Below are 42,934 nucleotides of genomic sequence, written 5' to 3'. Positions count from 1 at the left end.
TATTCCTAAGAATCCGCAGTGTGATCTCCACTCTACAAAAACAAGCTCGCCCAATTTTCGACTCTCTTTTCCGTGCATTTCGGGGGCAATTTATTTTCAACTAACTGATACCTAAGTAGTTACAAAATCATTCGGAATACCATGATGATGAATACGATACATTCGTCTTACATCGGGCGAGTAAGCAGCTTTTATTCCACACTCGGTCTGCTGCTGCGCCTTTTGTTGTTATTTTCTTTTACAACTTTGGTTGATCGGAGCGGAACACTTCCGCTCATCGGATTTGTTGCTGTGCTCTCTTTGATTAGCTTAACAGCGCTAATTTGGATTCATCGCAGTTCACCCCTACAGGAGTTCTTGATCTCTGAACCTGCAGTTCCTAACGCTAAAATGTAGACAGGGGCATTAGTCGACTACATTGTGGAGGAAGCAGCGCGATCAACGAATCGAAAAGAATATCAAAAGGTATGTCGAATTATCACTCAACTGATCAAAGCAGGTGGGGGAGCTCAGGCAGAGAAGGTCATCCAGCAATTCCGCCTTGCTTATCCGAATAGATCTGCTTTCATGGATGAACTCCAAAAGATTAAGGTTTAATTGCATCACGCTAGTCATACAACCCAACAGCTATTAATAAAATATGGGGCTATTGGGGAGTATAACTAGCAAAAAGGAGTTGCGAACATGAATATACTGGAGGTACTTAATGATGCGATTAAGCCGTTTCTGGATGGCGAAAAGCCGCCTTTAAATGTCGGAGAGGTCATGAATCTTTGGTTTTACTTGACCGCAACGGAACAAACCATGCGCGGTGAACAGACATCATTTAATATTGCACTGGATCCTGAACTTAAGGAAAAACTGCAACAAGTTATCAACGATGTTCATCGCCCGATATTTGAGGAATTGATCGCGTTTTTAAATGCAGAGGGTGTCCCGTTCACCGAGCCATCGCGGGATAAACCGGTTGGGGATTTTCGAAGTATTCCAGAAGGCTCCCGGTTATCAGATGAGGAAATTGCCAGTCTGCTCAGCTTCAATCTTGTGCTAGGTATGAATTATGCTTGTCGGGGATTGACTGAGGCTGTACGACCGGATGTAGCTGCAATGTTTGCTAAGTTTCAGATGAAGAAGTTGACGTTCGCCATAACGTTTAAGGATCTATTGATAAGAAGAGGGTGGCTTAAAACGCCCCCATATTTTAAATCGGAAGCACCTGTTAGGTAGGGTTATTTCATGAACAAGTTTCACCGTATTTCTAGCCACTTCTTTTATTAAAAGGAGGTGGCTTTGTTTGCTTGCATAAAAACGAGAGGCAGTTGTTATTGAGGATTGGCGAGGATGGTCCCGTGCAACCATTCAAATTCATACTCAAATTGTGTGGTGGAGCTATAAAGTTCTGGTGAGTAAGGAGGCACGACATGGCTGTGATTCTCTGTTGCACCAACACCTAAAGCAGATAGGGATAATATACAAACAAATCCAACAAATATTTTTGCTGTCATAGTTCGATGCCTCCGTCACAACAAGATAGCTTCATTGTAAGGTGGATATGTAACTGGAGTATTATCTCTAAGTAAATAATATATTTACAAAGGAGAGGTGGGCTTTCCTTTGTGGAGAGCCCTGGCCACATCCGCCTTAAGACGGACTAGGGGTTCTTGCTCTGGTCTGATTGCATCTCAGCACAAATACGCTAAAATAAATTCAGGAGAAATTGAAGCGGGCTCTTTGGCTGCCATCTGAGAAATGAAAGGGAAGATCACATGAATGTTGAAACGTTGATTGGCTATGGGATTGGTGCTGTCATTATCATATTGGTTATCTGGCTTCGAACGCGCGGCAAAAGCCGGCCTATTCGCAACAAGGGGATTGGCATGCTGACCCCTGTCGTGCTCTTGCTGGTTGTATTTGGCTTCTCGATCAGTTCGTTAACGCATATACCAGATCATCCGTTTCATCTGCCGGCATTATGGGAAATATTGTGCGCAGGTGTTCTGGGAGTTGGATTAGGCAGTATCATGCTCTATCACACAGGGTACGAGAAGCGTGAGGATGGACTTGTGTATGCCAAGAAAAATAAGAACTTTAAATATGTGCTCATCGCGATTATCGTCCTTCGAGTCGCTTTATCCCAATATTTTAAAAGCCTGGACTATACAGAGTTCACTTTGCTTACGATGGTGATGGCCTACTTGTATATCTGTGTTTGGCGGATTGGAAGTTTCCTGAAATATCGCAGGGTCGCTAATTTTTAACGCAGGCACCATTTCGGTGCCTTTTTTTATCCGGCTAATTCATTTGCAATTGGATCGCCGCCAGCGTTTCACTGACCGTAGATTCCAGTTTAAAGATTTTTTGCTCCTCCTCAATGATTTGGCGCGATAGCGAGACCATGGAGGATAGAGAGTTCTGTACCCCAGTCGGGTCTGACTTCTTGGCTGCTTGTTTAAATGCGCTCCATGTGGAAGATAGACTGTTTTGCGTTGCTTTGATAGCCCCTTGCTTAGCTTTGATTTGAGCATTTATTGGATCGATATCATCCAGGCGCTCGCGGATTTTTTTGGCCGCTTGGGCAGCACTGTCTTTGGCGGTTTTGTGGATCTTCACTTTGGCGGCAATATCGGCACGCGCGAATCCGACGGGGATTTTGAGTGCGGTGGTTTGAATGCGGAGCAGCGCGTTTAAGCTTCTGCTTTTAAAAGAGCGGGCCGCTTCAATCTGTTTATTTAAAGCGGTATATCGGGATAATAAGGGCTTGTGCCGTTCTCTTGCTTGTAAGACATCAGCTTCCAAGCTAGCGATTTTAGCATCGTCGATCTCTTTGCTTTGCTTATTAACGGCTGCCGCGGTATCTTTATTTCGGCTGTGCAGCGAGTCGATCTTGCTCTCCCAGTTTTGATCTTGCTTTTGAAGGTTCAGGAATTCGGTGTGTAAAGATTGAATGGTTCGGGCTTGGATTTGCGAAGCACTCGCAATAGTTTTGTCCAGTGAGGTTTGAATCGTGGATGTGAATTCAATGGAGGCGGCGGCGACTTCTGTGGGGAGCGCTGAGGCGAGGGCAAGAGCGGTGAGCAGCACGATATAATTTTTCAATGAAATCCTCCTTCGAATGGGGAAATGGTGAGGAATACGACAAAAAAGCACCAGCAAGACAGGCAGTTGGCCTGATCCTACGGGTGCTTCCGACGTAAGTATTCGCTCAAAATAGATTAGTTGTACTATACCAAGACATCCAAAAAGTGTCAATACGAACGCCAAATTTGCTCCAAGTGAACCCGGTGCTTTACACTAGGTAAGACTGGTAAAATAACCATGACCAAAGGATGGAACAACTAATGATGAATCAACTTTCTATAAATGATTTGAAAACTTTCAAAAATGATATTACCCGTTTCATGATGACGTACAAATTCGCTCTGGATGCGATGGAGACACGGGTAGAAATTCTGGTGCAGGAATTCGAAATGCTGCATGAATATAATCCGATTGAGCATACGAAATCCAGGTTGAAATCGCCGGAAAGCATTTTTCATAAGCTGAGTCGCAAGGGCGGCGACTTTTCATTTTCTGGGATTAAAGACAGCATTAAAGATATTGCCGGTATGCGGATTACGTGCTCGTTCATCTCCGATATTTATGTGATTAGCAATATGCTCAAAAACCAAGGAGACCTAAAGGTACTAGGAGAAAAAGACTATATTAAACATCCGAAACCGAACGGCTATCAAAGTTTGCATTTGTTAATTGAAGTCCCCGTACATATGTCTGATCGGAAAGAAAATGTATGCATTGAGGTTCAAATTCGCACCATTGCGATGGATTTCTGGGCGAGTTTGGAACATAAAATTTACTACAAATTTAATCAAGGCAATCAAGCGGTGCCCGGCAGGCTATTGGATGAATTGAAGCAAGCAGCCGGGGCTGCGTATGCGCTGGATCTGCAAATGGAAAGACTGCATGCCGAAATCGAAGTGATCAAGGAAGAGATGACGTCAACAGCGGATGAAACCCTCAACCGGATCGTTATAAACAACCAGCAGTTTGCGCTGCCGCAGGCTTTGCTGGAACTTTTAAGCGATGGCGATTCCCAATAATTCCTCCGCCCGCAAAGAGTTGATTTTTGTGGTATAATACAAGGATCGGACTAGAAGGGTGTTGCGAGCACATGCAGGTATTTGAAGATTGGAATCAAAAAGTGAAGTCAACGTTCAACGCTACAAGCAATGAAGTTGTTTTAACGGTGATGGAAGCAGGGGAATATTTGGGTCTTACCAAAGATCAAATGAAACTCTACGTGGACAAAAATAAGTTGACCAAGGTGCCGATCATGAGAAGTGTGCACCGCTATCTGCTGCTCAAAAGCGAGATCGATGAAATCATCGGAAAATCATGAAAGTCGGTATGAAGTGAAGGACACCTCCTTGGGAGCGTGTCTTTTTTTATGTGATTTATTCGGCAAAGTAGTTATTTTATCCTAGGACTTCTGATACAATTTCAATTAGATGGAAGATGATCGTTGATTCTAAGATGAGGTGTAAAATGAACGGTGTATGGTCAGGGAAGTTCTACAAAACATTTTTGCATAAATTCACAGAGGATAAGGTGGAATACAGCAAGGTATTCCTGTTGTTTGCTTATTTATTTTGTGTCGTGTCGGCATCCACGATTGGCCGGACAGCGGCAGATACGCTCTTTTTAAGCCGATTTGATAATTCGTATCTATCTTTGATGTATTTGCCGCAAGCTCTTGTCATGATTACCGCAGGCATCCTGTTTCAGCGGTTCTCGCCTAAAGTGCGGCTTGAGAGCCTCATGAAGACCTTAATTCCGCTTATTTCGGCATTGGTATTAGTTTCGAGATTCGGTGTAGGGCTTGAGCTGCGCTGGGTATTTCCGGTCATCTATATCGGTTATGATGTGTTTAATTTCCTCATGATCGTATGTTTCTGGCAGTTCGCGACCTCTGTCATGGATCAAAGGAAAGCGAAGCAGATGATTGGGATTGTCGGAAGCGGGGGCATTACAGGCGGCATTCTCAGTGGTTTTGGACTAAAAGCGCTCGTCCCGCTCGTCGGCACGGCGAATCTGATTTATTTCTATGCAGGCTTGCAACTGCTTGGTTTGGCTGCGGTATATGTTATTTTACGAGTGGCCAAAGAGGCGGCAGAAAGCAAACCTGCGCAGCCGAAATCAACAGCAAAGCCGAAGCAGGTGGATCAGCAGAAAAAAGGCCTCTTCGCGAGCGTCCCGCATTTGAAATATGTCGCTATTTTGTCGGCGGCTCTGGTGGTCTCGCTTACGCTCATTGATTATCAATTCAAGGTCATCTTGCGAGGGACTTTGCAGAATGAAGCATTGGCTGGGTTTATGGGAAGTTTCTACGGGTTTTCGGGGTTGATCGCCTTAGGTGTTCAATTATTTATCTCCGGGCGAATTCTGACGCGATTCGGTGTGATGACGGCACTGCTTATTTTTCCAATTGCACTGCTGACCGGCAGTTTGGGCATTTTGATTGTGCCCGTGTTGGCTATGGCTGTTGTGGTAAAAGGCAGTGATAAGGTCATCGGCGACACGATATATTCCTCTGTCAGTCAATTGGTGATGTTCCCAGTTCCTCCGGAATGGCGCGGCAAAGCGAAAGGATTCCTGGACGGCATTGTGCGGAATGGCGCCAAAGGTCTTGCGGCGGTCTGCCTGCTTGTCGTTTCCCGCTTTCTAGCTCCCGAGCAGCTGAGTTATCTTGTTCTCGTGTTATTGGCGGTTGGGATTTTTGCCGGAGTGAAAGTGAAAAAAGCGTACTTAAGCACGCTGCTTTCCAACCTTAAGACGGGAGGCGACGATCTCCAAAAGGTCGAGCTCAACTTGATGGACCCTGCGAGTCGGCAAATTCTGATTGACGCGCTTTCTAGTATGGACAAGCAGCAGGCGCTGTATGCGTTTGGCCTTTTACGGGAGATGGACGCTTTGGATCTGACGCCTTATTTGGACGGGCTGCTGCGGCATCCGATTCCCGAACTCTGTCTGGAAGCCTTGACTTATATCGAGCAAAAGGTACCTGATGGCTTTGAAGCGGCTCTGCAATCTCTGACCGCGGATGCCAACACCCAGATTAAAGCGAAAGCTTTGCTAGCGCTGGCCGCTTATGCGAAAGAGGAGTATGTGGATGAGATTACAGCTCACCTGGATTCTCCGCTGGTTGATGTCCAAGCTGCCGCGATTGCCGGATTAGTGAAGTATTACAGCATTGAGGGGATGTTCCGGGCTGTTGGCAAGTTGAAAGAAATGATGGAGAGCGGGAAGGATGAGGAGCGCATCGCGATGGCTGCTTTGTTCGGCCAAATTCGGGTGAAAAACTTCTACAAGCCGCTTATTTCGCTGCTGCAGGACAGCAGTCCGCAAGTTCGTATAAGAGCACTGGAATCCGCGGCGATTCTGCACGTTCCTCCATTGCTGATATCGATTATTAGCTTGTTGAAAGACAGCCAAACCCGCCGTTACGCGATTAGCGCACTGGCGGCTTACGATGAGGAAGACGTCCTGCCTAAGCTGGCGCCCTATTTGGACCAGAAGGAAGTCGCTTTGTATCTACCGGCTGTATTCGAACGATTTGCTACGCAGTCGGCCTTTGATCAGCTATTCGCTTCCTATGAGTCGGCTGCTTATGAGATGCGTGACCGGATGCTCGAATCATTGCTTCGCATGCAGCGAAGAAGCTCTTATGTGGATCGCCAGAAAACCGAGGCTTATCTCTTGCAGGAGCTGCACGTATATGGACAATTTGCGGAACATGGTGCCTGCTTGGTTGGGGTGGAGGACTATGCGGACATCAAGGATATCATCAATGAAATTCGAGTTGCGATTAGTCGACGTATCTTTCAACTGCTATCTCTGATCTATGAAGAGCAGACGATGCAAGCTGTGTTCCTGGACTGGTCAGAAGGAGATACGAGGCAGCAGGCGAATGCGGAGGAAGTGATGGACCAGACGCTGCAAGGCAGTCTTCGTACGGAAATGGCGAAATTCATGTCTGGTTCTCGTAAAATAACGCGGAATGCCGCAGCCGATTCGCACCTTGAAGCGCATCTGAGCTGGTTATCCGCACAAGGAGACGACTGGCTCACCCAAACGATCCAGCATCATCGTTTGCGGAAGTTGGGAACTTCACATGATGAAGAACTGGCCGATCTGATGCTTAGGGTACAAATGCTCCGCCCTGTCTCCCTGTTTCAAGGAATGACAAGCAAGGACCTCTCCGAGATTGCTCAAAGGCTTCACCATATGCATGTGCAAAAGGGAACGATCATCATTCAGGAAGGCGATCCTGGGGATTCCTTAATGATTATGGGAAGCGGGCGTGCCAGCGTGTACCGGCAAGGGCAGCTGCTCGGCGAGTTGAAACGCGGAGATTGCTTCGGCGAGATGGCTATTCTGACACAAGGGCCGCGCACGGCGTCGATTAAAGCTGAGGAAGATGTTCACCTATGGAGGCTCGATTCTTCCGTTTTCTATGACATGATGTTCGATCAGACGAGCATTGCGGTTGAAATGATGAAGCTGCTTTCGCGGCGGCTGCGGTCTGAATTGGCGCGAGGCCAACAAGCGAATCCCCGTGAAATGGAGCTTCAGCCGGCCGAATCAGGGGCGGCCGTGGCCCTCGCTATGGCCCATAGGACCGATGAGTTGACCAAGGACGAAGTCCTGCTGCGGCGCATCCTGGTCCTGCAAAAGATTGATCTGTTCACGCATCTGGCACCCGATGATTTCCTGTGGCTTGCGCAGCGGGTTGATGAGGTTGCTTATGGACCCGGTGAAACGGTATGCCGAACGGGCGATTTCGGCGATACCATGTATGGCATCATTGAAGGGCGTATCCGGGTGCATAGTGGTAGTGAAGAGTACGCCGTTCTAGGGGAAGGGGACTTCTTCGGTGAGATGGCTATCATCGACAGCGGACCTCGTTCCGCCGATTGCACGGCAAAGGAAGGAGCCGTCCTGCTTGAGCTTCATCGCGACCAGGTCATGACCTTCTGTTTCCAGAATATCGATGTCCTGCGAAGCATGATGCGCGTTATCGCGGATCGACTGAGAGGCATGATTTAACATAAAGGGGCAGCCCACACGTAGATTTCTCTGCGTGTGGGCTGCCCCTTCATCTATAGCGCATAGACACTTCTAACAATAATCTCGGGCAGTTCATCTCGCTGTGCCTGATATTGTGCAGGTGTAATGCTGCCGCTGGATAGCCGTTCTTTCAACAGTTCGGTTAACTCAGCTAGTTGAAGTTCAATAACCTTCTGGACATCAACCTGATTGGCTGCGGCAATGTCAGCCAGCGACTGCCCGTTATATTGCGCCTTGTAGATATCGTCATCTGAGGATACTCCTAAGACTTGTAGCAGATCCTCTTTTATGGGCTTAGTATGTTGTTTGTTAGTTATCGGGTTTGCATAAGCCGAGTGCGTCCAAGTCGTTCCACCCATACTTAACGTGATGGCGACGGTGCTGGCCATAAGCATTTGTTTCGTGTTCATTGTATCCTCTTTTCTACTATTCAAACGATTCGTCATCCTCACATAGCGTATGCTTATCTATATTCAGACGGATGCGAAGTGGTATGGGGCTATATACCTTATTAACCAAGTTGGATGCTTTTGAATCAAAATAAGTACTGATCTGGTACGAAAGTCTACCGCGAACCCCTGCGAAGGTGGCAGATATAAATTACCCTAAAGGACGAAGTCACAAATCGGATGACGGGATACAATAGGTTTGTAAGCAAGCGCAACGCAAGAAACAAGGAGGCAGGGCAGCACGATGAATCGTTTGAAACGCAAAGTGATGATGGTTTCATTGAGCCTCTCGACATGTCTGGTCATTGGTACGGCTTACGCCTACTCAGATGTAAGTACGCCTTTACAGAATTGGTACAAAACGCGTTCCCAACAGGGAATGAGCGAGATTAACATCAAAGCCCAGCAAGAATTGACCGTAGCTGGACAATCCTTGAAAGCATCGGCGCAAGACAAGATCTCCAAGACCACTGCCAATCTGAATAAGATGGCGGATGACACGAGTCATCGAACAATCGATCACATTGAAGCGGTTAATCAAGCCTATGTGAGTCAAATCGAGAGATCAGCCAAGGAACTTGTTGAGACTAGAGCTGCAACCGATTTTGACAAGTACGTGAGTACTTCGAAAAGTAACCATGAGCGTGAAGTCGATCAGTTGGCTGCGGAAACGATTCTAGAGCTAACGTCGAAGCTGGGTAAGTAGTCAGTCATTGTGAGTTATGGGTTCACCTATCGTGAACGCAATTTAAAAATAAACCAACTATAAGGGAGATTGATGAATGATGAAAGCATTGAAAAGTAAATTGGCAATTGGTGTAATCGCAACAGGTTTAGTGGCAGGTATGGGAACAGCTTTCGCAGCAACAGACGCTGGTGGCCAACTTCAAAGCTGGTACAACACAGCAACATCGGCAACAAAAGCACTTGTAGCTGGGGACGTTGCAGGTTTCGTAGCTGCTAACAAAGATAAACTGGTCTCCGATTACAAAGCCATCAATAACGGAGCAGTCAACGATGTGAAAACAGCAGGAACAACAGAAACAGGCCGTGTACAAGGCTCCATCAATGGTCAAGTAACTGCTTACTCCACGGCAATTGACGCTAAGAACACAGCTATCAAAAACGGTATGGCAGGCGAGTACGACAATGTTGTAAGTGGCGCTAACTTCGTTAACAATGTAGCGGTTGAAATTGCTGGTAAAGTTGGCGAAGCCGACATCAAGCATGATGTGAATGCTCAAGGAGCTTCTTCCCTAAGCAGCTTGAACTCCGCTGTAGCTACAACGCAAAATCAAGCAGCTACTACTTTGACTGCCAAAATCGAAGCTACAAAAGCAGAATTGAACGCTTTGCTTGCTGCTGAAAGAACTGCGGCTTCCCAAGAAATCAAAGATAACATTGCAAAGAAAGTAGCTGACAAATTGGCTGAGCTTCAAACGCTTGCTGATGCTTTGGAAGCAGCTAACAAGAAAAGCATCTCCGAAAAAGGTGTTTCCCTTGAAACTACTGGCAAAGCAGCTCTTGAAAACATCGTTCTTGACGGATTCAAAAAATAATAAGTAAAATAGGCCCCGGAAACGGGGCCTCCATCTTACTTTATCACCTATAAAGAAAAGGAGGAATCACGATGATCACCAGAAATGAAAAGCAACGTAAGGTGAAATCCAAACGGATTGTCGCAGCTGGAATTGTTTCTTTAACGGTCATTCTTACGGCATCAGCCGGAGTTTCCTATGCGGATATTGATCTTGCCGGTACAATGGCTTCTTGGTTTAATAAGAAAACAGAGCAAGTCATTCAGAATTTAGACCAGTCCATGAAGTCTGAGACGGATGTGCAGAAGGAATTGTTGAAGAAAGAATTGCAGGTTCGACTCGAAGCATCTGCTAGAAATCTGGAGTCTTTCACAGAGGAGCAGAAGAAGATCCATGTTCAAGCGCTGGCGCAATATACACAAGCCTTGCTAGCTCAAACGAATGTTAGAACAGAGCAGGACCGTCAACAGATAACGGATAAGCTTCAATTGATTCTGGATAGCGCGAAGTCGGCTATGGATACATTAGCAGGCAGCTACGTGCCCCCGGCGCAAATATTCGCACCGAGTCCCCCTGTCATAGTTGCTCCGCCAGTGCCAATACCGACACCAAAACCACCCGCTGTTACGGATGACGTCTACGGGAATCAATTACCAACGCCAACTGTAGTGAATGTAACATATACACAACAATAAACGAATAATAGAAGCTGTAGAGGATGGGAATTGAATCATGACAGATGAGAGTTTGGGACTAAGGCAATCGGTTGTTAAGAAAAAAAGTGACTTCTGGGGCTGGGTAAAATTCATTTTGCTCTTAGCTTTAGCCTTTATATTGATTAATAACATGATTGGGCTTACGAGAGTTTCAGGTAACTCGATGTACCCCACCCTGCAGAATGGCAATATTCTATTTATGAACAAGCTTTCCTTGTTTTTCTCTACACCGAAGTATGGGGATGTCGTTGTTATTAAGGAAGAGCGCCTCGGCTTCAACATCATTAAGCGTGTGATTGCTGTGGAGGGGGATCGCGTACTCATCCGTGATGGTGTTATCTATGTGAACGAAACGCCGCTGCCTGAGCTATACACCGCAGGTAAATCCGAAGACATGGCCGTTCAGACGGTACCAAGCGGTCATCTGTTCGTTATAGGCGACAATCGGACGCTAGGTGAAAGCAAAGACAGCAGGGACCCCTCACTGGGCCCGGTTCATATCAAAGATGTTAAAGGCTACGCGGAGTTTTCCCTGCTTCCGATGCATCGCATCGCAGAGCCGCTTGACCTCTAACGAACAAAAGATCCAACGGGCTATCCCGACGGATCTTTCTTTGTAGGCAGACATCTTGTTTTATCGCTGCATTTCGAATTGCACAAGCCCCTTGGACAAGGCGTACAAAGCTGCTTGTGTGCGATCGGCTAGTTCTAATTTGGCTAAAACCTGGCTTACGTGCTTCTTGACTGTAAATTCGGTAATGAAGAGGGCGCTCGCGATTTCTTTGTTGGATCGCCCCTTGCCAAGTGACATCAGCACCTCAAGCTCTTTGGGAGTAAGTTCAGATAGATCTTGCTCTTTTTTAGCTTGCTTGTCGTCCATCATAGAACCCATCAAGACCGGATCATAGTATTTACGTCCGCGGGCAACGACTTCTACGGCATATAACAAATCTTCAGGAAATGCTTCTTTGAGGCAGATACCTTCAATCTGCATGGACTGAGCCAATTGGAGTTCACTGCGTGTGACCGACGAGGTTAAGATCATATATTTGCAAGTATGTCCCGCTCGGCGGGCTGCCTGGATGAAATCCAAGCCATTTTCATTCCCTAAGTTTAAATCGACAAGAACAAGGTCAGGTTGTGTACGCTCCATAAGTGCGAGAGCCTCCCTAGAATTGGTGGCTTCCCCCACAACATTCATCGATTGGCCAGATGAGACAATGGAGCAGATCCCTTTGCGAACAAGGGGATGGTCATCAAGGATAATCATATTAATCAAGCTGGTTCCCTCCAGAGCGATCTTATCTATGGTATACTGAAATAGTGCTAAATGCCTATTACTAAGTGCCTATTCGCTTCATTGAAATTCATTGTATAACAAAATAAGTCGAAAAACCATTAAGAATACATTAAGTTTAGGAGCAGTTGTGCATGTCCTTACAGAATAAAACAAGCTTATATTTATTTTTGGGCTGCAGATGGGTGCTGCTGCTCATTGGTCTATTGGTTTATACCAATTCCAGTGGAGTATCTCCCGGACTGTTGTTAGTAGCGGTGCTTTTCCAAACGATATACAGCTTGGTGCATCTGGATAAAATGCGAAGGAAATGGGCTTTCATCGCGGCCACAGCCGATATTCTTTTTGGTTTTGTGATTCTGTGGCTAACTGGCGGGCTGTCTAGTCCATTCTTGTTCTATAGTTTTACTAGTCTTGGGATGATCAAACGATTTGTGACGTGGAAGCAGTACTACACAATTTCACTTTGCTATGTACTCTTACTGCCCACTGTATTTGCGCTAATATTCTCCACTTCTATATATGATTATGTGATTGCGCATTTTGATTATGGTTTTGTTGTCTTTGCTTTCTATTGTGCAGTAGGTCTCGTGCACTATGCTCTGCAAAGTTTGCGCAAGCAGTATCGCAAGTTCGTCATGATTTATTCCACAGGTCGTGGAGGCCTGAAGCCTTTTCAACAAAGATCCGTACATCAAGTGGAAGAACTGCTTAAGAAGGTACTGGACGATCGTGAAGTCATTCTATGTATCGATCAAGCTGGTCCTTATAAAAAAATACAGAGCTGGAAGCATACCTATTTTACGAATTATATGAAACAAAATAAGCCGCCCAGCGAGAAAATGTATAGGAATCTGCCTTCCCCAACGGGTGAAGTTTTACCACTATATATACAAACGCTTGTGGACAGGGATAGTCATACCTATGGCTGGTTATTAGTCAGAGCGGGAAAAAACGAATTAACAATTCTGCATAAAATATATATGCAATTCATTCTTACGAAGCTGGAAGCCTTTCATTTCACGAACGAAGAATTGCAGGATGCCGAAGAAACAGCTGTAGCTATAGAGCGAAATACGATTGCTCAGAATATTCATGACGGTATCACACAGGAGTTATTCTTTATTTCAATTCAGCTATTCCAACTAAAGAATGTGCTTCCTTCCGACGCGCGTGAGGCTGTGCTTCCTTATGTGACGGAAATCGAGAAAAAAGTGAAAGAAAGTCATAGGGATATTCGCCAATTCATTACTGAGCTTAAGGATGAGAAGCGGAAGTTTAATCTCCATCATGCGATTGAGAAGCTGCTTTACCGTGTTACGGAACATACGGATGTGAAGCCGCAATTCGAGAATGTCGGATGGGTAGCGTACGAACAGCTTGATATCGAAGAAGCTATTTATCATCTGGTGGAAGAAGCGGCCAACAATGTGATTAAGCATGCGCAAGCCAAACACATTCACGTCAAAATTGAGGTTACAAGTGTGCAATGGACAATTACGGTGAAGGATGACGGTGTCGGCATGAACAAAACGGATGCTTACCAGGAGGGAAAATTCGGTTTGGGCGGCATGGAGAAGCGGATTAAAGCTTTGAATGGCACGATCTCTTTTCACTCTGAACAAGCTAGGGGAATGACCGTTACAGCGCACATTCCTCGTGAAAGGAGTATGGCCTATGTATAAGGTAGTGATTGCTGACGACCGCTCAATTGTACGAGAGGGGTTGCACATTTTGCTTCAAAGCTGTGGGGAATACGCCATAACGGGTGAGGCTACGAATGGCAAGGAAGCTATTGAGCAATCACTTGCTTTGGCGCCTGATCTTCTTTTGACCGATTTGAAAATGCCGGGGATATCGATTATTGATGGGGTCAAGACATTGAAGGATACCTATCCAGCTATGAAAATTATTATCTTAACCGCATTTGATGAAAGTGAAGATATTTATCGTGCAATTAAAGCCGGGGTTGATGGTTACTTGATGAAGGATACGAGCCCAGAAGTTATTTTATCTGTGATCGATGATGTCATGAAAGGGGCTTCTATTTTTCAACCGAAAGAGAACCGAGCAGACGATTCCGGTATAAGGAGGAGTATGTTATGAAAGTGTTGCAGCGCTTAGCAGGGCAGTCGGCAGATCAATTGATGATGGCGATGATAGGCGGTATGGCCCTGATTTGTGCACTGAGTGGTTTATTCTATTGGGCATTGATCGGGAACTCAGAATCCAAGCTATATATGATGACTTCCTTTACGGTTGCTTTATTCGCTTGGGGGATGTATGGAATTCAGAAGCGAATGCCCAAGGAGAGCCCTTATTCAAAGCTGATTGCGCCCTCCCTCATTTTTCTTGTCGTTGTCGTTACCACACTATATAATCCAATGGCGCTGCAGCAAATGTGGGTTGCGTTGATTTTCTTCCCGATCATGCTTAGTTTACTTGTAGATTTTCGCACCTATCTATATGGGATTGCGATATTCCTACTGTATTTCACTATCTTCCATATATTCGGTCCAACAACAGTGAACATTGAGGGGTTATCGCCGGTAATTGCGGCAACTACCAAAGCGGTTTATGCCCTTGGCGCGATGATTCTTGGCGGAATTATCAGTCTAACCTTTCAGCAGCATAAAAAGCGAGTTGAAGCCATTGCATTCGAGCAACAGAAGCAGCAGGTTATCAACATCCTGCAGTGTTTTATTCCGGTTGGAGAACGAAAGACCCAGACTTCGCGTAAAGAAATCGGAGATATGAGCGCTCTGCTGAAAGCGCTTGTGAAGGAATATGGCGGTCTTCGTGTTCAGGATTGGGAGATTGATTTGCTGGCTTTGCTGCATTTTGTAAGTAGAGTGAAGCTGCCTGATTATATGTTTGAGAAGGAAGGGAAGCTATCGGAGTTCGAGTTTGAGGTAGTTCAGGAGCACTGCTTTATGGCCAGGGAATTGTGCGAGGGCATACCTGACTTTCAAGAGGTGGAGAAGGCTTTCCTGTATCATCATGAAAAGGTTGACGGTACTGGTTATCCGTATCAGTTATCGGGGAATCAGATTCCTCTTCTTTCGCAAATGCTTGGTCTCGTTGAAGTTTTTCTGGCTTTAACAACACCGCGGTCATACCGAGAAGAGATGCCTCCGCGGGAAGCGTATGAGGAGATTCGAAAGCTTGTCGGCAAGTCTTTTCGCGGAGATATTGTAGACGCTTTCGGCAAAGTTATTGATTAAGCTGAAGTGTCTATTGTGGGGAAATGAGAAATATCCAGTATTACCCTGCGGTACTCACTCCTGCTCCTCACATAATCACCGTCTAAAATGTGGCATATTAGTAACAGCCTAGTCCGCTGTAACCAATCACAAAAGGCAAGGAGTGAGTCTGCAACCGTGAACTACATTCGTATCATGACCCTCGTGCTTGCGATGCTGTTAGGGCAAGCGACGTTGGTATCCGCCGACGGTTCCTACCATTTCGGCTTCAAGAAAAGCGCGAATGGACAGCGCCCATCGATTGACGAGGAAGGTTTCAAAGGTCTTTTGCAGCAGCATGCCGCTATCTTTACAGGCGATCTCACCGTCAAAGAATTGTACTTAACCTTCGATAACGGGTACGAGCAAGGGTATACAGGCAAGATTTTGGACGTTCTGAAGGAGAAGCAAGTACCGGCCATTTTCTTTGTGACGGGGCATTACATCAAGACGGAGCCCGAGCTGCTGAAGCGTATGGCGCAGGAAGGTCACTTGATTGGCAACCATTCCTGGAGTCATCCGGACATGAGCCAAATCTCCGCTGAGCGTATCCGCAAAGAGCTGGATCAAGTGAAGGAAGGCGTCGGCGCGATGACCGACCAGAAGGAAATGCGCTATCTGCGCACGCCGCGGGGGATCTTCAACGGCCGATCGTTAGCCGTCAGTCAGCAGCTTGGCTACACGAATGTGTTCTGGTCTGTGGCCTACCGCGACTGGGAGCCTAAGCAGCAGAAAGGCTGGCAGTACGCCTACAAGAACGTGATGGCTCAACTTCATCCGGGCGCCGTTATTCTCCTGCACTCGGTATCCAAAGATAATACCGAAGCACTCGCCAAAATCATTGACGATGCCAAGAGCCAAGGGTACGAGTTCAAGAGTCTCGACCAGATGAAGACACATACGCCATGAAAAAAGGAGGTCCCGCGCGCGAATGCGGGACCTCCTTTTCAGATTAAGTTAAGGGAATTGCCTATTTCTTAGTCAAATAATTCTCTACCGTCGATTTGCCTTTCTGCTCTTCCAGCCAACTCGAAGCCAGCGTAGACAATTTTTCATCGGTTAAGATCTGTTTGATCGATTCTTTTTTCTCCTCTAGCGTAGGTGTCGCAGCCATTTTATGATCGGTTACTTTAATAATGTCATATCCTGTGCTGGTCGGAATCGGGTCACTGGTAGCACCCACCTTCATAGCGAAGGCAGCCGTCTCGAACGCGGCATCTGCACTGCCCTTGGCGATATAACCAAGCTCGCCGGATTTGTCTTTGGTTGCGGTATCCAGCGATTTCTCCTTGGCTAAGGCAGCGAAGTCGCCTCCCGCTTTCAATGCCGCTACGAGGGCATCGGCCTCTTCCTTGGTTGCAACAGCAATATGGGAAACTTGTACCTGTTCAGGTGTTTTCAAAGATTCCAGATTCGCATCATAGTACTTTTTAATATCATCATCAGTAATTGTCACTTGAGGAGCTAATATTTTCTTGAGCAGGACCTGCGTTTTCATATTCTTTTTCAAATCGTCGAGGGTCATGCCGTAGGATGTAAGAGCTTGCTGGAACTCTGTGTCAGATCCATACGAGCTTTGGACTTTGGTTAGTTCGGCTTGAATATCAGCATCCGTTACCTGAATGCCGGATTTTTGGCTTTCCTGATTAATAAGCTCCTCTGTAATTAAAGTGTCCAATGTCTGGTTGCCGCCCGTAGCCAGCATCGCATCATAGAGCTGTGAGCTGCTTATGGTGACCCCGTTGACTTTGGCTACAGCCGTACCGGCGGCCATTGCCGTGGACCCCTCAACTTTCTTCAATGGAGGATAAATCAGGACATAAGCGATCATGCTGAGCAGCAGCAGGGTGCTTACCCATTTCCATGTGCCGTTCGTTTTTATATGAGTATTCATCTATACGTTGCTCCCTTCAATGCGGTTGTGTTCCTTGTACTCCTCTCATTATGCCTATGAAAACTGAAAGGGACTTGAGTGGTAGCTGAAAGCTTCATGAAAATGGAGGTGTAATCTGCCAACGGAAGATAAGAGAGGGTAAGACAAATTATTATATTGTACACAAATTAATTGTTGACAATATTAAAGAGAATTGTTATGATTCATCTATAAAGTTTGTTTCAAATTTAATTTATAACAACTAAAAATTACGCTAACAAGCGCAAATAGAAGAGCTTCAAAGGAGGAATTCCTATGCATCACAAAGCGATCATTATCGGAACTGGACCTGCGGGCTTAACCGCAGCAATCTACTTGGCAAGAGCCAATGTATCTCCCTTAGTTATTGAAGGCATTCAGCCAGGTGGACAACTTACGACAACAACCGAGGTAGACAATTTCCCAGGGTTCCCGGATGGCATTACAGGGCCGGAGCTGATGGACAATATGCGCAGACAAGCGCTGCGTTTTGGAGCAACGATTCAAGCGGGTCGGGTAACTGAAGTGGATACGACCAAACGTCCTTTCACATTATTTTTGGAAGACGGCAGTCAATTGACCGCAGATTCGCTGATCATCTCTACGGGTGCCTCGGCCAAGAAATTAGGCATTCCCGGCGAGTCCGAGAACATCGGGAAAGGCGTAAGCACGTGTGCGACCTGCGATGGATTCTTTTTCCGCAACAAGAAAATCATCGTCATTGGCGGTGGGGATACCGCGATGGAAGAAGCACAGTTCCTGACCAGATTCGCTACGGAGGTGCGCGTTGTCCATCGTCGCAACGATTTGAAAGCTTCGAAAATTATGCAGGACCACGCCCGCGGCAATCAAAAGGTGGCTTGGAGTCTCAACCGCACACCACTAGAAGTGGTGGCAGGGCCGATGGGAGTGAGCGGACTGAAAGTGCTCAACAACGAAACAGGCGAGGAAGAACTGCTGGAGGCAGACGGCATTTTCCTGGCGATTGGTCATACGCCGAACACAGCCTTCTTGGGTGGACAGCTGCCAACAGATGAGCTGGGTTATCTGCAAGTTATTCCTGGGACGGCGCAAACAGGAATACCAGGCATTTTCGCTTGCGGCGACGTACAGGATCGTATTTATCGTCAAGCGATTACTTCGGCAGGAAGCGGCTGTATGGCAGCGCTCGATGCAGAACGATTTATATCTGAGCAGCATGCGTAAGTAAATGATCCTACAGGAGGAATGAACCATGTCAGTTAACCACATTTCCGATGCAACTTTCCAAAGCGCCACAGAGTCAGGCACAGTACTCGTCGATTTCTGGGCCCCTTGGTGCGGTCCTTGTAAAATGATTGCTCCAATTCTAGATGAACTATCCGCCGAAGTGGGCGATGCCGCTCAAATTGTCAAAATCAATGTGGACGACAATCCGGAGTCCGCTGCCAAATATAACGTTATGAGCATCCCTACCTTGCTTGTTTTCAAAGATGGGCAAGTGGTTGACCAACTTGTTGGGCTGCAGTCCAAAGAGAAATTAAAAGCCGTTATTGCCAACGCATAAGCACATCAATCAAATTCAGGAGGTATACAACATGACACAAATTACTGAACGCACAGGAGTAGCAACCGTTGGAGGGAACCCGGTGACATTGTTGGGACCGGAAATTAAAATTGGCGATCAAGCGCCTGATTTTAAAGTGAACAAGGACCTGATGACCGAAGTCAGCTTAGCGGACTATGCGGGCAAAGTGAAGCTGATCTCTGTCGTTCCATCCGTGGACACAGGCACTTGCGACGCTCAGACGCGGCGGTTTAATGTAGAGGCTGACAAACTTGGGGATGACGTCGTTATTCTGACGATTTCCGTGGATCTGCCGTTTGCTCAAAGCCGTTTCTGCGGAGCAGCAGGCATCGATAAAGTCATTACTCTCTCGGACTACAAATACCGCAGCTTCGGCCAAGCGTATGGGGTATTGATTAAAGAAATCCAACTGGATCAACGCGCCATTTTCATCGTGGATGCGAACGATACCGTTCGTTATGTGGAATACTTGACGGAGATGAAAGAGCATCCGAATTATGATGCGGCTTTGAGCGCTTTGAAGGAACTAGTGTAAGCTTTGCGATGTTTGCTAGCTGAATTGAGCAGGATGAGAGTCTCTGAGAGCTTCTATATTACTTAACATAAAATGAGAATAAGGCTGTCTTCAAAGGTTAAAAAACCGATGGAGCAGCCTCTTTGCTTTGTTTGCGGAGGTGCAGCCGTTGCTTTGAAAAACAGCGCTAAAGTGGCGTATGAGGCTAGAGAGGGAGCGATAAGGATGAAAAACAACGTTACAGGTAGAGAAAGAACACCATGAACTGCATATCAGTCGAGTTAAGGATGAAAAACAGCGCTAAAGTGGCGTATGAGGCTAGAATGGGAGCGATAAGGATGAAAAACAGCGTTACAGGCAGAGAAAGAACACCATGAACAGCAAATCAGTCGAGTTAAGGATGAAAAACAGCGCTAAAGTGGCGTATGAGGCTAGAATGGGAGCGATAAGGATGAAAAACAGCGTTACAGGCAGAGAAAGAACACCATGAACAGCATATCAGTTGAGTTAAGGATGAAAAACAGCGCTAAAGTGGCGTATGAGGCTAGAATGGGAGCGATAAGGATGAAAAACAACGTTACAGGCAGAGAAAGAACACCATGAACAGCATATCAGCTGAGTTAAGGATGAAAAACAGCGTTAAAGTGGCGTATGAGGCTAGAGAGGGAGCGATAAGGTTGAAAAGCAACGTTACAGCTGTGCCTCAGGAAAAAGAGGAAGCTGTAACGCTGCAAAAACAGTCTTATCGGCAGAAGGGAGGGTGGCCTCACCATTCGCTATCTACTAACGAACTGTATTGTACTTATAGACGAGAAAAGGCCCAGTGGCCTTAAGGATAGTCCGTTTCCTATACGGGTATACCTGCCGATTGCTGCAACCTAGCGGCAATTTTCATGAAATCCTCCGGGAAGATTCCAGGGGCGAATTCCTCCGGTGTATCCGCGTATTCCGGGACAGGACCACCTTCGGGAATCCCTTCCTTCACAATCAATTCCCCGCCATCCTCGGGATGGACGCCCTTCCAGATCTGCTCCAAGTCCCTGTAGTCCTCATCGCTAAAGCGATACAGAACACGATGGACGCCTTTCTCCTCATACTTCCGCGTCTCGTTAAAAGCCTTATTATCCAGGCTTGGAATCGGAATCAGCTTCGTCACATCCGCGCCGGTGGCTACTTCAAGCGCCTTGGCGTAAGCAACGACATGCACGCCTCCGCGGACGAGGAGGTAGCCGATCATGGCCCGGGCCACGGGATGGCTGGTCATCTCGTAGACCCGCATCTTATGCGTGCGGGCCCCGCATTCGAGGAAGAAATTATGCAGCAAGTCCAGAATCAGGTTGCCGCTGTTGAAGACATTCTCGCCGGTCCAAGGCTTGCCCATCGAATCGAAAGGCAGGGCATTCTGACCGGCAACGATGAAATGCTGGGTGTTGCGCACATCCTTGGCCGCGCCCAGAGGCGTAGTGTCGGGAGCGCCAGGCTGCGTGGAACCAGCCAGGCAGAGATTAATCGCATGGGTGACTAACTCGACATGACCGAATTCTTCGGCCGTAATGCTTGAGACGAGATCGTAAAAGGGCTTTAGCTTTGTTTTGTTCTTGAAATTGAACGACTGGAACATGTAATTGTTCAACGTGGACATTTCACCGAATTTGCCGCCGAGCAGTTCTTGCACAGCCGCTGCGGCGTTCGGATCCGCCGTTGTCGGTTGCGGTAATTCAATAGCTAAACGATTGAAGCGTTTGATCATGTGTATCCCTCCAACTGGTCAGATAGAGGTAGTCTGTCCACGTTGGAGGCTGATCATGCAGCTGGGCCAGGCATGAGCTCCAGCTTAGCGTGAGCGCGCGAGTGAAACCGTCCGCTTGCCCTTCACCATGGCCGCGCCGCATAGCGGGCATGCCTTGGCCGTCAGCCGCGCTTCCTGCGGCGACGAGATCCGCGACCAGGCCTTGCAGCCGGCCTGGCTGCACAACCACGCCGCGACCTCCTCCGTCGCGGTCCCGGCCCCCGCGGCGGCGTCGAACCGCCGCGCGCCGCCTAGACCAGCCGCCGCAGGCTTGCGGCTGGTCACAACCCCTGCGTCCGCGCCAGGGAACGCGGACAGCAGGAAGCGGGAAGGCTCCGCCTTCTTCCCGCGATAATACGCCGGCGAGCTGATCAGCAGCTCAGCCTTGGCGCGCGTGACGGCGACATATGCCAGTCGCCGTTCTTCCTCGAGCGCGGCGGGACCCTTGTCGCGCCCCGCAACCCCAGCCATCTTGACGTCGTCAAGATGCCCAGCGTCCAGTGCCGAGCTATGCGGCATATTGCCTTCAATCGCGCAGAGCAAGTAAACGACGCCGAACTCGAGGCCCTTCGATTTATGAATCGTCATGAGCGAAATACGGTTCGCTGCTTGATCTTTTTTCAGTGCGCTCATTTCCGTGCGTTTTTCGGCCACTTCATGGATAAAATAAAGGAATTGTTCCACCGTATCGAACCGTTTGGCTGAGGACTCCAGCTCATCGAGTGTTTCCTTGAGCATTTCCCGGTGATGCGTCAGCTTGCTGCGCTTGTTCGTCTCCAGAAAAGTATCATAGAAATCCTTGCGGATCGCCTGCACGGCAGCCAGAGGCTTCATTTCAGCCAATGATTTAATAAGTTTGATGCGGCTTTTCAGCTTTTCCTTCTGGAATTCCTTGAGCTGCGGCAAGCCAAGCAGGTGGATGAGCGGCCATTTCTTGGGCTGAATGGCTTCCTGATCTTGAATAATCCGCATGCCTTGGTCGCGACCTATATATAATGAAGGTAGGACACCCTCTATCGCTTCGAAATTTCGGCGCTCATGCGCGATTCGAAGATGATCGATAATGGGCTTCACCATCCACTGATCATAGAAGGAGTCATTGCTGCCATAGTCGACAAAAGGCAAGTTATGCAAAATCAACTGCTCAATAATTGCCCGGCTGTTGTTCGCAGTTCGATAGAGAATGGCGAAATCTCCATAGGACTTGCCGCCCTCGGCGACCTTGATTCTAAGATCATTCACAAGCCAATCGGCCTCATCGTCGCTGCTGGAGGGCCTGACATAGAGCGGCTTCAAATCACTCTGTTTGGTGGCGAGGAGCGTCTTGGACTTCCGCTGGATATTGTGCCGGATAATCGCATTGCCTAAACCGACGATGCTGGATGTTGATCGGTAGTTAATATCCAACGTGACCATTTTGGCGGCAGGATACTTCTGATGGAATTGCAAAATAAATTCATTTCGCGCCCCGTTAAAGGAATAAATGGTTTGGTCATCGTCGCCGACAACCATGAGATTCTGGTGGTTTTGAGCAATCATTTGAATAATTTCATACTGAACGGTGTTGGTATCCTGGAATTCATCGACGCTGATATACGCGAACTTGCGCTCCAAGGAACGAAGAATATCGGCATTTTGCTTCAACAACTGGTAAGCCATCAGCAGAATATCGTCGAAGTCCATCTTGTGCTGTTCCATTTTCCACTGCTCATACTGCAGGAAGATTTTCTTCATTTCCTGATCTTCTTCCGTTTGTTCCGGGAGGTCGCTAACTTCGATTAGCTGCATTTTGTAAGAGGAGAGCAGGGCGATGAGGACCTCGGGTTGATACGTATCCTGCAGCCCCATGCTCAGCATGATGCGCTTAAAAACAATCTGTTGATAGCGGCCATCGCTCAAAATCTCCTGCTGGAACCCATTTATACGCAGCAAACGCAGGCAAAAGGCGTGAAAAGTCCGCACCTGCATCGCCTGCGTCATACTGCCGTCAAGGCCGGGGAGGGAGGTGAGGCGTTCGCGCATTTCTTCCGCAGCCTTTTTGGAAAAAGTAATCAGTAATAGATGGCTCGGATGCACGCGGTGGACACGCAGTAAGTAAGCTGCTCGGCAGACCAGAACGGTAGTTTTGCCTGAACCGGCCCCAGCTAAGGTGAGCAAAGGCCCCTTGTAATGGCGCACCGCCTGAACCTGCGCTTCATTTAATAGAATTTGACTGCGCTCCAAGTCGCGAAAAAAGAACGCATCCTGATCCTCATTGGACACGAAATCTGAGCTATTCGTTAATTGTGCCATTGAGGCATGAGGGATCGGCTGTTCAAGTGTAGGTTTCGAGCCTAAAGGAGTAGGGTATATAGAAAGAGAACTCATTATTATTCACCTGTTTTCTAGCATTTCTGAACTACCTATTCTATCACAATTCTTGCCCAAAGAAAGGACAACTAATCCTATGGTTGTATCTAATGTTAAATTGCTATGGGGTCAATTTCAAAAGCATGATGCGACAGGGCTTGCTGCGCAGTGCGCCTACTACTTTTTACTGTCACTGTTCCCCTTTCTTCTGTTTATTTTGAGTTTACTAGGGTATTTGCCCTTCTCATCGGATGATGTTGTACTGCTGATCAAAGAGTACATCCCCGGAGCAGTCTCCGGTTGGCTGGAAGAAACACTCAGCAACCTGCTGAATGTAAAAAGAGGCGGCACGCTTTCCTTTGGGTTAATTCTGGCCTTGGTGAGCGCCAGCGCTGCGATGAATTCCATCGTCATTGCCGTGAACAAAGCGTATGGGATGCCGGAGCGCAAAAGCTTCATCCACTCGCGATTTCTCGCTGTAATGCTGACATTAGGAATGCTTATCGTTATCGCTTCCGCGCTGCTGCTCAGCGTATTCGGGCACTGGATCGGGGATTGGATGGCGGCACATGTCCATATCGCAACAACGACGATTAATATCTGGAACAATTTTCGCTGGATTCTGAACTTTATCATTCTCTTTATTGTGTTCACAGGGATTTACTACATAGCTCCCAACACCTGTTTAACTTGTAAAAGTGTAATTCCCGGCGCGCTGTTCGCAGCCATTGGCTGGCAGGCGACCTCCTTGGGCTTCTCCTTTTATGTCAATAATTTCACTAATTATAGCGCGACCTACGGGAGTGTCGGAGGGATTATTGTGCTGATGACCTGGTTCTACATCTCGGCGCTGATCATTATTATTGGCGGAGAAATCAATGCGCTCAAGCATGTGAAAAAACAGAATAATCTACAAAGCCCCACGATTGATAAAAAGCATAGATAGCCCGACTGGATCCTGTGATCCTGACGTGCTGCCTATGCTTTTTTTTGCCTACCACGCCAGAATGCCGCCATCCAATCGCTTTACGCCGCGAATTTTACCAAGCTGCTCTGCTAGCCGAAATAGCGCATAATCCTTCATCTTCGCCTCTATCATAACGTCAACGCGTGTTAAGCCGGCCTCTTTGCAGGTTTTCAAAAAAGCGATTAGCTGATCCGGCTCGATGTAGTCTGCGTGGGAGCGAAACTCCTTCGTGTCCTTAGCGGCTTTGGGCGAGGATACGTGAATCTTCAGCGGGAGATCTCCCCATGTTTGGGCAATCTGCGGCAGCAGTTCCGCAGGCGAAGCTGTGGAGGGGTTGCACCAGTCATGGTGCAGGTCCAGCATGCAGGGGCGCTGAACTTTTTGACTGACTGCGAGCGTTTCTTCCAATGTATAGGTTTTGTCATCATTCTCAAAAGTAAGCCTGCGCATCACCTGCTCCGGCACCTCAAGGATCTTCGCGAATAGCCGCTGGGTAGCGGCTTCTTTATCACCATAAACTCCACCAACATGGATATTGATGATCGCTGAGGGATCCAGTCCCATTCCGTCCAGAATAGCCGCGTGATAGACCAGGTCTTGAATGGAGGCCTCAACGACAGTGTCACTCCCGTTCAGCAAGGTGTATTGATTGGGGTGCATGCTTAGGCGAATATCATGAGCTTTGGCGAAGTCTCCGAGCTGCTGCAGCTCTTTTTTGTATGCCGCGGCGACATCAATCTTCACATCGGGATGAGTGGCAAGGGGAATAAGCTGAGAGGACAGGCGAAATAAGTGAATGCCATGGGCCGCGTTGTAGTAGAGGATGCGCTGGGTGGCTGCGAGATTACTGCGGCCGATATCAATTGCGCGCTGGATAGCTTCCTCACGCGGCCGTTGAGAAAATAGCTTATATGTGAATGTCGAGCTGGGCGTGTTTTGATAGATCGCCATGGCAATGGAAACGAATCCGAGTCTGATAATCATGGATCAGTGAGCCTCCGTTAGTGGTCCTGTAGTCAGTATGAGTAGTTTGTCCCAAGTATTTCGTTATAATTTCATTGACATTGATTCTCATTTTCAATATATTTATGATAATGGGTATCAGTGTCTAAATTTACATAGAAACGGGTGAGTACTATTCATCGTTTAGTTGCAGATAGATTGAATATTTCTTATGGCGAGCATTTGATTGTTGAAAATTTGAATTTAAGTATCCCAACCGGGAAAATTACGGCGCTCGTAGGTGCCAATGGTTCAGGCAAATCCACGATTCTCAAATCGATGGCGAGAATTATGAAACCTCAGCAGGGAACGGTTCTGCTTGATGGGAAATCCATCCACAGCCAGTCGACGAAAGAAGTCGCGAAGCAATTGGCTATTCTGCCGCAAAATCCGATTGCCCCGGAAGGTCTGACGGTTTCTGAACTTGTCGGCTACGGCCGATTCCCGCATCAACGTGCGATGGGATCCTTGAGCAAGGAAGACAACCAGGTCATTCATTGGGCGATTGAAGTAACCGGCTTGATGCAATTCGCAGACCGTCCTGTTGATCAACTATCGGGCGGACAACGTCAGAGGGCTTGGATTGCCATGGCGCTTGCACAGCAAACGGACCTTTTATTTCTCGATGAACCTACTACGTTCCTGGATATGGCTCATCAACTTGAGGTCCTCAAATTACTGGAGAAATTGAATCGCGAGCAAGGCCGTACGATTATCATGGTTGTGCATGATTTGAACCACGCTACGCGGTATGCCCAGCATGTTGTGGCTATTCAAGCAGGCAAAGTTATGTGCGAGGGAAGTCCAGCGGAAGTCGTGACGAGTGAAACCCTGCGTACTATTTTCAATGTGGAAGCAGATATTGTCCCCGATCCTCGTTCGGGAGTTCCTATTTGTATCCCTTATGAACTAGCTGACAAAGCGCATAGCGGCGCTTCCAAAAGTGAAACGGTCACCATCCCGACGGAAAGCAAGGAAGCGGTAGCTGCCATCTAGCCACATGGAGGAAGCGGAGGGAGCAGGCAGATGTGAAGCCGGACATGATTTGGAATCAATATGCTGCGAGGTTGACATTTGCTCAGGATTTCTTGTTGGGGCAGCCGCTTCCGGCGGAGATGAAGGAACGTTATTTGAATGGCTACAAAGTGTTGACGCAAGGGATCACTGCGGATGTGTTTGGTCGGAGACGGAATCCTTTTCTGCATCTAAAGCCGATTTATTTGGATAGTCCGAATGAAGAGGGGAAAAAGGTTCTGATGCGCTCCTCCTGCTGCATGTACAATTGCCGCGAGGGCGGGGAGTTGTGTTACACCTGTCCGAAAAGGACGGAGAAGGATCGGCTGGAGATGAAAGAGAAGCTGGCAGCGGCGAAATAATGCTTATTGGACTTTTGATGGCTTCGTAGCGCCATAAATAAAAGCAAGCTGCTTGAAGGAATAAGAGCCTCTGGAGACTGCTATCTGCGCGGGAATTGGGTGTTTTCGCGGATTAGGAGCCTCTGGAGGCTCTTATCTGTGGTTTTGGCGCTAAAAAGCGGACTGCTTGAAGGAATAAGAGTCTTTGGAGACTGCTATCTGCGAGGGAAGTGGATGTTTTCGCGGATTAGGAGCCTCTGGAGGCTCTTATCTGTGGTTTTGGCGCTGAAAAGCGGGCAGTTTGAAGGAAAAAAGCCCCCCATCCCATGAAATCATGGTGATCGGGGGCTCATTTTTATTTTTTAAACGCGTTCAACCTTCAACAGGTTAGTCGTACCGGATTTGCCCACTGGCACACCAGCGGAGACAACGGTAAGGTCGCCTTTTTTCACATAGCCAAGTGTTTCGGCTTGTTGAATAGCGGAGCGGATCATCGCATCGGTGGACTCGCAGAACTCGCCTAGAACGGGGATAACGCCTTGAACCATACTTAGTTGGCTGATAGCATATTGACTTGCCGTAACCGCGATAATTGGCGCTTGTGGGCGATATTTGGCAATCATCCGCGCTGTAAAGCCGGTTTCCGTTGGTGTCAGGATAGCTGCAGCGTTCAGCTTGTCGGAAGAAGAGACGACTGCTTGGCAAAGCACCTCGGTGATTTCGTTGTTCGATTGCAGCTGGGCATCGATCAAGGAGCTGCGCTCCATGGTCTGTTCGACACGCTCAGCAATCGTCGCCATCATAGTGACGGATTCGATCGGGTATTTCCCGGCAGCCGTTTCGCCGGAAAGCATCACGACATCGCTGCCATCCAGAACGGCATTCGCTACGTCACTCACTTCTGCGCGAGTAGGACGCGGGTTGCGCTGCATGGAATCGAGCATTTGCGTTGCGGTAATAACCGGCTTGCCAGCAAGGTTGCAAGCGCGAATCATATCCTTCTGCGCAATAGGAACTTCTTCTGTCGGGATCTCTACGCCCAGATCGCCACGAGCAACCATGATGCCGTCGGATGCTTCCAGAATGGAAGCGAAGTTCGTCATGCCTTCTTCGTTCTCGATCTTCGAAATAATCGGCGTCAAGCCAGCGCCATGCTGCTCCAGAATGCCGCGAACCTCACGAACATCATTGCCGTTGCGGACGAAAGACATCGCGATGATGGAGATGTTTTCTTCGACACCGAATTTAAGATGCATAACATCGCGCTCCGTAACACCTGGAAGCGATGTGCGTACGCCTGGCAAGTTAACACCTTTGCGCTGTTTCAGAACGCTTTGATTCAGGACGACGCATGTCACTTCCGTGCCTTCGATTTTCTCCACGCGAAGTTCAATGGAACCATCATCGATCAGAACGAGATTGCCTGGCACCACATCTTGTGGAAGCCCAGGGTAATTGACGGAAACGCGGCTGGAATCACCGATAATTTGTTCGGTAGTCAAGACGATGCGATCTCCGCTTTGCAAATCGTAGCCGGCATCTTTCAATTGGCCGATGCGAATTTCCGGACCTTTGATATCCATCAGGATCGGAATAATGACCCCAAGCTCTTGGGCAGCCTGGCGAACACGCTGAATGCGACCGCGATGCTCATCCAAATCGCCATGTGCCATATTTAACCGCGCAACGCTCATGCCTGCACGAATCAGTTCTTTCAAAGTGGGGATGGAATCGCAAGCGGGTCCCATGGTGCAAATAATTTTTGTTTTACGCATTGTGTAGGACTTCCTTTCATCATGGACGAATCAATTTTGGCTTCATTATATGCCTAATTGAGGTTAGTTTCTATGAAATATAGTATAGTATATGTACTATAGTATGAAATTGGGTGAGGCTATGAAGGTAACCAACTTTACCTATGACAAGAGCAGTCAGTGGTACGTAGAAGAGCAGGGAGGCAGCGAGGACTGGCTGCTCGTTCTCGTCACGTATGGGCGATGCGTGTATTGGATCAATGAGAAGAAGCAACTGCTGAGCAAAGGGCAATGGCTGCTTATACCGAACCGTGTCCCCTTTTATGGCAGAAGCGTTCCAACGATGATTCACGAAAAGTATATGGTGCAGTTCAACGCACAGGCCATAGCGGAATCTTTCCCACTTCTCCAGTCATCCGAATATACAAGCGCATCTACCGGCAAATATGAACTGATTCTCGACAAGCTGCGCCTCATGCATCTGCAATGGCAAGACAAACAGCCCTATTATCTCACGCTTTGCGAAGCGCTGCTAAAAGAGCTGTTTGTGTATTTGCACCGGGAGTGGGATCAAGCTGCTACATCGGTAGGGTCCACTCACCTGGTGGAGCAGATGAAGGGATACATCCAGAGTCATCACCGAGAGCATGTGACCAAGGATGAATTAGGCGCTTGCATCAGCCGATCCCCGAACTACGCCGCGTCGCTTTTCCGCAAGGTGACAGGTCAGACGATCAGCGAGTTCGTACACGCCACCAGAATCAAAACAGCGGTCTACATGTTAAGGCATTCTGCCTTAACCGTATCGGAGATATCCGAGTTTATCGGATACAATGATCCGTCCTATTTCTATCGTGTTTTCAGGCGCTTGACGGGCTTGGTTCCCACAGATTTGGTCTCGGATCGCGAAACGATTCGCAAATAAATGGTTAGTTACATCGTTCCGCCGCCGCGCCGCACTTCAGAAGGGATTTGTTCAGGCCCTTTATCCATGTTCTGATAGATGAATGTGCCTACACTGGCTTCATCGTATTTATCGAGCTGCATCGTTTTGGTCCAAGCGGTTACAACGATTTCCTTATCGCTAGGCACATCGGGATTGGGAACAGCGAGAATGCCAGCGCCAGCCTTTTTAAAATGAGTCAAATATTCCAATTGGTCAAGCAGCGCCTGAGGAGCATCCGGGTGGTAATGGATAATGATATCACCATGCTCCAAATTATGAACCAGCTTCTCATAACCGGGCCTTTCTTTATAAAAGCCGAACTTCAGATCGTGCGGACTGTGCGTCCCGGAAGTCGGGATTTTCATTTCATAAGTTAACATACCTTCATCGTGTCCGCGCCCGTAATCTTTATCCGTAGTGACTTGAATCGGGGCATTGTAGTTTAATTTCTCGACGCTGTATTTGCTGGAAGAGCGCTGAATCAACGAGGTTCCTACGCAAATAATCGCAATAATAACGAGCGTGTGAGAGAGCGTCAACAGGGTCCGGCGCTTCTTGTTTTGTGCCTGTTTTTCAGCTTTTTTTAAGCGGCTCGTATTGGCTTTGTGGGCTTTCGCAGCTAGCAAGTAACCGATAACGGCGGCAACAAAAAAGGCCAAGCCTATATAAAGCAAAATAGCAATAGCATCCGTGCCTGTTGATATGTTTGAATGATCCATAGATATGATCTCCTTTGCGAATAAAATAAGTAGTATAGATGAAACTAATCAACACTACATATTGTAGTTTTAAAGGGGATAGGAAGTCAAATCCTGCCCATAGTTAAGTTTTTACAGGTTGTCCATTTGGAAAAAAGAGGATTATGAGACCCCTTTGTTGAATACTGCGATTCATGTCTATTTATGTAGAAAAAAGGGGAGAAAGCGAAAGTGTCGGAACAGAAATTAGAGCTTCACAGACGAAATGGATTGATGGTTAAGCTATTATGGGGCTGTTTAGTTTTGGGTCTTGCAGCCGCTTACAGATCACCGGATTTGATTATGATTCTACTGGCTTATGGGGCGCCGATTGCGCTGATTTGTACCTTGCTCGTGTGGAAAAAAATCTGGGTACCCTACACGATGTATGTCATTGCTATTGGGTTTAATGTAATTTCTTATTTCTTCATGGCCAATGATCCTGCTCTATCCAGCATCCTTATTTTGTACCTCGGACTTACTCTCGTTTCCTTGTATATGAACTTTCGGCCACTGATACTTAATGGCGTAATCGGTCTTATCAATCTGAATTATTTCTGTTCAAACCTTCCGGGCAGTGTTGATCTGATTGCGATTAATGTTTTCTATGTGTTGACCATCATTACACTTATTGGGCAGGGGCAAATCGGAACGCGGATGCTGGCCAATGTGGCTAAGAGTGTAAGAGAGTCGGAGCTTGCACGGGTTAAGACGGAAGAGGTTTTAACAGGCGTTCGCAAAACGACGGAAGTGCTTGGCACATCAAGCCAGGCGCTGCAAGAAAATGCCTCGGTGACAGGCAGAATCACAGAAGAAGTCGTAGCTGCCTTCCAAGAAATCTCTATCGGTATCGACTCCCAAGCGACCAGTATCACGGACATTACATCGGCCATTCAAGATGTGAATGAGACGGTTGAACAGACTTCTTCCGCTTCCAACACGATGAGCAGCAGATCTCGAGATACGGCGAAAATGACGAATGAAGGCAAGAGTCAAATGGAAGATTTAGCGCTCAAAATCAAGGATATTACTGAAATAGTGACGGAAACATCGGACATCATGAATGAAGTCAACGAAGAAAATGTGAAAATCGGAAATATCGTAACGACCATTGCCGAAATAGCGAATCAAACGAACCTGCTGTCGTTGAATGCATCGATTGAGGCTGCGCGAGCTGGGGAACATGGCCAAGGCTTCTCGGTAGTCGCCAATGAAATTCGTAAGTTGGCACAGAATGCGCATATGGCATCAACGGATATTTCGGAAATTCTGGGCTCTATTCAGAATAAAGTGGAGTCAGCGGTTGCGAAGGTTGCTATCGGCAAAACGGCCGTAGAATCAGGCAAAAAGTCAGCGGAAAGCGTGGATCAGCTCTTCGAAATCATCCATAGAAATACGGCTGAGGTAATGGAACAAGCCGAGAATTTGCAGCAGATGAACAATCTTTTGCACAGTTCATCGCAGCGCGTTGCCGAGGAGATGACGTCCGTCGCGGCGATTACCCAGCAATCTGCGGCTTCGGTTGAACAGGTTTTGGCCAGTGCGGAAGTCCAACAGAAGCGGGTTGAGGATATCGTAGATAGCATCCGCCAATTGAATGGCCTCACGCATGATCTGCAGCATTTGATAGAGAAATAAGAGGTTCCAAAAAAAGGATTGCCAAACATCAGGCAATCAGCTACAGTTAAGCCAAATGAATAGCAACACGGGTGCTTGATGAAGTCAGGCTGAGATAGTGGCCCTATGCCACTGACCGTTAATCTGATCTGGATAATGCCAGCGTAGAGAATGAAGTGCCTTTCCTAGCACTAAGTTTATGCCTGCCGGTATTCGGTGGGCTTTTTTTTACGTGTTCGCCTATCTCATTTTACAAAAACGTATCCAAGAAAAGGAGTCGAAAATCAGATGGCGCAAAAAGCAACAGCAAGCAAGGGGTTAAAATTAACCGATATTTTGATCACAATCGTGATCGCAGCTGTATTTGGGGTTATTTATCGCATTTGGGGGCCAGTCTACGATATGCTAAAGCCGATAGGGCTGCACGCTGACCAGCTCGGCTATGGCATGTGGTTTATGGCAGCGACGTTCGCTTTCCTCGTCATTCGCAAACCGGGGGTTGCCCTGCTGGCGGAACTTGCGGCGGCAACTATTGAAGCGTTGTTTGGCGGATCATGGGGCCCAGCTACGCTGGTTTATGGTATTTTGCAGGGATTGGGAGCGGAACTTATCTTTGCACTCTTCCTCTATCGTCGTGTGAACGTTGGCGTGACGGTTCTGGCAGCTATCGCATCCGCGGTGTTGTCTCTGTTCATTGACAGCTATTATGGGTATATTGATCAACTGACGTTCTGGAATTATTGCTTGTTTATTGGACTGCGTCTCTTGGGAAGCGCCTTGATTGCCGGCGTATTCGCTTACTATTTGGCAAGTGCGTTAGGGCGCACAGGCGTACTGAACCTGATTCGACCTGTTTCGAAGAAAGATTACGACGTACTGGGGTAATGCGATGAGTGAGCGAATAGGCGTTACCAATCTAAGGCTAAAATATCCCGGAGAAGACGCCCCCCTGTTATTTCAGGGGGTTTCCTTTTCTATTGAGCCAGGGGAAAAAGTGCTGCTGCTCGGGCCAAGCGGTTCAGGCAAATCAACACTGCTTCAAGTGCTCAGCGGGATTGTCCCTGATATTATCGAAATTCCGCTGAAAGCGGAAGAAATTCGCACACCGACCAGATGGGGGTATGTTTTTCAAGACCCGGATACCCAGTTCTGCATGCCGTATGTGGATGAGGAAATTGCTTTTGTACTGGAAAATTTGCAAGTGCCGCGCGAAGAAATGCCTGCAAGGATCGCTTACTATCTCCAGTTAGTGGGGCTGGATCTGGCGGATACGCATACGTTAATCGGTCAATTGTCCCAAGGGATGAAGCAGCGGCTGGCGATAGCGAGTGTGCTCGCGTTGGAGCCTGAGGTGCTGTTCCTGGATGAGCCGACCGCGCTGCTCGATGAGGAAGGGACCCGGCAAGTATGGGACACTATCCGCGAGATCAGCTCCGATATGACACTGGTGATCGTGGAGCATAAAATCAGCGGGATGCTCGATCTGATTGATCGCATCATCGTGATGTCTCCAAATGGAGAGCTATTGGCCGAAGGTCCTCCGCAGCAAATATTCCAGGCGTATAAGAAACAGATTGCGGAGTACGGCATTTGGTATCCAGGTGTCTGGGACGATTATGAACAAGCGAACGGGGGATGGAGCGCGGGCAGACCTGTGAGAACAGATGCGCAGAGCCTGCTGCCTGTCATGATCTTCCGCGATTATGCCGGGCTTCGCGGCGGGCAAGTTAAGACCTCTGTGGATAACTTACAGGTGTATCCTGGCGATTGGATTGCCGTGATCGGCGCCAACGGCGCTGGCAAAAGCTCGCTGCTGCTAGCCATCATGGGGTTGCTCAAGACTCGCGGCGAGTGCTGGGTCGAGGGGGTTAAGGGCAGCCGAATCGAACAGCTTGCTGAGCAGATCGGCTTCGTGTTTCAGAATCCGGAATTCCAATTCGTGACGAATTCGGTGGAGGAAGAGCTGAGCTACTCCTTGCCGGAGGCAGAGCAGCCGATTGAAGGCCAGAGCGCATCTATAGAAGCGATGCTCAGGGATTACGACCTGCTCGCGCTGCGGAAGCGGCATCCGTTCCAGCTCTCGATGGGCCAGAAGCGCAGGCTTAGCGTGGCGTCCGCGATGGTGCGCGGACCCCGCATCCTGCTGCTGGATGAGCCCACCTTCGGGCTCGATGCGCACGGTACGATGCGCATGCTGCAGCAGCTGGAACGGCTGCGCGCGGACGGTACCGTGATCGTGATGGTCACTCACGATCCGCAGATCGTAGAGCGCTTGGCGACCCGCGTCTGGGAAGTTAAGGCTGGCCGCGTTAACGAGAAGCCAGCCAGGAAGGAGCTCCGGTCCTATGCAGCTAACCTTCGCATATAGAGAAACCTGGCTTCACCGGGTCAACCCCGGCGTGAAGCTTGTCCTGTCCATCCTTCTGTTTATTGTGGTTGTGTTCACCCACAACTTGAATACGATGATGTACCTGACTTTAGGTGCATTGCTGCCGTTGGTGTTGTTCTCCGGCCACCCCGTTAAGCGGCTGGCGCTGTATGCTTCACCGTTTCTGCTTATTTTCGTATCCTCAGCTATGGGCATGATGATGTTCGGAAACGGAGAGACGCTATGGTTTCAGTGGGGCTTCATTCGCATCACGGAAGAAAGCTTCTACCGCGGCATCCATCTCGGTTTTCGGGGGACACAAGTGGCTGCCGTGGGCTTGCTGTTCAGTTTAACGACTCGGCCAGTCGCCTTGTTTTATGCCATGATGCAGCAATGGAAGGTGGCGCCGAAATATGCGTACAGCTTCCTCGCCGCGATGCGGATGCTGCCGCAAATGCTCGAGGAGTTGCAAACGCTTCGTCATGCGCTGAAAGTGAGAGGGCGGCCCAAGAAGCGCAACCCGCTCACCGCTTGGTACGCGACGCTGCGGATGTATACGATCCCATTGCTGGCTCAGAGCATACGCCGGGCTCATCGGACTGCGGTCGCGATGGAAGCGAAGCGTTTCTCCACCTCAAAGAAGAGGACGTATTATTACCGCGTATCCTACTCCTTGGCAGACATCTATTATGTGATTTATTGGATTCTGATTGTCGTAGTTGCACATTGGGCGGGGACTGTTTGGCCTATTGTTAATGCCATAGATGTCAGATAGACGAAAAAACCTCAACTCCACGAGTGGAATTGAGGTTTTATTCACTTTGATTAACGCTTGAGATTCACATAGCTGGTAACTTTTTGGCCTGATGCTGTGACAGCTGTCAATTCAAAATAAGTCACATTCCCGACGACATGCACACTGCCATTGGTCACAGTTACGGTGCCTACAGCTCCGTCAGCTGCGTTGCCTTTGACATCGTTCGTGATGAAAAGAGTACCAAGCGCAAAGTTGTATTTAGGGATTTCGCTGTTTTTATAAGTAATACCATAGTTATCGGTAATGGAAAGATCCATCGCTGTGTAGGCATCAAAAGTTGATTCGTAATTGCTTCCTACAAGCGCCAACGTTTTATCAATGGTCGTTGTGCCAGCTTTGATTTCTTTGGCTGTAATCGAATCTTTGGTCACAGTCACGGTAACATGAAGCTGTTTGGCATCGCCATTTCCGATTTGGACAATGACACTAACGTCTGCAGTTCCAACTTTATTGCCAAGGACATACCCGCGATGCGTGGTTGCGTTCAGACCTGCTTTTACAATGCTGGGGTCAGAAGAATGAACGGATTGAATAATACCAGGAACAGCAATCGTATCTCCGCTAGCATCTTTTACTTTGATTTCGATTTCCTTGGCAAATTTACTGAGAGTTGGGTCTTCAGCTGTCGCTTTATCAGCAAGGCCGTTTGAACCTGTTGCGGCATCGGTCAGTCCGCTGTCAAGTACAGCAGCTAGTGTGTAAGTGCCAACAATAGAAATGTTGCCCGAGTCGTTAGTGGCTGCAGCTACTTTGAAGTTAGCTGTGCCTGTTTGGATAGCGGAAGCATCTAGGCCGCCAAGTGTTACTGTGTAGTCACCAGCAGCAAGCGCCAGATCTGCCGTTAGGGTAACGGATTGCGCGTCAGTGGACCATACAGCTTTGGTTGGGACAACGGTCGTGCCATTTTTCAAAACGAGTGTTGCTTTCGTCGTATCTACACTGCGGTTGAGCGTTACTTGAACGCTTTTGGTATCGGAAGCAGCCGCGGCTTTGGTGATGGAAACAAGGTTCTGCTTGTCAAAAGCTTGCTGAGCCGTGTATGAGCTCTGAACGAGATCAGCGCGAATAGCCAACTGCTCGCCGGTTTTACCAGTAGGATGAATGCCTAGATCAGAGGCTTGTTTGACGGCATCCGAATACCAAGGTGAACCTGTTGTGCTGACTTTTTTGCCTAAACCTTTGAGCAGCAGCGTATCCAGTTGACCTGTTGTTACCGAATCACCGGGTACGAATGTTGTGTTAGTCACACCATCAATAAGGCCTGCTTTTTTAGCGGCTTCAATGTAAGGAATTGCCCATCCGTTTGCGGCATCGTCCGCATGAACGTCGGAGAAGCTGGATACTTTAACCGTAGGATCAACTTTGATGTCATAGATAAGAGTAGCTACTTTAGCAAATTGTGCCCGAGTCATATTTTGATTGATGCCGAAAGAGTTGTCCGAAACGCCATCGAAAATGCCCTCTGCCAACATGGCATCAATTTTGGCTTTCAATGCAGCATTTGTGTTGGACAAGTCGGTGAAATCAGCGCTTGTTTTCGCTGCAGCAGCAGCTGGATTAGAAAGTGTAGCAGAAGCAAATAGAGAGAAAGCCATTGCGGCCGTCGCGATCATAGTCAGTTTTTTCATAGTACCTCCTGAAGTTGAATGTATTTTTGAATCTAGCAAACTATCGAGCGTGTTCTGTTGCTATAACTATACCTTGCACGATAGAGTACGTCATTGTCAAATTCTTGGCAATCTACATAGGAGAGTGCCAGAAACAAGCTGCACGGATTGCTCATGAAGATGGCGTTTAAAAAATATGCTAGAAAGACCCAAGCAAGCTATGCTATACTCTACAAACAGGAGATGATCAGATGAATTCGAAGATGTCTTTTCAACCATTGAATCGGCCCAAGCTGGTGGATGATGTTGTGAATCAATTGCAGAAGAAGATCTCCGAAGGCGATATTAAGCCTGGAGAGAAGATTCCAACGGAACCCGAGCTTATGCAGCAATTCGGTGTTGGCCGCTCAACCATCCGCGAAGCGGTCAGGGTGCTTGTGCATGCAGGTCTGCTGGAGAAGAAGCAGGGCTTCGGTACTTTTTTGACAGCCCAGACGGGGATGCAGGAACCGCTGGACCATCGGCTGCGCAGAGCCGAGATTCTGGAGGTTTATGAGGTCAGGCGGATGCTGGAGCTGGAGATATCCCGATTGGCTGCCGAGCGCCGCGAGGAGCATGATTTGGAGCAGATGCGCTGCGCACTTGATCAGCGGTTGGAAGCGTTGGAGAAAGGGGACATCAGCACGTATCTGAGCTCTGACGTGAAGTTTCATTTGTCCATTGCGATCGCCAGCAAAAACAGCGTCGTCATCGATCTGTATCGCTCTTTTACATCCGTCTTGCTGGAGACATCGCATAAATTGGTGAGCGTCCAAACAGTCCACGACCCGCACCATCTGTTCCACGAGAGCATGTATCAAGCGATTAAAGACAAGGATGTAGCGGCAGCCGAGCACTGGACTAGGCAAAACCTAGAAGAGACAGTCAGCCAGCTTCGCAAAGTGCTTAACCAGGAGTAGCTCGACTCTCCTATCATTTCAAACGTCAGATGATATGACGAAAGGGGTTTGTTCTCACATGTCCGATTCAAGTATTGCTCGCAACCAAACGGTTTATGCCATTTTATTTTCTATCAGTTTGGTGCATTTATTGAATGATGCCATTCAGTCCGTTATTCCAGCTGTCTTCCCGATTCTTCACGAATCCTTGCACCTAAGCTTTAGTCAAATCGGTTGGATCGCCTTTACGTTGAACGTGACGGCTTCCTTGTTCCAGCCCTTGATTGGTCTGTATACAGATGCCAAACCTAAGCCTTTTTTGCTGCCCGCAGGCGTATTCTTCTCGCTGATCGGTGTGATTGTTCTAGCTGTGGCTTCCTCGTTCACACAGATCATTATAGCGGTTATTCTCGTCGGACTAGGTTCCTCCGTTCTCCATCCTGAAGCGTCGCGGGTTGCTTACTTGGCTGCCGGACCTCGCCGGGGACTAGCCCAGTCGATCTTCCAAACTGGCGGCAACATCGGGCAGGCGCTAGCTCCTATATTTACAGCACTGATCTTCGTGCCATTCGGACAGTTCGGAATTATTTGGTTTTCATTTGTGGCTGCTGCCGGTATTATCGTTCAATTTTTCGTGGCCAAATGGTATCGCAAGATGGGAGCTCGTCCTGCCAAATCCAAACAAACAGGTGTTGTCAAAAAGAAACTCCCTCGCAAAATGGTAGCCTATGCCATCACGATTTTAATCATGCTGTTATTTTCCAAATTCGTTTACGTTGCCAGCATGACAGGGTTTTATGCCTTCTTTTTAATTGAACACAGCCAACTATCGGTTGAAAAAGCACAACTCTTCATTTTCACGTTGTTGGCAGCTGGAGCCGTAGGCACCTTCATGGGCGGTCCACTGGCAGATCGTTTCGGCAGGCGGAATATGATCTGGTTCTCGATCCTGGGAACAGCTCCGTTCTCCTTGCTGCTGCCCTATGCTAATTTGTTCTGGGCAGGTGTGCTCTGTGCGTGTATTGGATTTATTTTGTTATCCGGCTTCTCGGTTATTGTCGTTTATGCGCAAGAATTGCTTCCTGGCAAGGTGGGGACGGTGTCGGGTCTATTTTTCGGCTTAGCCTTTGGTTTAGGCGGGATTGGATCGGCTGTGCTTGGCACGTTGGCGGATGCAACCAGCATCTCTTTCGTCATTAAACTGTGTGCCTTCCTGCCGTTAATCGGACTGTTGGCGGTATTCCTTCCAACTGACAAGAAGCTGAATCTACATGAAGCTGAGCTGCCGCAAGCAACCGTTAGCGCCTAATATGCGAAGGAGGGAACCGCTATGTTTCCCATAATTGAAATGAACAAGGTCTCTTGGTTCCGCGAAAATAAAACGATTTTGAACCAAGTCGATTGGCAGGTATCCCGCGGAGAGCACTGGGCTGTGCTAGGGTTGAATGGTTCAGGCAAAACAACGCTGCTCAATATGATTAATGGCTATATCTGGCCGACTGAAGGGCATATGTCCGTATTGGGGCATCCCTTTGGAACGGTAGATTTAAGGGATCTGCGCAAATCGATCGGATGGGTAAGCTCCTCTCTGCAGGAGAAGCTGTACGCTTCTGACAAAACACAGCATGTTGTTATCAGCGGCAAGCATGCTTCCATAGGGCTTTACGAGAAGCCCAGCGAGGAGGACTTCGAGCAGGCTAAGCAGTTGATGCAGCGCCTGTCCTGCTTCCATTTGTACGATCGCACGTACCAATCCTGCTCGCAAGGGGAGAAGCAGAAAGTGCTGATTGCCAGAGCATTAATGGCTGCGCCCAAGCTATTGATTCTGGATGAGGCGACGAATGGTCTCGATTTTCTATCGCGGGAAGCCTTGTTGGCGAGTATAAATGAGCTGGCTCAAGGCCCAGATGCTCCGACTTTGTTATTCGTGACGCACCATATTGAAGAAATTCTTCCGGTCTTTAATCAATCGTTGTTGATTCGCCGCGGCGAGGTGTTTGCCAAAGGGGCTTCACGTGATGTGCTGACAAGCGAGGGCTTGTCGTCCTTTTTTGAGACACAGGTTGAGGTGAATTGGCAGAGTGAGCGTCCATGGCTTTCCATTCCGAATAAGGCTTGAGTAAGGTTTGCACAAGGCAATAGGTCGTGCAACAATAGAGGAAGATCAAGTTGAAGGAGTGGAAAGAATCATGGATATGAAAGAAGCGATTCGCGATCGACGCAGCATTGGGAAGGTCAAGCAGGAACCCATCGACAAGGCGTTGATCGAAGAAATTCTGGAGGCAGGCACATGGGCGCCCAACCATTGCTATACAGAGCCATGGCGCTTCTGGGTCATGACGGGGGATGGCAGAGGCTTGCTCGGCCAAGGATATGCCGCAGTGGCGTTAGCCGAAGCGGATTCAGCGCTCTCAGAGGACGAACTTGCGAAGCTGAAAAGCATCAGCGAGAAGAAAGCGTTCCGTGCTCCCGTTGTTATCGCAGTTGCGGTTACGCCGTCAGAAACGCCAATCATTCCTGTTATCGAGGAATACGGAGCTGCACATGCTGCGGTACAGAATATGTTGTTAACCGCTCACGCCTTGGGCCTCGGAGCCATCTGGCGGTCAGGTGCCCCGATGTTTCATGCGAAAATGAAAGAGACGTTCGGCCTCGCCCCCCAGGAGGAACTTGTCGCTCTAATCTACCTCGGCTATCCAGATGTGAATGCGCCCAAATCGAAGCGCGTGCCTTTCGCCGAGAAGACGATCTGGGTGAGTGAATAGCTTACAAAAAAAGACTGTTAATCACGTCGCATGGATGTGATTAACAGTCTTTTTGCTTTATTTCTTGAGCGCAACCGCAACCTTCGCTGCGGTTTCTGCATTGTGATAAACAAGCGCGATGTTCGTTTCCAGGCTGCGGCCTTCGGTCAGCTGTTTAATGCGCGCTAGCAGGAATGGCGTGACCTTCTTGCCGGTCACGTTTTGCTCTTTGGCCTCAGTCAGCGCTTGCTGAATGACGCCTTCGATTTCCAGATGGTTCATCGCGGATTCCGCGGGAACCGGGTTGGCGATGATGGCGCCGCCGGCGATGCCGAGCTCCCACTTCGTGCGGAGCATAGCTGCCACGTCCGCTGCATCATCGAGGCGGAAGTCTACGCCGTAGCCGCTTTCGCGTGCGTAGAAGGAAGGGAATTCGCTCGTTTGGTAACCAACCACGGGAACGCCGTGGGTTTCCAAATACTCGAGCGTCCGGCCAATATCAAGAATCGACTTCACGCCTGCGCAGACAACGGCTACGTTCGTCTGGGCCAGTTCGGTCAAATCGGCGGAGACGTCCATGGATACTTCACCTTCACGGTGAACGCCGCCGATACCGCCCGTTGCGAACACTTCGATGCCCGCAAGCGCTGCGCCAATCATCGTGGCTGCTACCGTAGTCGCACCGATCTTGCCGGAGGACAAGATATAGCCGAAGTCGCGGCGGCTGACTTTTTCAACTTGACCATTCGTCGCAAAAGCTTCAAGCTCTTGCTCATTCAAGCCAATCTTGATCTTGCCGTCCATGATGCCGATCGTTGCTGGTACAGCGCCATTGTCGCGGATAATTTGCTCCACTTTTCTAGCCATTTCAATATTCTGCGGGTAAGGCATGCCGTGAGAAATGATTGTCGTTTCTAGGGCAACGATCGGTTTATTAGCAGCTAAAGCTTCTTTGACTTCATCAGTGAAAGTTAAATAGGATGTATTCAGCATAGGGGTTAGTCTCCTTTAGTTATCGAATTGTGGACTTGTTGGAGCCGATCTTCGGTTAAATCGCTAGCGACGGACTGCGTTGTTTGCAAAGTAATATGAGAAGCAGCCAAGCCATAGGAGCAAGAATCCATGTAAGAATGCTCCTGCATGATTCCATAGGCTAGACCTGCGACGAAGGCATCGCCTGCGCCTGTAACTTCGACGACCTTGGTCGGAAGGGGCGAGAAGAGCTTGTCGCCTTCCTCACCGACATACAGCACGCCTTCAATGCCAAGCGTAATGAAGACATGCTGGACGCCGCGCTTGCGAATCGCTTCGGCCAGCTTCCGATAATCGGAAGTTTCGCCAACGGGAATGCCTGCTAATTGATAAGCTTCTTCGAGATTGGGAAATATAGCGTTAACCCCTTGCAGCTGCAGGGGCAGCTTCTTGGCCTTCTCCGAAGACACGGGGTCGATGAATAAGGTGACCCCTTCTTGATGGCAGCGCTCAATCAATTCGCCTAATGTATCAGCGGGTAGATTGGTATCGGCAATAATCAGCCTTGAGGCGGCCATATGCGGCCATTTGTCCCTAAGCAGGGCGGGTGTGCATTTATCATAAATATCCATGTTGGCAAAAGCCAAATACATCTCGCCTGTGGCATCGAGCAATGCGGTGTAACTCCCCGTGCTCTCGCCTTGAAGGGTAACGGCTTGACTAACGTCAACGCCGCGTTGGCGTGTGGCATCCAACACCCATTGTCCGGCTTTGTCATCACCGACAACGGTGAGAAGAGAGACTTGGCAAGCAAGCCCAGCGAGTGACTCCGCGATATTGCGCGCGACACCGCCGCAGGATTCGCTCACGGTTACCGGGTTGGACGAGGCCAAACGGATTGGCGCTTTGCTTACAGCCTTGCTATCCAGGTTAGCTCCGCCAATACACATGATTGTGCGTGCTTCCGAGGTGACATAAGCGCGTCCGCGGATCGTTCCTTTCTTGGTTAACGCCGCGATGTAACCAGCTACGGCTGATCGGGAAATCCCGATGATATTGGCCATTTCATGCTGGGAAATGAATGGATTTTGACGGATAAGCGCTAGAATTTGCTGTTCACGATCCATGAAATAGCTCCTTTCATCGAGTGCCTACCTGTATCATAAATCATTTAAAGACAAAAGTCTAGTCTATGGACAAATGTTTATAGTGTTGGCGGAGGATAAAAAAAAGAGCCATCCCCCGTAAGGGAGCAGCTCCTGTGACGATACTTTGGAATTTAGTCCGAGGGCGGCGATTCCGAGCGTCTGCTGAGCCCTAACATGCCTAGTAGACCGAGCAGTCCTAAGTAATTCCACCCTGACCAAGCCTTTTTGTGAGTGGTATCCAAGATCTGATTCTGGGCGCTTAAAGCTTTGAATGACGTCGGCGGCGTAAGCCCATAAGCCGCAGCATGGTTAGTCAAGTTATTCCTTGTTTGCCAATTGACATCTGCACCTGGCATCCCGAATGGATTGGTTTGAAAAAAAGTAGGCGAGCCTTGTTTGGCCGTTTCCCAATTCGCTGGCTGAGCCATCATTTGCTGGTTATGGGAATGCTTCTGATACTGATGC

42 protein-coding genes and 1 riboswitch (1 of these 43 only partly in view) are annotated in these 42,934 nt (G+C 48.3%); of the genes, 28 read left to right on the top strand and 14 right to left on the bottom strand.

The genetic code is table 11. The features are described from left to right. The first annotated feature begins 684 nt into the window (after positions 1-684). Positions 685-1,227: a DUF3231 family protein gene (locus tag IEY34_RS14450; protein WP_189012573.1), complete on the top strand. Its 543-nt coding sequence runs from the start codon at positions 685-687 to the stop codon at positions 1,225-1,227. A gap of 95 nt (positions 1,228-1,322) precedes the next feature. On the opposite strand, the gene IEY34_RS14445 is transcribed toward IEY34_RS14450, so the two are convergent. Next, positions 1,323-1,505: a hypothetical protein gene (locus IEY34_RS14445; RefSeq protein ID WP_189012572.1), complete on the bottom strand. Its 183-nt coding sequence runs from the start codon at positions 1,503-1,505 to the stop codon at positions 1,323-1,325. A gap of 261 nt (positions 1,506-1,766) precedes the next feature. Here IEY34_RS14445 and IEY34_RS14440 point away from each other — a divergent pair, with 261 nt between their 5' ends. Continuing rightward, positions 1,767-2,258, top strand: a complete 492-nt coding sequence (locus IEY34_RS14440) for a CcdC protein domain-containing protein (protein ID WP_189012571.1) — start codon at positions 1,767-1,769, stop codon at positions 2,256-2,258. A gap of 34 nt (positions 2,259-2,292) precedes the next feature. Here IEY34_RS14440 and IEY34_RS14435 read toward each other — a convergent pair whose 3' ends face one another. Beyond that, complete coding sequence (locus IEY34_RS14435; RefSeq protein ID WP_189012570.1) at positions 2,293-3,096, bottom strand: coiled-coil domain-containing protein; 804 nt, start codon at positions 3,094-3,096, stop codon at positions 2,293-2,295. A gap of 245 nt (positions 3,097-3,341) precedes the next feature. Here IEY34_RS14435 and IEY34_RS14430 point away from each other — a divergent pair, with 245 nt between their 5' ends. The 3 genes from IEY34_RS14430 to IEY34_RS14420 all read left to right on the top strand — a co-directional run bounded on the left by IEY34_RS14430 (position 3,342) and on the right by IEY34_RS14420 (position 8,103). After that, positions 3,342-4,097, top strand: coding sequence for a GTP pyrophosphokinase (locus IEY34_RS14430; RefSeq protein ID WP_189012583.1), 756 nt, complete (start codon positions 3,342-3,344; stop codon positions 4,095-4,097). A 71-nt stretch (positions 4,098-4,168) separates the two neighbouring features. Continuing rightward, entirely contained in the window at positions 4,169-4,396 is a 228-nt protein-coding gene (locus IEY34_RS14425; protein ID WP_189012569.1) for a DNA-binding protein, read from the top strand. 146 nt (positions 4,397-4,542) lie between these two features. After that, a complete protein-coding gene (locus IEY34_RS14420; protein ID WP_189012568.1) occupies positions 4,543-8,103 on the top strand; it encodes an Npt1/Npt2 family nucleotide transporter in 3,561 nt (1,186 codons plus the stop codon). Positions 8,104-8,156: 53 nt separating this feature from the next. Here IEY34_RS14420 and IEY34_RS14415 read toward each other — a convergent pair whose 3' ends face one another. Beyond that, complete coding sequence (locus tag IEY34_RS14415; protein ID WP_189012567.1) at positions 8,157-8,534, bottom strand: hypothetical protein; 378 nt, start codon at positions 8,532-8,534, stop codon at positions 8,157-8,159. Between the two features lie 283 nt (positions 8,535-8,817). On the opposite strand from IEY34_RS14415, the gene IEY34_RS14410 reads away from it, so the two are divergent. The 4 genes from IEY34_RS14410 to lepB all read left to right on the top strand — a co-directional run bounded on the left by IEY34_RS14410 (position 8,818) and on the right by lepB (position 11,401). After that, the gene (locus tag IEY34_RS14410) at positions 8,818-9,279 is read left to right on the top strand and encodes a hypothetical protein (RefSeq protein WP_189012566.1); all 462 of its coding nucleotides are present in this window, start codon (positions 8,818-8,820) and stop codon (positions 9,277-9,279) included. A 76-nt stretch (positions 9,280-9,355) separates the two neighbouring features. Then, positions 9,356-10,132, top strand: a complete 777-nt coding sequence (locus tag IEY34_RS14405; protein ID WP_189012565.1) for a hypothetical protein — start codon at positions 9,356-9,358, stop codon at positions 10,130-10,132. A 71-nt stretch (positions 10,133-10,203) separates the two neighbouring features. Next, the gene (locus IEY34_RS14400; RefSeq protein ID WP_189012564.1) at positions 10,204-10,806 is read left to right on the top strand and encodes a hypothetical protein; all 603 of its coding nucleotides are present in this window, start codon (positions 10,204-10,206) and stop codon (positions 10,804-10,806) included. Positions 10,807-10,843: 37 nt separating this feature from the next. After that, a complete protein-coding gene (lepB, locus tag IEY34_RS14395; protein ID WP_189012563.1) occupies positions 10,844-11,401 on the top strand; it encodes a signal peptidase I in 558 nt (185 codons plus the stop codon). Positions 11,402-11,461: 60 nt separating this feature from the next. On the opposite strand, the gene IEY34_RS14390 is transcribed toward lepB, so the two are convergent. After that, positions 11,462-12,097, bottom strand: coding sequence for a response regulator (locus tag IEY34_RS14390; protein WP_308423014.1), 636 nt, complete (start codon positions 12,095-12,097; stop codon positions 11,462-11,464). Positions 12,098-12,258: 161 nt separating this feature from the next. On the opposite strand from IEY34_RS14390, the gene IEY34_RS14385 reads away from it, so the two are divergent. From IEY34_RS14385 to pdaA, 4 genes are all read left to right on the top strand, one after another. After that, positions 12,259-13,809, top strand: a complete 1,551-nt coding sequence (locus tag IEY34_RS14385; RefSeq protein ID WP_189012562.1) for a sensor histidine kinase — start codon at positions 12,259-12,261, stop codon at positions 13,807-13,809. Beyond that, positions 13,802-14,230 carry a response regulator gene (locus IEY34_RS14380; RefSeq protein WP_189012561.1) on the top strand — a complete coding sequence of 143 codons (429 nt, stop codon included), beginning with the start codon at positions 13,802-13,804 and terminating at the stop codon, positions 14,228-14,230. The genes IEY34_RS14385 and IEY34_RS14380 overlap by 8 nt, the downstream gene beginning before the upstream one ends. After that, on the top strand, positions 14,227-15,348 hold the full coding sequence (locus tag IEY34_RS14375; protein ID WP_189012560.1) for an HD-GYP domain-containing protein: 1,122 nt from the start codon (positions 14,227-14,229) through the stop codon (positions 15,346-15,348). Before IEY34_RS14380 ends, IEY34_RS14375 begins: the two co-directional genes overlap by 4 nt. Before the next feature lie 174 nt (positions 15,349-15,522). Continuing rightward, positions 15,523-16,275 (top strand): delta-lactam-biosynthetic de-N-acetylase, encoded by a 753-nt coding sequence (gene pdaA, locus IEY34_RS14370; protein WP_189012581.1) that lies wholly within the window; start codon positions 15,523-15,525, stop codon positions 16,273-16,275. Positions 16,276-16,336: 61 nt separating this feature from the next. Here the strand turns inward: pdaA and IEY34_RS14365 are convergent, their stop codons facing one another. Next, positions 16,337-17,260 carry a peptidyl-prolyl cis-trans isomerase gene (locus tag IEY34_RS14365; RefSeq protein ID WP_189012559.1) on the bottom strand — a complete coding sequence of 308 codons (924 nt, stop codon included), beginning with the start codon at positions 17,258-17,260 and terminating at the stop codon, positions 16,337-16,339. 294 nt (positions 17,261-17,554) lie between these two features. Between IEY34_RS14365 and trxB the strand changes: the two genes are divergently transcribed. The 3 genes from trxB to tpx are packed head-to-tail and all read left to right on the top strand — an operon-like array spanning position 17,555 to position 19,380. Continuing rightward, complete coding sequence (gene trxB / locus IEY34_RS14360; RefSeq protein WP_189012558.1) at positions 17,555-18,484, top strand: thioredoxin-disulfide reductase; 930 nt, start codon at positions 17,555-17,557, stop codon at positions 18,482-18,484. A 28-nt stretch (positions 18,485-18,512) separates the two neighbouring features. Beyond that, positions 18,513-18,824 carry a thioredoxin gene (gene trxA, locus IEY34_RS14355; RefSeq protein WP_189012557.1) on the top strand — a complete coding sequence of 104 codons (312 nt, stop codon included), beginning with the start codon at positions 18,513-18,515 and terminating at the stop codon, positions 18,822-18,824. Between the two features lie 31 nt (positions 18,825-18,855). Then, positions 18,856-19,380 carry a thiol peroxidase gene (tpx, locus tag IEY34_RS14350; RefSeq protein ID WP_189012556.1) on the top strand — a complete coding sequence of 175 codons (525 nt, stop codon included), beginning with the start codon at positions 18,856-18,858 and terminating at the stop codon, positions 19,378-19,380. Between the two features lie 826 nt (positions 19,381-20,206). Here tpx and IEY34_RS14345 read toward each other — a convergent pair. Both IEY34_RS14345 and IEY34_RS14340 read right to left on the bottom strand, forming a co-directional pair. Then, positions 20,207-21,109 (bottom strand): manganese catalase family protein, encoded by a 903-nt coding sequence (locus IEY34_RS14345; RefSeq protein ID WP_189012555.1) that lies wholly within the window; start codon positions 21,107-21,109, stop codon positions 20,207-20,209. A gap of 84 nt (positions 21,110-21,193) precedes the next feature. Next, positions 21,194-23,515, bottom strand: a complete 2,322-nt coding sequence (locus IEY34_RS14340; protein ID WP_189012554.1) for a UvrD-helicase domain-containing protein — start codon at positions 23,513-23,515, stop codon at positions 21,194-21,196. 79 nt (positions 23,516-23,594) lie between these two features. Between IEY34_RS14340 and IEY34_RS14335 the strand changes: the two genes are divergently transcribed. Beyond that, a complete protein-coding gene (locus IEY34_RS14335) occupies positions 23,595-24,443 on the top strand; it encodes a YihY/virulence factor BrkB family protein (protein WP_189012553.1) in 849 nt (282 codons plus the stop codon). A 48-nt stretch (positions 24,444-24,491) separates the two neighbouring features. Here IEY34_RS14335 and uvsE read toward each other — a convergent pair whose 3' ends face one another. Next, a complete protein-coding gene (uvsE, locus tag IEY34_RS14330) occupies positions 24,492-25,448 on the bottom strand; it encodes a UV DNA damage repair endonuclease UvsE (RefSeq protein WP_189012552.1) in 957 nt (318 codons plus the stop codon). Between the two features lie 153 nt (positions 25,449-25,601). Here uvsE and IEY34_RS14325 point away from each other — a divergent pair, with 153 nt between their 5' ends. Together IEY34_RS14325 and IEY34_RS14320 are read left to right on the top strand one after the other, a co-directional pair. Continuing rightward, a complete protein-coding gene (locus IEY34_RS14325) occupies positions 25,602-26,462 on the top strand; it encodes an ABC transporter ATP-binding protein (RefSeq protein WP_189012580.1) in 861 nt (286 codons plus the stop codon). 32 nt (positions 26,463-26,494) lie between these two features. Further along, on the top strand, positions 26,495-26,842 hold the full coding sequence (locus IEY34_RS14320; protein WP_189012551.1) for a (2Fe-2S)-binding protein: 348 nt from the start codon (positions 26,495-26,497) through the stop codon (positions 26,840-26,842). A 341-nt stretch (positions 26,843-27,183) separates the two neighbouring features. Here IEY34_RS14320 and pyk read toward each other — a convergent pair whose 3' ends face one another. Then, the gene (gene pyk, locus IEY34_RS14315) at positions 27,184-28,596 is read right to left on the bottom strand and encodes a pyruvate kinase (RefSeq protein WP_189012550.1); all 1,413 of its coding nucleotides are present in this window, start codon (positions 28,594-28,596) and stop codon (positions 27,184-27,186) included. A 121-nt stretch (positions 28,597-28,717) separates the two neighbouring features. On the opposite strand from pyk, the gene IEY34_RS14310 reads away from it, so the two are divergent. Beyond that, on the top strand, positions 28,718-29,500 hold the full coding sequence (locus IEY34_RS14310) for an AraC family transcriptional regulator (RefSeq protein ID WP_189012549.1): 783 nt from the start codon (positions 28,718-28,720) through the stop codon (positions 29,498-29,500). Positions 29,501-29,508: 8 nt separating this feature from the next. On the opposite strand, the gene IEY34_RS14305 is transcribed toward IEY34_RS14310, so the two are convergent. After that, positions 29,509-30,240 (bottom strand): DUF3105 domain-containing protein, encoded by a 732-nt coding sequence (locus tag IEY34_RS14305; protein WP_189012548.1) that lies wholly within the window; start codon positions 30,238-30,240, stop codon positions 29,509-29,511. 210 nt (positions 30,241-30,450) lie between these two features. On the opposite strand from IEY34_RS14305, the gene IEY34_RS14300 reads away from it, so the two are divergent. The 4 genes from IEY34_RS14300 (at position 30,451) to IEY34_RS14285 (ending at position 35,018) form a co-directional block, all read left to right on the top strand. Next, positions 30,451-31,896 carry a methyl-accepting chemotaxis protein gene (locus IEY34_RS14300; protein WP_189012547.1) on the top strand — a complete coding sequence of 482 codons (1,446 nt, stop codon included), beginning with the start codon at positions 30,451-30,453 and terminating at the stop codon, positions 31,894-31,896. A 57-nt stretch (positions 31,897-31,953) separates the two neighbouring features. Then, positions 31,954-32,063, top strand: a riboswitch (TPP riboswitch). A 100-nt stretch (positions 32,064-32,163) separates the two neighbouring features. Then, positions 32,164-32,760, top strand: coding sequence for an ECF transporter S component (locus IEY34_RS14295; RefSeq protein ID WP_189012546.1), 597 nt, complete (start codon positions 32,164-32,166; stop codon positions 32,758-32,760). Positions 32,761-32,764: 4 nt separating this feature from the next. Then, positions 32,765-34,243 carry an ABC transporter ATP-binding protein gene (locus IEY34_RS14290; RefSeq protein ID WP_189012545.1) on the top strand — a complete coding sequence of 493 codons (1,479 nt, stop codon included), beginning with the start codon at positions 32,765-32,767 and terminating at the stop codon, positions 34,241-34,243. Beyond that, on the top strand, positions 34,221-35,018 hold the full coding sequence (locus IEY34_RS14285; protein WP_189012544.1) for an energy-coupling factor transporter transmembrane component T family protein: 798 nt from the start codon (positions 34,221-34,223) through the stop codon (positions 35,016-35,018). Before IEY34_RS14290 ends, IEY34_RS14285 begins: the two co-directional genes overlap by 23 nt. Positions 35,019-35,068: 50 nt before the next feature. Here the strand turns inward: IEY34_RS14285 and IEY34_RS14280 are convergent, their stop codons facing one another. Continuing rightward, positions 35,069-36,688 carry an S-layer homology domain-containing protein gene (locus tag IEY34_RS14280; protein ID WP_189012543.1) on the bottom strand — a complete coding sequence of 540 codons (1,620 nt, stop codon included), beginning with the start codon at positions 36,686-36,688 and terminating at the stop codon, positions 35,069-35,071. Positions 36,689-36,918: 230 nt separating this feature from the next. On the opposite strand from IEY34_RS14280, the gene IEY34_RS14275 reads away from it, so the two are divergent. The 4 genes from IEY34_RS14275 to IEY34_RS14260 all read left to right on the top strand — a co-directional run bounded on the left by IEY34_RS14275 (position 36,919) and on the right by IEY34_RS14260 (position 40,370). Further along, positions 36,919-37,626: a FadR/GntR family transcriptional regulator gene (locus IEY34_RS14275; protein WP_189012542.1), complete on the top strand. Its 708-nt coding sequence runs from the start codon at positions 36,919-36,921 to the stop codon at positions 37,624-37,626. Between the two features lie 58 nt (positions 37,627-37,684). After that, positions 37,685-38,914: an MFS transporter gene (locus tag IEY34_RS14270; protein WP_189012541.1), complete on the top strand. Its 1,230-nt coding sequence runs from the start codon at positions 37,685-37,687 to the stop codon at positions 38,912-38,914. Positions 38,915-38,935: 21 nt separating this feature from the next. Beyond that, positions 38,936-39,724, top strand: a complete 789-nt coding sequence (locus tag IEY34_RS14265; RefSeq protein ID WP_189012540.1) for an ABC transporter ATP-binding protein — start codon at positions 38,936-38,938, stop codon at positions 39,722-39,724. A 70-nt stretch (positions 39,725-39,794) separates the two neighbouring features. Then, positions 39,795-40,370: a nitroreductase family protein gene (locus tag IEY34_RS14260; protein ID WP_189012539.1), complete on the top strand. Its 576-nt coding sequence runs from the start codon at positions 39,795-39,797 to the stop codon at positions 40,368-40,370. A 57-nt stretch (positions 40,371-40,427) separates the two neighbouring features. Here IEY34_RS14260 and IEY34_RS14255 read toward each other — a convergent pair whose 3' ends face one another. The 3 genes from IEY34_RS14255 to IEY34_RS14245 all read right to left on the bottom strand — a co-directional run. Further along, positions 40,428-41,342, bottom strand: coding sequence for a pseudouridine-5'-phosphate glycosidase (locus IEY34_RS14255; RefSeq protein ID WP_189012538.1), 915 nt, complete (start codon positions 41,340-41,342; stop codon positions 40,428-40,430). A gap of 5 nt (positions 41,343-41,347) precedes the next feature. Further along, positions 41,348-42,448: a carbohydrate kinase gene (locus tag IEY34_RS14250; RefSeq protein ID WP_189012537.1), complete on the bottom strand. Its 1,101-nt coding sequence runs from the start codon at positions 42,446-42,448 to the stop codon at positions 41,348-41,350. A gap of 152 nt (positions 42,449-42,600) precedes the next feature. Beyond that, positions 42,601-42,934: the 3' portion of a hypothetical protein gene (locus IEY34_RS14245; RefSeq protein WP_189012536.1), read on the bottom strand. 65 nt of this gene lie beyond the right edge of the window; 334 of the gene's 399 nt are visible here — the last part of the coding sequence; the start codon falls outside the window, past its right edge; it ends in the stop codon at positions 42,601-42,603.

The sequence above is a fragment of the Paenibacillus marchantiophytorum genome, from assembly GCF_014640555.1.
Lineage (GTDB): Bacteria > Bacillota > Bacilli > Paenibacillales > NBRC-103111 > Paenibacillus_E > Paenibacillus_E marchantiophytorum.
The sequence above is the reverse complement of the archived record's forward strand: the minus strand, read 5'-3'. Positions and strand labels throughout refer to the sequence as shown.

Excerpts from the sequence above, each read along its gene's own strand:
- IEY34_RS14275 (WP_189012542.1), top strand. The coding sequence starts at position 36,919 with ATGAATTCGAAGATGTCTTTTCAACCATTGAATCGGCCCAAGCTGGTG.
- pdaA (WP_189012581.1), top strand. The coding sequence starts at position 15,523 with ATGACCCTCGTGCTTGCGATGCTGTTAGGGCAAGCGACGTTGGTATCC.
- IEY34_RS14430 (WP_189012583.1), top strand. The coding sequence starts at position 3,342 with ATGAATCAACTTTCTATAAATGATTTGAAAACTTTCAAAAATGATATT.
- IEY34_RS14405 (WP_189012565.1), top strand. The coding sequence starts at position 9,356 with ATGATGAAAGCATTGAAAAGTAAATTGGCAATTGGTGTAATCGCAACA.
- IEY34_RS14400 (WP_189012564.1), top strand. The coding sequence starts at position 10,204 with ATGATCACCAGAAATGAAAAGCAACGTAAGGTGAAATCCAAACGGATT.
- IEY34_RS14390 (WP_308423014.1), bottom strand. The coding sequence starts at position 12,097 with ATGATTATCCTTGATGACCATCCCCTTGTTCGCAAAGGGATCTGCTCC.
- IEY34_RS14345 (WP_189012555.1), bottom strand. The coding sequence starts at position 21,109 with ATGATCAAACGCTTCAATCGTTTAGCTATTGAATTACCGCAACCGACA.
- tpx (WP_189012556.1), top strand. The coding sequence starts at position 18,856 with ATGACACAAATTACTGAACGCACAGGAGTAGCAACCGTTGGAGGGAAC.
- IEY34_RS14420 (WP_189012568.1), top strand. The coding sequence starts at position 4,543 with ATGAACGGTGTATGGTCAGGGAAGTTCTACAAAACATTTTTGCATAAA.
- uvsE (WP_189012552.1), bottom strand. The coding sequence starts at position 25,448 with ATGATTATCAGACTCGGATTCGTTTCCATTGCCATGGCGATCTATCAA.
- IEY34_RS14255 (WP_189012538.1), bottom strand. The coding sequence starts at position 41,342 with ATGCTGAATACATCCTATTTAACTTTCACTGATGAAGTCAAAGAAGCT.
- IEY34_RS14335 (WP_189012553.1), top strand. The coding sequence starts at position 23,595 with ATGGTTGTATCTAATGTTAAATTGCTATGGGGTCAATTTCAAAAGCAT.
- IEY34_RS14450 (WP_189012573.1), top strand. The coding sequence starts at position 685 with ATGAATATACTGGAGGTACTTAATGATGCGATTAAGCCGTTTCTGGAT.
- IEY34_RS14270 (WP_189012541.1), top strand. The coding sequence starts at position 37,685 with ATGTCCGATTCAAGTATTGCTCGCAACCAAACGGTTTATGCCATTTTA.
- IEY34_RS14265 (WP_189012540.1), top strand. The coding sequence starts at position 38,936 with ATGTTTCCCATAATTGAAATGAACAAGGTCTCTTGGTTCCGCGAAAAT.
- IEY34_RS14295 (WP_189012546.1), top strand. The coding sequence starts at position 32,164 with ATGGCGCAAAAAGCAACAGCAAGCAAGGGGTTAAAATTAACCGATATT.
- IEY34_RS14445 (WP_189012572.1), bottom strand. The coding sequence starts at position 1,505 with ATGACAGCAAAAATATTTGTTGGATTTGTTTGTATATTATCCCTATCT.
- IEY34_RS14280 (WP_189012543.1), bottom strand. The coding sequence starts at position 36,688 with ATGAAAAAACTGACTATGATCGCGACGGCCGCAATGGCTTTCTCTCTA.
- trxA (WP_189012557.1), top strand. The coding sequence starts at position 18,513 with ATGTCAGTTAACCACATTTCCGATGCAACTTTCCAAAGCGCCACAGAG.
- IEY34_RS14250 (WP_189012537.1), bottom strand. The coding sequence starts at position 42,448 with ATGGATCGTGAACAGCAAATTCTAGCGCTTATCCGTCAAAATCCATTC.
- IEY34_RS14410 (WP_189012566.1), top strand. The coding sequence starts at position 8,818 with ATGAATCGTTTGAAACGCAAAGTGATGATGGTTTCATTGAGCCTCTCG.
- IEY34_RS14375 (WP_189012560.1), top strand. The coding sequence starts at position 14,227 with ATGAAAGTGTTGCAGCGCTTAGCAGGGCAGTCGGCAGATCAATTGATG.
- trxB (WP_189012558.1), top strand. The coding sequence starts at position 17,555 with ATGCATCACAAAGCGATCATTATCGGAACTGGACCTGCGGGCTTAACC.
- IEY34_RS14290 (WP_189012545.1), top strand. The coding sequence starts at position 32,765 with ATGAGTGAGCGAATAGGCGTTACCAATCTAAGGCTAAAATATCCCGGA.
- IEY34_RS14365 (WP_189012559.1), bottom strand. The coding sequence starts at position 17,260 with ATGAATACTCATATAAAAACGAACGGCACATGGAAATGGGTAAGCACC.
- IEY34_RS14385 (WP_189012562.1), top strand. The coding sequence starts at position 12,259 with ATGTCCTTACAGAATAAAACAAGCTTATATTTATTTTTGGGCTGCAGA.
- IEY34_RS14425 (WP_189012569.1), top strand. The coding sequence starts at position 4,169 with ATGCAGGTATTTGAAGATTGGAATCAAAAAGTGAAGTCAACGTTCAAC.
- IEY34_RS14415 (WP_189012567.1), bottom strand. The coding sequence starts at position 8,534 with ATGAACACGAAACAAATGCTTATGGCCAGCACCGTCGCCATCACGTTA.
- lepB (WP_189012563.1), top strand. The coding sequence starts at position 10,844 with ATGACAGATGAGAGTTTGGGACTAAGGCAATCGGTTGTTAAGAAAAAA.
- pyk (WP_189012550.1), bottom strand. The coding sequence starts at position 28,596 with ATGCGTAAAACAAAAATTATTTGCACCATGGGACCCGCTTGCGATTCC.
- IEY34_RS14310 (WP_189012549.1), top strand. The coding sequence starts at position 28,718 with ATGAAGGTAACCAACTTTACCTATGACAAGAGCAGTCAGTGGTACGTA.
- IEY34_RS14340 (WP_189012554.1), bottom strand. The coding sequence starts at position 23,515 with ATGAGTTCTCTTTCTATATACCCTACTCCTTTAGGCTCGAAACCTACA.
- IEY34_RS14260 (WP_189012539.1), top strand. The coding sequence starts at position 39,795 with ATGGATATGAAAGAAGCGATTCGCGATCGACGCAGCATTGGGAAGGTC.
- IEY34_RS14305 (WP_189012548.1), bottom strand. The coding sequence starts at position 30,240 with ATGGATCATTCAAACATATCAACAGGCACGGATGCTATTGCTATTTTG.
- IEY34_RS14285 (WP_189012544.1), top strand. The coding sequence starts at position 34,221 with ATGCAGCTAACCTTCGCATATAGAGAAACCTGGCTTCACCGGGTCAAC.
- IEY34_RS14380 (WP_189012561.1), top strand. The coding sequence starts at position 13,802 with ATGTATAAGGTAGTGATTGCTGACGACCGCTCAATTGTACGAGAGGGG.
- IEY34_RS14440 (WP_189012571.1), top strand. The coding sequence starts at position 1,767 with ATGAATGTTGAAACGTTGATTGGCTATGGGATTGGTGCTGTCATTATC.